Here is a 53,114-nt window from a genome sequence, read left to right as displayed (position 1 = left end):
AATATAAACAAAGTGACAGACCTCAAAACAGGAAATCATCCGCCGTCACCGCGCCCAGCTCGAGCCCCTGCAACAGGATCTCACCATTGCCGGTGATCACCACTACGCCGCCCGCCTGCTGGTGGATCTCGAGATCCGAGAAATCATCATGTGCGACCCCCATTGCGCGCAGGTCGATACGGTCTGCGCCCGGGGTGAAATCGGTAATCACATCGCGCCCGTGTTTGCGCCCAAAGACAAAGCTATCGGCACCAGCGCCGCCGCTGAGCCAGTCACCACCGATATCGCCGGACAGAGTGTCATTGCCATTGCCGCCAAACAGATGGTCGCGACCACGGCCGCCGCGAAATGTGTCGTCGCCATCATAGCCCCAGGCCCAATCGGCATCAGCGCCGCCCTTCAGGGTGTCATTGGCACCGCCACCAAACAGGCTGTCGGCCCCGGCCTGTCCAATCTGCAGATTGGCCCCGGCTTCGCCCCAGAGCCGGTCGGCCCCGGTGCCGCCACGCAGATCGTCATTGCCCGCCCCCCCATAGAGCAGATCCACCCCGGCATTGCCCTTGAGCTTGTCATCATCCAGACCGCCCCACAGGGTGTCATCGCCCTTGTGGCCCTGCACATCATCACGCCCCGCGCCGCCCTGAAGGCGATCATTGCCGCCGCCGCCCAGCACCATGTCATCGCCCAGCTCGCCCTCCAGGCTGTCCACGCCCCAGCCCCCGCGCAGGGTGTCATTGCCATCGCCGCCCAGCAGCTCGTCATTGCCGCCCCGGCCCAGGAGCACATCATTGCCGCCCAGCCCCTGCATCCGGTCCGCCCCGGTGCCGCCCCCCAGCTGATCCGCGCCACCACCGCCATATTCGATGTCCTGATCCGGGGTCTCTGCCAGGCTGATCCGATCTGCGGTCTCAAAACGCCCCTGTGGCCAAAGATCACTGAGACTCAGCGCCCCGCCTCCGGCGCGCTGCACCAGGATCTGCACCTCACCAAAGCTGAGACGGAGGCCATCTGCCAGGGTTTCGACCTGCAGCTGCGCCGGGCTGTAGAGCCCGGGGATCAGCGACAGGTCGAGCTCATCCGTGCCGGGGCGAAAATCCCTCAGGGTCACCTGCCCCGGTGCTGCGCCCACAACAAAACGATCCGCGCCAGCGCCCCCGGTCAGCTGGCTGCCCGCGCCGCTGGTCACCAGGATATCATCACCAGCCCCGCCATTCAGGGTCACCGCGCCGCGCTCCCCCTGCAACAGATCCGCCCCCGCACCGCCCTCATGGCTGCCCTGATCCACCTGGCGCACCAATCCCAGATTGCTCAGATCGAGCCGAAAGCGGGAAATGCCGCCCGTGCTGGCGGAACTCACATAGATCTCCAGCTGATCCCCCAGCAGGGCCCAGTCCAGTGCGGTGACATTCTCCAGCCCCAGTCCCGCCGCATGGGGCAGGCTGGTCACATGCAACAGCTGCCCCGAGGGCAGCAGCCGCAACAGGCTCAGCCCATCGTCACTGCCCGCTGCCAGCACCAGCACATGATCTGCCACCTGCACCACCTCCAACGCGCTGAGGCCGCCAAAGCGGGTGGCCAGGGTATCATTCACCTGATCGGCAAAGCTGAGCCCGCCATCCGCGCCCACCCGCAACAGGCTGAGCGAGCCCGTCCCAGCCGCGCTGAGCAGCAACCAGCTTGCGCCATAGGCCTGAAAGCTTTGCAGCGCGCTGGGGCCCGCCACCGGCAGCCCCTCAACCGTGCCAAAGCTATCTGCCGCCTGCAGGGCTCCGGTCTGGGTATTGATGCGATAGCTCCGCACCCCCTGCCCCAGATCATCCAGGGCAAACAGCAGCCCGCCATCGGCGCTGAACCTCAGGGGCTCTGTCGCCCCCGCCGGCCCCGAGACCTGATAGGCGACATCGCCACCGGTTCGGCCAACCGCGCCCAGGCTCTGCCCGGTCTCATCCAGCCGCCAGCCCGCAATCTGACCATCCGCCTGCAGGCCATAGACCAGGCTGTGACCTGCGTTTTGACCACTGTCGATCGCCCGCACCGTGAGCCCCGTCGCGGCTTCCGCCGCCAGGCTGTGTTGTTCTTGCCGGGCCAGCTGCCCCTCCGTGCCGATCTCATGGCACAAAAGCGCGCCGCTGCCGCTCAGCTGTGACAGCAGCTGCATTTCGCCGCCGATCTCGCCACAGGTGATCTGCCCCGTACCCAGGCTGGGGTTTTCATGCCAGTGCCGCTGCAACAGCTGTGGCGCCGCGCTGCCGCCCTCCAGACGATAGAGGCTCAGCCCGCCATTGCGCCCGGTGCTGGCATAGAGCCAGCTGCCACTCTCGGTCTGCACCACCTCCAGATCGCGCAGGTCCACGTCAAAGCGCGCGCTGCCAGTCTGAAACCGCTGCTGAAACTGAAACTCCATGCTCCTACCCCCGGTCTGCCTGGATCGCTGATCACCGGGGAGACTCTCCCAAGCCCAAGCGACCGGGGGGGGATCAGAATGGGGCAAAACAGCGGAGATTGTTTACAGATTGAAGACAATCGCTAAGGCCAGGCTTGGGATGGGAAATTTCGCCGGATATTTGCGCAATCCCAAACGATCGCCCGGCAAAACCGCCTTTGTTTCCCCCTGAGAGCCCTACAAGGGGCCCTTTTAGCCGAGGCGTTGCTGCCGCCACGCACGCGCCCTTAGGGCCGTCTTGATCGACAGGGCAGATGCTGGCGCGCAGCTTTCCAGCCAGATCAGCCTAGTCCAGCCGCCCCAGCCCAGCCTGCCCACCCCAGTCCGACCCGCCCTTTGCTCTACAGGAACCCAGCCCCATGTCCGAGACCTCCCCGATCCTTGCCCTGCCCTATCTGCTGGCCGCCCAGGCGCAGAAACATGTGACCCATAACGAGGCGCTGCAGCTCCTGGATGCGCTGGTGCAGCTGCGGGTCAGTGGCTTTGAGGCCGAAACGCCGCCGCTCTCCCCCAGCCCCGGCGCGGCCTATGCCCTGGGGGCGTTGCCCACTGGCGCCTGGGCCGGACAGGCGGGCCAACTGGCGATCTGGCAGGGCGAGGGCTGGCTGTTCATCGCGCCACAGACCGGCTGGCGCGCCTGGGGGCTGGCGGAACAGGAGCTGCGCGTCTGGCAGGGCAGCACCTGGCAACAGATCCCCGCCGAGACCCAGAACCTGGCCCAGGTCGGCATCAATACCAGCGCCGATGCCAGCAACCGGCTGGCCATCGCAGCCGAGGCCAGCCTGTTCAGCCATGCCGGCGCTGGCCATCAGCTGAAGCTGAACAAAGCCGCCCCGGCGCAAACCGCCGCCGCGCTGTTTCAGTCCAATTGGTCGGGGCGCGCCGAGATCGGTCTCTTGGGCAATGATGATCTTGCCTTCAAACTCTCCGGCGATGGCAGCAGCTGGAGCACCGGCCTGGCGCTGAGTGCCAGCGGCCATGCCGGCTTTGGCACCACGAGCCCCACCGCCCATGTGGAGATTGCCGGCACGGGCTCGGACTATCTGCTGGCCGCAGATGGCAGTGGCGCCGCCTTTCGGCTGGGGGCGGATGGCAATGGCGCCTGTGACGGGGCCTGGTCGGGGGGCGGGGCTGACTATGCGGAATGGTTTGAATGGCGAGATGGCAACCCCGAGGCCGAGGACCGGCGCGGGCTGGCGGTGGTGCTCGACGGGGCCTGCATCCGGCCCGCCAACCGCGGCGAAGACCCGGTTGGTGTAATCAGCGCCGCCCCGGCGTTGATTGGCGATGATGATCTTGGCGGCTGGAAAGGCCGCTGGCAGCGCGATGATTTTGGCGCCTTGCTGCTGGACGAGGCGGGCCAACGCCAGGAGCGCCCCGCCTATGACCCGTCCCGCCCCTATCAGCCTCGCAGTCGCCGCCCGGAATGGGCGCTTGTGGGGATGCTGGGCAAGCTGCGCCTGCGCCGGGGGCAGCCCTCTGGGGGCCGCTGGCGCAGGCTGCGCGGGATCTCGGATCAGATCGAGGAATGGCTGATCCGCTGAGTGCTCTTCCCCAGGCCGCTGTATCCAAGCCCCTTATCTCTGTCGTGTCTATGTCGTGTCTCTGCCGCGCGCTTGCGGACGGCAGGCGTAGGGAGCGCATAACCTCAAGGTGTGGATTTAACAAAAAATACATGCAAAGGTTGCTTTGCCAAGACATCCCGCAGGCCAGCCCAGACGTGTATGAAAACGCTGCATTTCCATATCGGGTCGCATAAGACCGCCACCACGGCGCTGCAAAACGCCCTGGCTGCCAATGCGGATCTGCTGGCAACCAGGGGGCTGCTCTATCCGCAAGCGGGGCGCTATTTCACCGGCCATCACCCGCTGGCGCTGGCGCTGCGCGACCCCCAGCGCCGCGGGCAATCGCTGGAGACCCTGGAGGATTGGCCCGCACTGCTGGATGAAATTGCCGCCAGCCCGGCCGAACAGGTGCTGCTGAGCTCTGAGAATTTTGAATGGCTGCAGGATCTCTCGCGGCTGCAGGGGTTGACGCGCCACTTCAAGGTGCGGGTGATCTTTTACATGCGCAGCCCCCCCGGCTATCTCGAGAGTTTCTACAACCAGCTGGTCAAGGATCTTAAAACCCGCGAGTCCCGCCCGCTGGAGAGCTATATCTGCGAACACGGGCTGTTCTTTCTCGACAATGAGAGGCTGCTGCGGCGCTGGAGCGACGCCTTTGGCCCCCAGGCGCTGCAGGTGCGGCTTTATCAGCGCCACTGCAGCCCCAAGACACTGCTGCGCCAGTTTCTCGAGACCCTGGGAGGCCGGAACCTGCCGGAATTGATCGGGCCGGAGTTGGCCGCGCCCGGATCGGACAGACCAGGGTCAGACAGGCCAGGGTCAGACAGGCCTGGGTTGGTGCTGCCGCAGGCCCCGGCGCTGCAAAAGATCTCGTTGCCCCCCGATGCGCTGGAATATCTGCGGCTGCGCAATCTGCACCGCGCCCCCGCCAAGGGACAGCACCGGATCACCATGACCCTGGTGCAGATCGCTCAGGACCACCCAGAGGCGCTGCACCGCACCCGCGCCGGGCTCTTGTCGCGGGCGGCACAGCAAAATCTGATCCGCCGCTTTGCCGCCGGCAATCTGCGGGTGGCAAAACGCTATCTTGGCGCCAGCCGCGCGCCCTTTGACCCGGATCAGGTGCAGGGGCACACAAATTTCGACCAACGCCTGCCCCAGGGGGATAACGCGATGATTTCCAAAGTCGAAGCCCTGCTCAGCCGCTTTGCCAGCACCCCGCTCCCCCCGATGCATCCAGCCGATCCGGCCCAGCCCAGCCGCGCCCATCCTGATGCCAGCCCCCCCGAACGCCCCGCCCCCTTTGCGCCCCAACAGGTGAGGTGACCCCATGCATGTCGTGATCCATATCGGCCCCTATAAAACCGGCTCCAGCTCAATCCAGGCGTCGCTGCGCGCCAATCCAGCGGCGCTCTGGCAGCAGGGCTGCTATTATTTTGACGAACCCCATATGCCAGAATTTGCTCTGCAGACCCTGTCGCTCACCCGGGCCGAGCAAATGACCCCAGATCTGCGCCACCGCTTTTCCAGCCTGGCCGATGCCCAGGCCTGGAGCGCGCGCTGCTGGCAGCGTTTCGAGGCCGAGGTGCAGGCCCGCCGCCCGCCGCTCACCCTGATTTCGAGCGAGCATTTTTCAGGCTTGAGCGATCCCACAGCGCTGATCACCCGGCTGCGGCGCAGCTTTTCACGCCTCACCGTTCTGGCCTATCTGCGCGATCCGGCGGATCTTTATTGTTCCACCCTGCAGCAGCGCATTCGCGGCAATGGCGAGCGGCTTTCGGAGCTGGCCACCCCGCTCAGCTTTTTCTACCCGGCGCGCAAACAGCTGGAGCCCTTTCTCACTCTGGTGGGGCCCGAGAACATGCTGGTGCGCCGTTTTGGCAGCGCCGGCGGCGGCCGCGATGTGGTGCAGGATTTCTTTGCCACCCTGTCCAGCCTCGGCCACCCGATTGCGCTGCCCAGCCAGCACGCCAATGAAACCCTGCCTGCCGCCGTCATTGCCTGGGTCCTGACCCTCAATGAAACCCTGGACGCGCAGGGGCCCGGTGCGGCGCGCCATCTGGTGCTGGAGCGGCTGGAGGTGACCCCAGAGGTTCTGGCGCTGCCAAAACTGCGCTTTTCCGATCCCGCCCTGCCGGCCCTGATCCATGCCAATGCCCGCCCCGCCTGCGCCTGGCTCAACGAGACCTTTTTACAGGGCCAGGAACCGCTGCCGCTGGCCCCCGCAGATCAGCCCCGCCCCGACAAATCCCCCACAGCCCTGACCCAGGCCCGGGCCGCCTTGCGCGACTGGCTGCTTGGCCAGCTCACGCCCGAGGCCCTGCAGGTGATCACCCGCGCCATCGTCAGCCTCGCGCCGCCACCTGCCCCCCCAGATCCAAAAGTTTTGGCAGAGCGATGATCCTGAACAGCTATCGCTATATCTTCATCGTGACCTATGCCCGTTCCGGCTCCACCCTGCTGATGAGCCTGCTGAACCACTGTGCCGATGTTTGCATTCGCGGCGAAAACCGGGCCACGCTCTATTATCTCTACCGCAGCACTGAAGCCCTGCGCGACACTTTCCGGCGCGGCCAGAGCGGAGGCCAGGACGCCCCCGACCGGCCCTGGTTTGGCGCCCATGAGGTCCGCCCGGCCCGGTTTCGCCGCCAGCTGCTGAACAGCTTTGTCGCTGAGGGGCTCAACCCGCCACCGGGCACCCGCATCACCGGCTGCAAGGAGATCCGCCATCATCACCCCTTTCGCAATGACGCGGATTTTGCCGCCTATATCACCTTCCTGCTGGCGCATTTCCCGCAGGCCCGGATAGTCTTCAACAGCCGCGATCTCAGCGCCGTCAGCCAATCCGCCTGGCTGAAAAACCGGCCCCAGGAACAGGTTGAAACCATGGTCAGAACCTGCGAACGCCGTTTCCGAGCCGCGCTCAAGGCCCATCCCGGGCAGTGTTACTGGGTTGATTACGACGCCTGCATCGCCGCGCCCCAGCGCTATGGCGCGCTGTTTGAATTTCTGGATCTGCCCTATGACCCGGCACTGGTCGCGCAGGTGCTGCACAAGAAGCTTGATCATCACCCGCGGAAATAATCCGCTCAGGATCTCGCTGCCCCCCGAACCGGCCCCCCCCCGAACCGGCTTGCCGCCCAGCCTAGGACTGCAGTGCGCGCTGCATCTCGATGAATTCCGGCTGCCAGCGCCAGTCCTCTAGGTGCAGCAGACCATGATCCGCCACCTGTTGCGGGCCCCTGCGCAGCGCCTGTGCCACCAGAAACTCCAGGCCTTCTATGCCAACCCGCTCCAACGAGACCGCCTCCAGCAGCCGGGGGCCAAAGCTGCGCGCCAGCATCGCCAGGAAGGCCACTGCCGCCTGCTGATAGGTCTCTTTCAGGTCGGCGCTCAGACCGGCATAGGACCAGCTCAGCGTATTGAGCAGCGACTCCACCACGGGCAGGATATCCGGCCAGGCCTCGCGATCGGCCCGCAAAAACACTTCGCGGTACATGTTGAAACTATAGAAATGGCGGCTATCCCCCTGTTTGATGTCCTGACCGCTGTGCTGGCGATAGTGGTAGCTGACACCAAAGACATGCGCCATCTCACCGCCATGCTGGGCGCAGAGCAGCTGAAAGATCTGGTCGTCAAAGGCGCGCACATGTTCGGGAAAGCTGATCTGGCGATGATCCAGAAAATCGCGCCGGTAGAGGCGGCGCCAGATGCTTGGCTGTCCTTGCATCAATTCCAGACTGGGGCGCAGACAATAGGCGATCTCGCCCAGCTGGTGGCTGGGGCCAGAGGCAAAGCGCGCCGCCTCATAGCTGGGCTGGTGCTGCGCGCCCGCCGCCCCCGCCTGTGCCCCAGTTTCAAACAGCAGGAAGTCGCCCTCGACGATATTGCAGCCGCTATAGCGCGCCAGTTCCAAAAGCTGTGAAAACAGCGCCGGATCCACCCGGTCATCCGCATCGACAAAGGCAATATGCGTGGCATCGGACCGGGCACGGCCATAGTTGCGCGCCGAGGCGCAGCCGCCATTGGGTTTGTGCAGCAGGCGCAGCCGCGGATGGCTGCCGTAGCGCTCGGCCACCAGATCCCCACTGCCATCGCTGGAGCCATCATCGACCACCAGCACCCGGATCTGTGGGTCGTCCTCAGCCAGCAGGCTGTCGAGACATTCGGCAATGTAGTCGCGCCCATTATAGAGCGCCACCACCACATCCAGCCCCGGTCGACGCCCTGGCAGATTGTCCTCAAAATCGCGCCGCAGCACATGCGGCCCATGGGGCAGGTAGATCTGGCGCGCGCAGTCCCGGTCTGCCCGGATCAGATCCGCGCTGGGGACATGGGAAAACAGCCGCCCCGTCACAAAGTGTGTGGGGGCTGTGCGCAGAGCCGCCGCCAGTTCGATCTCCACCCCCGGTGCCTCCAGCCGCAGCAGATCCGGGGCCAGGGCGGTCAAAAGCGCCGGATCAAACCCCGGGCTGTGTTGCGGCCTGCCGCCCAGGCTGCTTTGAGCCGGGGCCAGCCTTTCCTCCAGCCCCGGCAGGGCGCAGAACCGCGCCGGGGGGGCCTGATCCAGCGCCGCGCGCAGGGGGGCGGGAGGGTAGACCCCGGCTTTTTTCCAATTTAGAGACTGATACTGCGCATCTTCCGGCAGGGACACCGGGCTGGCCTCAGGATGAAAGCCGCCGTGACAGCAGCGGATATTACTCAGCCCGCTTTGGGCGATTGTGGCAGCCAGAGCCTGATAGCGGGCTGCATCTGCCTCAAGGCAAAGCACCTGCCAATCTGGAAAAGCGGCGGCAAAGGGCAGGGCAAACCAGCCCGCCCCGGCGCCAATGTCCAGGCAGGTGCCGCTTTTTGGCAGCACCCGCGAGGCCAGGAAAAGCTCGTAGATCTGGCGCAGATCCTGCACCTGCCAGCGCGCTTCAGCGGCGCGGACTGGGGCTTCGCCATGCAGGATTTCCACGTCCTGGCCAAAGCCCCGCAGGCGCTGCCTCTGCAGCGCATCAGCGCCGCGCTGATGCGCCAGGGGGCGTTCCGGCCCGGCACCAGACAGAGCTCCAGACAGGGTGTCCACCAGAGTTTCGGCCAGCGGTCCAGCGCGGGCAGAGGTCCAGAATGTCATCGCCAGATTCCCTTTCTTTCAAGCCAGCAAATGCGCCTGCGCATAGCGCTGCAGCTCCAGCCGCTCCCCCCGGGGGTCGGGGGTCTGCGGACAGATGGTGAAATAGCGCGGGTCCACCCCCCGCAGCGCCGCCCTGAGCGCCAGACGGTAGGCCGCCAATCGGTGCCGCGCGATGCGCTCTTCGCACCATTTCAGCAGCCGCAGCGCCCCAATGGCCACCGCACCGCGAAAGCGCGCATTGGCGAATGCGGGGTGCTGGGCCAGAAGCTGAAACATCACTGTGGTGCTGCCAATGACATCAAAGCGGATCTCACCGCTGCCGCCGGTAATCTGGGGACGGAACTGGCGGTGAAAATAGGTAAAGCTGCGGGCCGGCAGCAGGTGCAGCGAACGGGCCTGGGCAATGGCCAGGACATGAAACAGGATGTCCTCAAAAAAGTGATCATTGGGAAAGCGGAGCCGCGCCCGCGCCAGCAGCCCGGCCGACAGGAATTTATTTGCCGCTTGTGGCTCAAAGCTCACCGCCCAGGCCTTGCTGGCCTCCAGATCCAGCTCTCTCTGGTCCAACTCCACCAGATCAATCGCCTCCGGTTCACCTTCCGCCTTCGCGGCCTCCCGTGTGGCACCTGCACCGCTGCACTCATCCATAAAGGGGCTCAACCCGCCCTGGGGCTGCGACAGGGCTCCGCGCACCAGCAGCAGATCAACCGGATCCTGCTGCAAAGCCTGCGCCGCCTCGGCAAAGGCCCAGGGGGCGCGCGTATCATCCCCATCCAGAAAGCAGATGTAATCCCCCCGGCAATGGCGCAGCCCGCGATTGCGCGCCGAGGACAGCCCGTCATTGCTCTGCTGCAGCAGGGTGATGCGCGGATCCTCCTGCGTTGCCAGCACTGCCCGGGTCTCTGCATCGGCCCCATCATCAACAATCACCAGCTGCAGGTCTGCATGGGTCTGGTGAAGCACCGAGGCGATGGACTGCGCCAGCAAGGCCCCCTCGCTATAGGCTGTCATCACGCAGGAAAACTTCATCATCTGGTCCTTTCAGCCTGTCTCCCGGTCTGCTTCAGATCACCGCCGTCACGCCCAGGTCGCTGACCTGCAAGGCCCCATCACGGGGGGGCAGAAACAAATGCAGATCCACCCCCCGCAGCGTAGCCAGCACCTGCACAGGCGGGGATATTTCGGCTCTAACCCAAGTGTATTCAGGTGATATCAGCAGGGGATCAGGCGCAAATATATCTTCGAAGCCTTCAGGGTGATGCAATCGCAGCGCCAACCGTGCCTGCAATGCGGTCTGTGAATCTGCGCCGCCCTGTTCCACGGCCTTCTGTTCCTCTGGCGGGGCAGCCCGATCTTTGGGCTCCGGGTCGGTCTGCGCCCCCCTCTGTGGATCGACCGATTGTGCTGCCGGTTGCAGTGCCAGACGCAGACGGCAGTAAAACCGGCTGCTGCGGCGCCAGGCGCGATCGCGCGCACTGCGGCCCGCCCCTGCAAGCTGGAGCCCCAGCTCCAGCCAAGAGGCCTGGGCGCTGAGGCCATGGAACTGCAGATCCAGCGCCCGGCCACGGCGGGCCGAAATCAGCCCCTGCCCCGGCTCCACCGCCGCATGCAGCCCGACGCCCAGGCGAATGTAATCCGCCTGGCGGCAAGAGGGAAAGCTGCGGCAGTCGCGCAGATCATAGCTCACAAACATCGCCCCCTGACTCCCTGCAGTTGAAAAACACAACCCTACAGTGCATTCATTTTGCACAACTTTGCAAATGATTGATTTTTGCAGGGAGCCATTTTGTCAGACGAAACCGGCCAGCCCCCCACCACAAAGGCATGGATTTCCCCCTCCCCCAGGGGCCGATCCAGCCCTCAGCCCGCCCCCGCCTCTCCGGTGGATTTCTCGCGGGCGGCTTTTTCCCGGGCAAGCCGCCTTGCCTTTTTGCGTCCCATCTCTTGGCGGCGGCGGGCAATCATCGCCTGCAAGAGCGGCGCGACAAATTCAGCCATCAGCTGCTGGCTGTCCTGCGGCAGCGCCATCCGGGCCAGCGGCGCCGCCGCGTCCGGCAGCGGATCCAGAAACAGCTGATCGCGGCCAAAATAGCGCTGTGCCAGGGCGCGGTTGCCAGGGGCATATTGCGCCATAATCGCCGCGCGTTGCTCAGGCGCAATCAACAGTGTCCCCCCCGGCCCCCGGCCCTGCCCCCCCCCAGGCCGCTGCGCATCAATCTCGGCGCAGGCCGCCGTCAGCATGGCCCGGTATTTTTCGGGCGCCGCATCCAGCGGCAGGCAACGCATGAATTCAGAAACCTCAGGCGAAAAGCTGGGATTGACCCGGGTCGGCTGGACAAAATCTGCCCCGGGACGCAGACCGATACTGTCACAAAACATCTGAACCGCACCGCCTGCCGGCATCTGCCCCGGCTCATAGAGGTTCAGGATGATATTCTCGCGGCCAAAGACCTTTTCCAGATGATGCACATAACGATCATAGTGGATCCAGTGGAACTCCTCCCGCATCTCCAGGAACTCAGGCAGGGTGCAATGGCTGAGCCGCGGGTTCCATTGCCATTTGATATTCTGCAGATACCAGCTTTCCAGCCAGAGATCCTGGCGCCGCAGGGTGAAAACAACTTTTACGTTAAATTCACTTCTGAATTCACCCAATAGGCTAATATCCTGTCTCATACAGATATCTTCGTCACTCAGCACCACGCTGTGCAGCACCGGATCAGAGAATTGGCCAAGGGGCTGGTCAGAGCGCCCATCAGAACGCGGCCCCGGAGAACGCGGCCCCTGGGGCAGGGCAGGAGGTCGGCCAGGGGTTTGCTCGCGGGGCCGGTCAGAGGGCTGGCGCCCAGACTGCAGCCGCCTCATCAGATCCGCGGCGACCTGCTGCGGGCGGCGCGCGCCACTGAACAGCTGGTTGATCAAATGCACATGGCGGCGGGTCCTGAAAGGATAGAGAACCCCCTGCCGTTTCAAGGCCGGGATATTATCATGCAGAAAATGCTGCACAGCAGAGGTTCCGGTGCGATGGGCACCAATGTGAAAAATAAGACTGTGTTCGACCGTAAGACCGCGTTTCACCTCAGCCCGCCCTTTCTTTGCCTCCCTCGCCCATCTTGGAGCCGCAAGCAAATCCGAAGATCTGCCTCACACACCACGCGAAAGCTTCTATCCCTGCCCTAGGCCCCGCCGCAGCACGGCGCGGTTCCCCCTCCCAGTTCGGGCCAAATTCAGGCCCGAATTCAGGCCCGAATTTTGGCCACAGCAATCCTGGTTCTGACCACCTCTGCGCCCAGTCATCGCCCAGTGATCGCCCAGTGATCGCTCAGCCGCCCCCGCCGACAGGCTAGCCTCTTTCGCCAAGGCGATACAACTTAAATGAAAGTCAATAATCAAAGAGACAACTTAAAACAGCCCCCCCCTTCTCCCTGCAACAGCTCCAAAGCATCAGGACTCCGCCAGATGATGACACTGCAGACGATCGTTACCCCCCGGCCGAGCATCTGCAACACGCCCACGCTTTATTATCGCGTCAGCGGCGCGGTGGTGCGCGATCCCACCCGGGGCAGTTTTATCCTGGGCCAGGACGCCAGACTTGCCTTTGACACCTATTTCAATCTCTTCAACCTTGGTTCCTGGAGCCAGGCCTGCGCTCTCGCCGGGCTTGGCCTTGAGGTAACCGCCAGCGGCCATCTGGAAATCCGCCTCTACCATCAGACGACAGCCCCCCCCGGTGCAAACGACACCCGCCCGGCCGCGCCCCCGACGCTGCTGCACTGCAGCCGCCAGCAGCTGACCCCGGCGCAGCCCTACCAGATAGATCTGACCGCGCTGTTACGGGGGCAGCAGCGCGGGCTGATCTGGCTGGAGATCCGTGCCCTGCAGGCCGGCGCCCGGTTTCAGAGCGCCCGGGTGACCTGCCGCCCCCCGCCGCGCAGTCTGCCGCGGCTGGCCATTGTCATCACCACCTACCAACGCGAGGCCAAGGTGCGCGACACCGTGGCCCGGCTGGAACGCTTTCTGGCCGGCTTTCCCTTTGGCGATCACATTCAGGTGCTGGTCATCGACAATGGCCGCAGCGCCAAAATCCCCGCCTCCGCCAGGGTCCGCTGCTACGACAACCCCAATTTTGGCGGCGCCGGCGGCTTTGCCCGCGGCCTGCTGGAGGCCCAGGACCAGGGCTTTACCCATTGCCTGTTCATGGATGATGATGCCGCCTTTCACATGGAAAACATCCGCCGCAGCTATATGCTGCTGGCCCTGGCCCGCGACCCCAGAACTGCCCTGGCCGGCGCCATGATCAGCAATCGCCAGCCCTGGAAGATCTGGGAGAGTGGCGCCTATTTTGATGGGTCCTGCCATCCGCTGTTCCACGGCACCGACCTGCGCCAGCCCGCAGCGCTCCAGCAAATGGAGCTCGCCACTCCGCAGCCACAGCCAGAGACCTTTTATGGCGGTTGGTGGTTCTTTGCCTTCCCGCTGGCAGGGCTGCGCCACCATCCCTTTCCCTTTTTTGTGCGCGGCGATGACATCAGTTTTTCCATCGCCAATCCCTTCTCCACTGTCACCCTCAACGGGGTGGTCTCCTTTCAGGATGATTTTGTCGAAAAGGAGAGCCCCCAGACGCTCTATCTCGATCTGCGCAACCACCTGCTGCACCATCTGGTCTTTGACCCGCTGTCCCGCTCGGCGCTTGGCACCGCCCGCATCGCCCTGCGCTTCATGCTGCGCTCGATGCTGCGCTGCAAATATGAAAGCGCCGCAGCCCAGCTCCTGGCCTGGCGGGATGTGATGCAGGGGCCAGAGTTCTTTGATCGCAATCTCGACATGCAGGCGCGCCAGGCCGATATCCGCGCCCTGACTCAGGTCGAGCACTGGCAGCCGGTCCATCCGCAGGACCTGCAAGAGCGGCGCCTCTTCAGTCGCCTGCCCCGCGCTCTGCGGCACTACTTTGGCCTCGCCAGTCTCAATGGGCATCTCCTGCCCTTCTGGAGCCGGATCGGCGACCGGATGGTGCTGGGGATTGAGGAACGCGGTCTGGTCTTTCCCGCCTTTGGCGGTGCCCAGCTGAGCTATATCACCGATGATGCCACGCACGGCTATAGGGTGCACCACTGCAAGCGGCGCTTTTTCACCCTGGCCTGGCAGATGTTCACCAGCCTGCTGCGCTGGCAGCGCCAGCACCGGCGCCTAAAACAGGCCTATCGGCGCGGCTATGCAGAGATGACCACCCGGGCCTATTGGCAGCGCAGGCTGACCCGCCCTGATCCAAGCGCCAATCCGGAGCCCATTTCTGGCGCCCCCCCCTGGTCGCCGCCCGATCCGGCCACCGCAGCCCCTCTCAGACCGATATATGGCCCGGTTTCGCCAGCCGAAACCCGCGCGGTCGCCCCCTCCAGCCAGGCGCCCGGAGCAGCTGCAAGAAGGTTCAACTCATGAGCGCCCCTGCCGGGCCGGAGCCTCCTACGGAGAGGGGGCGCCTCAGCGGGGTTCTTGCGTCTTGGCCATCTCCAGAACCGTCCTATGCGAGATCTGCCGCTGCTGGCGCAGCCCGTCCCAGATGGCACGGGTCAGCAACCGCAGAAAAGCCCGCCGCTCGCCCCGGTGCAGCCGCACCTTTGACAGCCATTTTGGCACGATCACCAAGAGCACCGGCCAGAACAGCGCGCCCGCCGCCAGCCGGTACAGCATCAGCAGATTGCGGTGATAGTAATAGACTTTCCACAGCGGGATAAAGCGACCGCGCTGCGCACCCTCGGCACCATCCTTGGCCACAAAGGTGCTGAGATCATGTTCAAAGCGCACCGAAGGCTCAAAGCCAATACGCCCCCCCGCCCGTGTCAGCTCCAGCGTATAGAGGCCGTCATCCCCATAGATAAACAGATCCGGGTCCGGATAGCCGATCCGCCGCACCGCATCGGCTGAAATGAAAAAACCAACAAAGGAGGTGACATCAATCTGCATGCCCGGCCCCTGGTAATCAGCGGGCTGCACATGAAAGCCGGAGCGGCCGCCGCCCAGGAGCGTGCGCAGAAATTCGCGACGATGCCAAAAGGGATTGCGCGAGGGGCGGTTCATTTCGCAGATCCCCCCCGCCGGGAAATAGACCGCAGAGGCCACCGCGTCCCAGCTGTCCTGTGGCCTCTGGTGCATCTCCAGCCCATGAAAGGCCGCGAGGCCGCCCTTGGCCGGGCGGCCATCATCATCCATCAGCACCAGCCAATCCGGCGCATGCTGCGCCATGGCGCGGCGCATGCCCATCTCAAACCCGCCGGCGCCGCCGCTGTTGGTGGCAGAGCTGAGGATATCCAGGCGCGGATCCTCCTGTGCGGCCTGCCAGCTTTGCAGCCAGGCACCGGTGCCATCGGTTGAAGCATTGTCCACCACCACCAGGGCCGCCAGCTCCTGCTCCGGGCTCTCCAGCAGCCGTGCCAGCGTCTCCTGCAATTTGTCCAGCCGGTTATAGGTCACCACCACGGCCACCAGACGCTGCGCCTCTGTGGAAGCGGCGCCTCCCTCCATAGATCCTGTCATGCTCTGCTCGTTCCTACTTGGCGCATCTGGCCCCTAACGCAGGCTGCGCGCCCCACTCTCATTGGGGCTCAAAACTCACACTTGCGCCCGCATGTCAAACCCCAGATGCCACACGGCGGCAGGGAGCGGCGCTCTCCGAACCACATGTTCTGGCCCGACGCTCTGCGCCAAACACCGCTCAAACCGCCATCAAATGTTTCGCGCGCGAAACATTTGCCCTCCCTGGTCGCGCTCCAGATCAGGGCCAAAGCAGCAGAATAGACACAAAAAGGCACGCAAATGCGTGCCTTTTGACAGATCTCACCAGGGAGAGCCTGGGGGTTTAGCGCTGTTGCAGCCAGATCTTCAACTCTTCCAACAGCGCCGCATCCACCGCTTCGCCGCTCAATTCGATCCGTTTTGCCCCTGGCTGAAAGCCAAGACGCAGCCCGGGGGCAAGCTGGGTTGTGACCCGTTCCTGCGCCCCGATATCAGCTGTAGTTTGGCGAATTCTGGGCTGACCTTCCGCCGGAGCCTTCGGCTCTAAAGGTGGGTTTGGGCTCTCGTTCTGATCTGCCTGAGCTGCGGCAAGGGTCGCATTCAAAACCGCCAGTTCCTCGGCTGCTGCCCCCCGTTCCGACGCCTGCAGCGCCGCTTTGAGCCGCGCGGCAAAACCAGGGTCCTCCCCCATCTGGCGCACCAGGGCCAGGCCCAGCTTCTCACTGATGGCGGTGGGGAAATAAAGCGCCGCATCCAGGGCCTCGACCAGAGTGACAAAACTGCCGATCTTGGAGCGCTTGGCGCGCGGCGCATTGGCAAACAGCCCCTGCAGCGCCTTTTTCTGGCTGGGAAAGACCCCTTCCTTCAGCGCCCGGACCGCAATGCGGGCGCGCTCATAATGGGACAGATTGACCCGAATTTCATTCTCTTCCACCATAGCGACATAGGCCGCCTCGGCGCTATCAGGACGGATCACCAGGGCTTTAACTGTGGCGAATTCAGACTCTGATGCCTCAGCATAGAGACTGCGCAGTGCCGAGAGCCGCCGCCAACCGGAAATCAGCCCCCAGGATTTTCCATCGATGCGCCCCTCCAGCGGCACCACCTCGATCGGGGTCTGCTGGCCACGCGCCCGCAGGGATGAGATCAGGCCCTCCATCTCCTCGGCGTCCTGATCAATGCGATCGCGCACCAGATGGGTCTCATCAATCAGATCCAGGGCAATCTCTTCGATCATCAGCCCGCGCGCCCGCGCCTGTTGCAGCACTTCAGAGACCTCCTGCAGCGCCGCTTCGGTTGAGGCCGCCCCCGCCACCTGAGCAATGGGCGCAGGGGCGGCGGAGGGCAGGGGGCCGGCAAGGGCGGATTTGCCCTCGGGTGCCGCCTCAAGATAGCGACCCTGTGCCGGGGAAAGCCGTTTGCGTTTTGCCATCTGCTGATCTCCTTATCCTGCTCACCCTGCGCGCTTTACCTTGTTAGAGCCTTAGGCCGGCGTGCGCTGATCCTGCTTTTCGGCCTCTTGCTCCAGCTCTGCCCGGCGCCAGACCCCCAAAAGCAGCCGCTTAAACGCCGCATAGGTGGCGTCAAATGTTTCGCGCCCGCGCGCGTAGGTTTCGCGGTTGAAATCGCGGTAATCCGCCTCGTAGATGCCCGAGACCTGTTCACCGGCCTGGCCAATCAGAGCGGTGAAATCCTGTTTATGCGGAGAGAGCACCGGCCCCATATAGGCCTGCATCACCCCGGCCAGCTCGCCCTGCTGGGCGCTGTCATAGCGGGTGATAACGGCGCGCACCGCATCCCATTCAAAGCCCATCTCGGGGCGGCCCAGGGCGCGGGCCGCCAGGTTCTCGCCCTCTTCAATGGAGGCAAAGGTGGAATGCAGCATGTCAAAGAAACGCCCGGTACTGTCGAATTCCAGAAACGAGGCCCCCAGCGGCACCAGCAGGATATCCGAGGCCGCCAGCCCGTTGATGGTGAGATAGCCAAGCGCTGGCGGCGTGTCGATGAAGATGACATCATAGTCGTCCAGCACCCCGTCGGCCTCGAGCCGGTCAGTGAGCGCATCCCAGAGCTTCCAGGAGCGCGCCGCCATGCGCCAGACCGGGATCTGGAACTCGGCCCAGTAGAGATTGAGCTGCGCCCCGATGAGATCAATATTGGGCCAATGGGTGCCCTGAATGACATCCGTGGCTGTCATCTCCATAGCGGCGGAAAGGGTATCCTCCAGCGGCTGGGGCGCCTCACCCCGGTCCAGGCGACGCTGGTTCTCAGCCCGCAGATGATCGCCGTAGTGGCGCGCCAGCAGCGGGAAGGCGGTCTGCCACTCGTCTTCGACCTGGCCGCCAAAGATCGAGGTCATCGAGCCCTGGCTGTCCAGATCGATCACCAGCACCCGATAGCCATCCAGCGCCGCCGACATGGCCAGATGCGCCGCGGTCGAGGTCTTGCCAACCCCGCCTTTGAAATTGGCCACCGAGACCAGCTTGGCCGGCAGGCCCTTTGGGCGGTAGGGGGTATAGTCCTTGGCTTTGGAGCCCTGGGCGCCAAAATGCGCCCTCAGCACCAGCACCTCGTCCAGGGTGAACCATTTGGCGCCGCCTTCGGTCTCTGAGCGCCCCTGTGGCAAGTCTGGATTGGCCTTGAGCACCCGGCGGAAATGGGCCTGGGCCACGGGGATCAAATAGCGGGTGATTTCCCAGGTGGAAAACAGCCGCAGCTCCTTGCGGCCCTGTTCATTCATGCCGCGGCTGGACAGATCTGCACGCCCCTGCGCACAGCCCTGGGCAATCTCGGCAAAGCCGGAGGTATTGGTGGGATTCTCCAGCTCAGCCATGGCCGCATCGGGATCGATGTTGAAATAGGGGGGCAGCCCTGCGCCTGCCTTGTGGATATCTCGTGCCATGCTGCCGCTTTACCTTTGCCCGCTTGCCACCTGCCTTGATGTAGAAGGTGCTGGCCTTCTACCTGTCAGGACTGCAATGTAACGCCTTTATGGCCTGATATCAGAAAAGGCAGCACATGGGAAGAATATGCGCAGGCCTTTTTCTTTTTCTAAGCAAATCAGGCCTCTGCAGGGGGGTAAACCTGGGTGTTTTAGCAGGGGAAAATTTTTCTACCCTGTTATTTATGAGTTATATTATAGTTACAGCGCCAAGGGTAGGCGATGAAAGCCCTTTTTTTATTGGCGATTGGCGGGATTTTTGATCCACAGATGACTCTGAAACCCCGTTGAAACGACTCCAATCCCCCGAAACAGTGACTCCGGAACCCCGTTGAGAAAGCTTGTGGATAACTCTAGGGTGGGCGTAATTAAAACCACGAAAACGAGTCACCCCGGGAGTCTGACGGATCAGGCGTGATACCTGGGGGGCGGCAGGCGAAACGGGCAGGGCAGTCATGGCAGGGGCAGGCGGAGCATATCCAGCTGAAGCAGCGGGGGGATTTTTCCTCTGCGACATCTTTGACGCCATTCCCAAGAATGATCTGGCCTCGATGGAACATCCGCTGTTTTCTCTGGCGACACGCCCAGACCGGCGTATTTTGAACTATGAGCATAATGGTGCTGAGATCACCGTGGTGCCATCGGTCAAAGGCCTGGCGACGATCCATGACAAGGATATCCTGATCTTCTGCATCAGCCAGCTGATGGCGGCGCAGAACGCGGGGCGGCAGCTGTCGCGCACTCTGCATCTCAAGGCGCATGATCTGTTGATTGCCACCAATCGCGAGACCTCGGGCGATGCCTATCGGCGCTTGCGCGAGAGTTTTGAGCGCTTGGCGGGCACCCGTATCACCACCAATATCACCACCGGCGGCGAAGAGGTGACCTCGGGCTTTGGCCTGATCGAGAGCTGGGAGATCGTGCGGAAAGCGCGGGGGGGACGCATGGTCAATGTGGCGGTGACCCTGTCGGATTGGCTGTTTCGAGCGGTGTTGTCGAAATCGGTGCTGACGCTGAGCCGCGATTATTTCCGCCTGCGCAAACCGCTGGAGCGGCGCATCTATGAGCTGACACGCAAACATTGCGGCCGGCAAAACGCCTGGACCATCTCGGTGGAGACCCTGCTGAAGAAATCCGGCTCCGCCAGTCCGCGGCGGGTGTTTCGCAAAATGATCCGCGACATGATAGAGGCGCAACCGCTGCCGGATTACGCCATGGAAGAGCTGCCGGGGGATTTGATCCGGTTCAGCCAGAAACACGCGGTGACCGAGCCGGGGGCTCTGGATGCGCCGATTTTGAAAGCCACGACGCTGGAGCGCGCCCGCGATCTGATGCCAGGCGCGGATGTCTATGCGCTGGAGGCGGAATGGCGCGCCATGTGGGCCAGATCCGGGCGGCCACGCCTGCGCCAGGCCGATGCGGCCTTCCTCGGTTGGGTCAAAAAACGTGGTGCTGAGTAGGGGCTTTGCCCCCTCGCGCCAAGATGGGGCTTTGCCCCGTTCAATCCTCAAAGCCTCCGCCGGAGGCTTTGCCGCCCTTGGCGGACCGGATCTCACCCCCCCAGGATATTTAAGGCCAAATGAAAGGGGAGCTGGCTCATTCACTTTTCTTCGGACTCCGCCCGTTTTTGCCTAAAAGCCTCTCCCAGAGTCTTTCCAAGACGGCGCAAACGCCCCGCCGGAGGCCATCAAATGTTTCGCGCGCGAAACATTTGACTAGATTTGGATCCGTTTGGTAGCTGGCACCAGGGCGTTGATCTGGGCGATATGTTCGGGCAGGCAATGGCTGAGGAAGTCGTAATTCTGCAGCACATGGGCGCGCGCCGCTGGTCCCAGATGGGTGTAAGACCCCGGGTTGGCCACAACATCCACCACTTGATCCGCAAGCGCGCCTGGGTCAAAGAAATCCACCAGCATGCCGGTTTCGCCGTGGCTGACGGCCTCGCGCACGGGCGCGACATCTGCCGCTACCACGGTGGCCTGCATCGACATGGCCTCGAGCAGGGACCAGCTGAGCACAAAAGGCATGGTGAGGTAGATGTGGCAGCGGGAGATGCGGAGGATCCGGCAGAGATCCTCATAGGGGACCTTGCCGAGGAAATGCACCCGGTTCCAATCCACACTGTCGCCCAGCTCGGCCTCCATCTCGCCGCGCAGCCCCTGGGGGTGGCTGCTCTCGACGCCGTAGGAGGTCTCGTTGCCGCCAATCATCAAGACCCGTGCCTGGGGGCGCTCGGCCAGGATCTGGGGCAGGGCGCGCATCATGATATGAAAGCCTCGGGCGCGCTCCATATTGCGCGCCACATAGGTGATGACCTCATCCTCGCGAGTCAGGGGGTGGTCCAGTCGCCCCAGACCAACCGAGGCCTGCGGGTCGGGCAGCAACCGGTCGCAGCGAATGCCGTCATGGCAGGTATACATGCGGTCGTGGAAAGACTGCGGGAAGCGATCGCGTTGCCAGAGGGTGGGGGTATGGCCCTGATCGACCACTTCGATGCTGGCATAGGGCACGCTATTGCGGGCCTGGGCAAAAAAACCGGCCTGATCATTGGGGGGATTATCCGGATCAAACCCGACCAACCCACCGGAGGTGCGGTAGAAATATTCAAAAAATCCAATCACCGGCACATCCGGCCAGACCTCTTTCATGAACAAGAGTTCGCCCCAACCGGTATGGCCAATGATGATATCGGGTTTAAAGCCATGCTCGCGCTCCAGCCGACGCGCCGCCAGGGCGGCGCCCAGCCCGGCACCGGCGGCCGCTTCCCAGTCCTTGGACAGCCCGTAAGCCTCTTTGTCGGGCTGATGATGGGTCTGATAGGTGACGGTGGTGACACCCTGCAGCTGCAGCCCCCTGCGTTGGGTCAGAAAGACGATCTCATGCCCGCCTTGTTTGACCAGCCAGGCGAGCAGCTCGCGATATTGGCCGGGCATGTTTTGATGGACAAAAAGGAATTTCATGAGGGGGCTATACCTTGGCTATACTTTGACCTCATGCTTGCCGGGGAATGGGCCTGGGTGCAAGTCAGCAGCGAGAGGGCCTATCCTGGCTTGCCATGGTTGCGACATGGTTGTGTCATGGCGAGGCCGGGTTTTCTGGCAAAACAGAGCTGGGTGCGCTTTCCCGCATGGTCGATATATTTTGGGCTCGGCTTGGGGGAGGGAATATGAGCAAGGTGACGGGATAAGAGATGCAGGTTGAAGAGACGGGATTGCCGGGGGTGAAGGTCCTGATACCGCAGCGCTTCGGGGATGCGCGCGGCTTTTTTAGCGAATGCTGGAGCCGCCAGCGCCTAGCGGAGCAGGGGATTGATCTGGATTTTGTGCAGGACAATCACTCCCTGTCGATGCAGGTTGGCACTCTGCGCGGGTTGCATTTTCAATCGCCCCCCCATGCCCAGGCCAAACTGGTGCGCTGTGGCCGCGGCGCCCTGTTTGATGTGGCGGTGGATATTCGCCGTGGTTCGCCGACATATGGAAAATGGTTCGGCATCGAGCTGACGGCAGAAAACGGCAAGCAGCTTTTGGTGCCTGCGGGGTTTTTGCATGGCTTCATCACCCGCGCGCCTGAGACGGAGATCCTGTATAAATGCAGCGACTACTATGCGCCCGATTGCGATGGGGCGGTGGCCTGGGACAGTTGTGGCATCGATTGGGGCTATGAGGGCGCCCCTGTGCTGTCGGACAAGGATGCCGCAGCCCCGGCGCTGGCGAATTTTGACAGCCCCTTTGTCTGGGAGGGCGCGCCGTCATGAAGATTCTGGTCACCGGCGGCGCTGGCTTTATCGGATCCGCCGTGGTGCGCCGCGCCATTGCGGCGGGCCACGCGGTGGTCAATCTGGATGCGCTGACCTATGCCGCCTGTCTGGAGAATGTGGCCTCAGTGGCGGATCATGCCAACTATGCCTTTGAGCAGGTGGATATCCGTGACCGCGCGGCGCTGGACCGGGTCTTTGCCGCCCATGCCCCCGATGCGGTGATGCATCTGGCGGCTGAGAGCCATGTGGATCGCTCCATCGACGGGCCTGGCGATTTCATCGAGACCAATATCACCGGCACCTTTAATATGCTGGAAGCCGCGCGCAAATACTGGATCGAGGCGGGACGGCCCGCCGCCTTCCGCTTCCATCACATTTCCACGGATGAGGTCTATGGCAGCCTGCCAGCGGACCCTGAGGTGCAGTTCAGCGAAAGTACCGCCTATGATCCGCGCTCGCCCTATTCTGCCAGTAAGGCGGCAAGCGATCATCTGGTGCGCGCCTGGGCCGAGACCTATGGGTTGCCGGTGGTCCTCACCAATTGCTCCAACAACTACGGTCCCTTCCACTTTCCCGAAAAGCTGGTGCCAGTGGTGATCTTGAACGCGCTGGCGGGTAAGGCGCTGCCAATCTACGGCGATGGATCAAACGTGCGCGACTGGCTCTATGTCGAGGATCACGCCGAGGCGCTGATTTTGGTGCTGCAAAAGGGTCAGCTGGGGCGCAGCTACAATATTGGCGGCGAGAACGAGTGTTCCAATCTGGACCTGGTGCAAACCCTTTGCACCATTCTGGATGAAAAACGCCCCCGTGCAGATGGGCAGTCCTATCAGGACCAGATTAGCTTTGTGACGGATCGTCCGGGCCATGATGCCCGCTATGCAATTGACCCCAGCCGCATCCGCACGGAGCTGGGCTGGCGGCCCTCGGTGACGGTAGAAGAGGGGCTAGAGAAAACCGTGCAATGGTATCTCGACAACGAGAGCTGGTGGCGCGCGCTGCAGGATCGCAGCGGTGTGGGGCAACGTTTGGGGACAGGCAAGTGATGGCTTTCTTCTGGGACGCCATCACTTGCCCGTTTGGCGGCTAAGCCGCCTGCCTCCGGCGGGAATATTTAGGGAAAGATGAAGGGGAGGGTGCGGCATATGGCGGGGATCCTTGTTTTTGGTAAGACAGGACAGCTGGCGCGGGAATTGGCGCCGCTGGATGATGTCACCTGTCTGGGGCGGGATCAGGCGGATCTGTCGGATCCAGCGGCCTGCGCTGCGGCCATTCGGGCCGCGCGGCCTGCGGCGGTGATTAATGCGGCCGCCTATACGGCGGTCGATCGCGCGGAAGAAGAAGAGGCGCTGGCAACCCTGATCAACGGTGCAGCCCCGGCGGCGATGGCACAGGCCTGCGCTGATCTGGGCATCCCCTTTGTGCATGTCTCCACCGATTACGTCTTTGACGGCAGCGGCGAGACGGCCTGGCAGCCTCAAGATATGGTGGCCCCGGTGAATGCCTATGGCCGCTCAAAACTGGCGGGCGAAGAGGGCGTGGGTGCGGCAGGAGGCGCCTATGCTCTTTTGCGCACATCCTGGGTGGTCTCCTCCCATGGCCATAACTTCGTCAAAACCATGCTGCGCCTGGGCGCCGAGCGCGATCGCCTGACGATTGTGGCGGATCAGATTGGCGCACCGACACCTGCCCGCGCGATCGCAGACACCTGCCTGGCCATGGTACAACAGCTGCGCCAGGATCCCGGAAAATCGGGGGTCTATCACCTGCAGGGCGCGCCTCAGGTCAGCTGGGCCGGATTTGCCACGGAGATTTTTGCCCAGGCTGGGATGACCTGTGAGGTTGAGGGTATTGCAACCACCGCCTATCCAACGCCTGCGGCACGGCCGTTGAACTCACGGCTGGATTGCACAACGTTAGAGACTGTTTTTGGTATTTCTCAGCCGGATTGGCGGCTGGGATTGCGTGATATTTTGAAAGATTTGGGAGAGGCGTCATGAGCGCGCGAAAAGGCATTATTCTGGCAGGTGGATCCGGCACCCGGCTGTATCCGATCACAATGGGCGTCTCAAAACAGCTGCTGCCGATCTATGACAAGCCGATGATCTATTATCCGCTGAGCGTACTGATGCTGGCCGGGATCCGCGAGATCTGCCTGATCACCACGCCGCAGGATCAGGGCCAGTTCAAACGCACCCTCGGCGATGGCAGCCAATGGGGTGTCAGCCTCACCTATGTGGTGCAGCCTTCCCCGGACGGGCTGGCACAGGCCTTTATCCTGGCCGAAGATTTCCTGGATGGGGCCCCTTCGGCGCTGGTGCTGGGGGATAATATCTTCTTTGGCCATGGGCTGCCAAAACTGCTGGCGGCGGCCGATGCGCAGCCTGCGGGCGGCACCGTCTTTGGCTATCACGTGGCGGATCCCGAGCGCTATGGCGTGGTAGAATTTGACGGGGCAGGGCGCGCCCGCCAGATCATTGAAAAACCAAGCGTGCCGCCTTCGAACTATGCGGTGACGGGCCTTTACTTCCTGGACGGCACCGCATCTGAGCGTGCGCGCGCGGTGCAGCCCAGCTCCCGCGGTGAGCTGGAAATCACCGATCTGTTGCAGAGCTATCTGGACGAAGATGGCCTGCGCGTTGAGACCATGGGCCGGGGCTATGCCTGGCTCGACACCGGCACTCATGGCTCGCTTCTGGAGGCGGGGAACTTTGTGCGCACCCTACAGGAGCGCCAGGGATTGCAGACCGGTTGCCCTGAGGAAATCGCCTATGAGGCGGGCTGGATCAGCCGTGACCAACTCAAGGCGCGCGCCGCGCTCTTTGCCAAAAACGAATATGGCCGCTACCTGGAACAGTTGCTGCGCTAGGGCAACAATAGGGCTTCATTTGGCCATAAATATCCCGGGGGAACGGTCCTAAAGGGCCGTGGGGGCAGAGCCCCCTCTGATCCCTTTAGAGGGGGCGCAAGCCGCCTGCGCCAATCCCTTGATACAATGTCGGCCCTTACAGGACGCCGGCGCGGCTGAAGACCCCAAAGAAGTTGCCAATGAGATTGGAGATGGTCAGCGCGTCATTGATGGGCGATTCCGTTGCAATCACCAGGTCTCCGGGATTGATCTGGAACTGGCGGGCCGAAAACAGCCCATCCGCCGAGGTCAGATCCAGACTGAAGACCACCCGGGTCTGACGCGGTCCTCGCACCCCTGGGGCCACGGCCTCAGATCCATATTCGCGCAGCACCAACAGCCCCTGCGGATCGGCACGCCCATCCTGGAAGCCCCCTGACACCGAGATCGCATCCATCGCCGACATCTCATCCTTGGTAAAGGTATGCAGGTCTTCCTTACCGGTGGCGCCAAAGGAGAGGAAATAGCGCTCGTCCTCTTCAACAAAGACCCGGTCACCGCCGCGCAGCAGGGTGTCGAGCCGGGGATTGTTCAGCAGGTTGTCCACCGAGGTGCCATAGATACTGCGCCCCCGGACCAGACGGATCTGCGGGTTGTTGAGATGGGCGCCAATGCCGCCGCCCATGGAGATCAGCCCCAGCACCGAAAAATTGCGGTTGGGCATCGGATAGGTGCCGGGATTAGCAACGCCGCTGACCAGATCCACCGAATTGTTACGCCCTTCGGCCATATCCAGCTGTAACTGGGCTGCAGGCACAATGCTCTCCAGCTCGTCCTGCAGTTTTTCCCGCGCCAGATCTGGGGTCAGCCCCAGCACATTCACATTGCCCACATAGGGCATGAAGATGGTGCCATTGGCTGCCACGCGCACATCCTGAAGCTGCACCATCTTCTGCTCGATCGAAGTCAAAAGCGAGTTGTCGCTGCTGTCCCAGATGCGCAGGGTCAGCTTGTCGCCGGGCTGGATGATCTGGGTTTTGGCCCCATTGCTGGCGCCGATCCAGTTGAGCCGTTCCTGTTTGCCCGTGGCGGGCCAATGTGCCACCGTCGGCAGGAAGGCCCGGGTCACCGCATAAAGCGCAAAATCCGCATCCGCATCCGAAGATTGCTTGATGATCTCCTCGCTGGCTGGGGCGCCACCGGGCAGGCGCCCACATGCTGCTGGCAACAAAAGCAGGCTGGCAGCGGCGGACAGAAGAATCAGAAGGCGCATAGAGGCTCTTTTCAGGAATGGTCTTGATTTTTGCTGTCCGCAAGATACTGGGCTTGCTGTGCGCGTCAACTGAACTGCGCGCCGGACACAAACAGAGGCGGCATATGGGTTTTCCGGTCACAGTTGTTCTAGGAGCCTCGGGGCGGATTGGCAGGGTGCTGCGCCATTGCTGGCCCCGAACCGCGTCGATGGCCGGAGCCGAGATCCGCTGGCAAAGCCGGCAGCCGCTGCCCCCACAGCCGGGTGCGACAGCGGCAAATCTGCTGGATCCCCTGGCGGATTCCCAGGGCCTGGCCCAGCTCTGCGCCGGGGCCGAGGTGGTGCTTTGCCTGGCCGGAAGTATTCCGGGGCGCGGCAGCGATCTGGCCGATAACAGCCGCCTGGCCTGCGCCGCCGTGCAGGCCGCGGCGGCGCAGGCCAGAGACTGTGGTACGCCCGCCGCGCGGGTTCTGCTCAGCTCTTCGGCCGCGGTCTATGGCAATCAGCCGGGGATCTGCGGTGCGGTGCGCCCGCCGCATCCCGCCAATGCCTATGGGGCAGCCAAGCTGGAAATGGAACAAAAGGCGCTGGCGCTGGGGCAGCAACTGGGGGTGCCGGTCACCGCTCTGCGCATCGGCAATATCGCCGGGCTGGATGCGATCCTGGGGGGCTGGCAGCCGGGGTTTTGCCTTGATCAATTTGCCGATGGCCGCAGCCCGCGGCGCAGCTATATCGGCCCGGTGACATTGGCCCGGGTGCTGGCCGCCCTGGTGGCCAGACCCAAACTGCCCCCGGTGCTGAACCTGGCCCAGCCCGGCGCCTTGGAGATGGCGGCATTGCTGCGCGCCGCCGGGCATGCCTTTGCCTGGCGTCCGGCCCCGGCAGCCGCCATTGCCGAGGTGACGCTGGAGCTCACCCCCCTGCAGAAACTGCTGCAAGATGGCGTGCTGAGCCCTGCCTTGGACGCGGCTGATGCTTTGCAGATGGTGGCAGAATGGGCCGATTTAGAGCCTGCTTTTACCGCCAAAACCCCACTGCCCATTGATCCCTCCCCCCATAAGGAGAAGCCCCGCTGATGACCTGGCGCAAACGTCTTTTTGATCTGTTCTTTGTCACCCTGCTGATCGTGATCCTCGGCCCCATTCTGCTGATGATCCTGATCTGGCTGTTGGTGAAAGAGGGGCGTCCGGTGTTCTACCTGGCCGATCGCATGACCACCCCCAGCCGCAGCTTCCGGCTGTGGAAGCTGCGCACCATGACGGTGGTCAGCGAAGACAGTGGTGTATCGGGCGGCGACAAGGCGGCCCGCATCACCAAAACCGGCGCCTGGCTGCGCTCCAAGCGGCTGGATGAATTTCCACAGCTGTGGAATATCCTCAAAGGCGATCTCTCCTTTGTCGGCCCGCGCCCGCCGCTGCGCCAATATGTCGAGGCCAACCCCGAACTCTACGCCAAGGTGCTGAAATCACGCCCCGGTGTCACGGGCCTCGCCTCGATTGCCTATCACAAACACGAGGCCGCGCTTTTGGCGCGCTGCCAGACCCCGGAAGAGACCGATGCGGTCTATTCCCGTATCTGCGTGCCCGCCAAGGCGCGGCTGGATCTGATTTATCAGCGTCATCAAAACATGTGTTTTGACTTTGATTTGGTCTTTCAAACCATAGGCAATATTTTTCGGCGCAAATAAGAGGCCGGAGAGCACAGGCTCAGCCCTCTTTTATCAAACAGTATTTCAGGACTTCCTCATGCGTAAAAAGTAACCAAAGCGATTTTCCCGGTTGCGGGTCCGGGGATCCGGTTGCGGCCCGCGACCAAACCGGTGCCCGAGGAAATCATGACCCTGGTGCCGACCCATGGGTTCCGTTTCCAGGGCGAGCGTTATGATTGCGGCTCTAAGGCCGGCTTTCTACAGGCCACCGTTTCCTTTGCCCTCTCACGCCCCGAGCTGCGCGATGATCCGACGCAATACCTCAACAAGGTCACAAACATGGACAAGGCCGCAGAAGAAGCGGCCATAAGCGCCGCTCCTGACCTATGCTGGGAGCGGCGCCAATTACTCTGTCCTGAGCGACGTAAAAGACACGCCATTATTACAGAGGTGAGGGACAGAAACAGAGCGCGTCTGGGACTTTTCGTTGCTCCGCCTGCCCTTTCTATGTTAGATGGAAGCCCTACAAATACTGGCAGGATGGTGGTTTTTGATATTAACAAACTCTACTGCACCCAACTTCGTGCCCGCGCCGATACCTAAGTCTCAAAGGCCGCCTTGTTTCAAAAGGCGATTACCCGCCAAATCTCGCCTGTTTTAAAAGCGACGGGCAACCCCAGATTGCAAGGCTGCATTCTTTTTAATAAACTGGGGCAATTCGACCAAACCGCCTCTTGAAACCATGCTTTTTTGAACGTGATACCGACCAAAACGACATAGAGATATTTTATAACACTTCAGAGCGGCACAGAGGCTCTGGTTTCCAGTCCGGAATTTCAGTAAACCGCGCTCAGCGATAAATAGAGGCCAAAAGCATTGGGCAACCCAGGGATGATAGATCTGATCAATGTGCTGTCGCGCAAACAGAAATCCTATATTTTTCTGGCGATCGACCTGGCGCTGATCCCTCTGACGCTGCTCTTTACCCTGATCCTGCAGCCCGCCCCCGTCGAGGCCCTGCACAGCCTGGTGGCGCTCTTGCCGGTGTTGCCCTATGTGATGGCTGTCATGGCGCTGGCCTCGATCTGGCTGGGGCTGCCTATGGTTCAGCTCAACGCCTATGAACGTCACGCCGTGGGGCAGACCGCCGTGGTGGCGGCGCTGACGGCGGTCACCCTGGCGCTGCTGACCCAGCTGTTTGGCCCCCGCCTCAGTCCCGGCACCTATGTGGTCTTTGCCACCAGCCTGGTGCTTTTTATGATGGCCACCCGAACCTTGATGCATCAGGTCGTGCTGGTGATCTATCGCCGCGCCGCGCCGCGCTGCCGGGTGCTGATCTATGGAGCAGGCACCACCGGCACCCAGCTGGCCCAGGCCTTGAAATCCCATGACGGCATCGATCCCGTGGCCTTTGTCGATGACAATGGCTCCCTGCAGGGCATGACCCTGATGGGGCTGCAGGTCTTTTCTCCTGCGCGCATTCAGGAACTGGTGGAAACCCGCCAGATCAACCGGGTGCTGCTGGCCATGCCGTCGCAGAGCCAGCCCCGGCAGGCCCAGGTCATTCAACGGCTGCAGAGACTCGGCCTGGAGGTGCAGGCGCTGCCCTCCTTTGCGCAATTGATTGGCGAAGAGGCCCTGGTCGACAAGCTGACGCCGGTGGCGCCGCAGAATTTCCTTGGCCGCGCTGCCCGCACCCTGCCACTGAATGAGGCCGCAACCTCCTATGCCGAGCGGGTGGTGCTGATTTCTGGCGCCGGCGGTTCCATCGGCTCGGAACTCTGCCGCCAGGTGCTGGCCTGCCGCCCCAGTAAACTGGTGCTGTTCGAGCTCAGCGAACTGGCGCTTTATACCGTGCATCAGGAACTGGAACAGCAGGCTCTTGAGAGCGGTGTCGAGATTGTCCCGATCCTGGGCTCGGTTACCGATCCCCGCCAGGTGCGCGGCGTGTTGGAGAGCCATGGCGTTCAGGTGGTGCTGCATGCTGCCGCCTATAAACATGTGCCCCTGGTTGAGGCCAACCCATTGCCTGGACTTGCCAATAATGTCTTTGGCACCCAGAATCTGGCGCAGGCGGCCGCCCAGGCCGGGGTCGAACGCTTTATCCTGATTTCATCGGATAAGGCGGTGCGCCCAACCAATGTGATGGGGGCCTCCAAACGCATGGCAGAACTGCTGCTGCAGGATTTGGCGCAGCGCAGCACGGGCACCATCTTTACCATGGTGCGCTTTGGCAATGTGCTGGGCTCCTCGGGGTCGGTGGTGCCGTTGTTTCAGGATCAGATCAGCCGTGGCGGCCCGGTGACGGTGACCGATCCCCGGGTGAAACGCTATTTCATGACCATCTCCGAGGCGGTGCAGCTGGTGTTGCAGGCCGGTGCCGAGGCCCTGGGCGGTGAGGTTTTTGTGCTCGACATGGGAGACGCCGTGCCGATCCTGCAGCTGGCACGCCAGGTGATCGAAAGCGCCGGCTACACCCTGCGCGATGCCGACAATCCCGAAGGCGATATCGAAATCCAGATTATCGGGCTGCGCCCGGGCGAAAAACTGGAAGAAGAGCTCACCCTGACGGATGAGCTGATCACCACCCGCCATGCCAAGATCTTTTGCGCCCGCGAGAGTGCCCTGTCGGAGATCGAAGTGGCGACTTTCATACGCGGGCTGCGGGCGGCCCTGGCAGCGGGCGACGAGGCGGCCGCGCGCCGGTTGCTGGATCGCTGGGTCGAGGGCTATGGCCACGGGGACACAGACCGGAAATCTTCCTGACCCAAACCAATCCAGTCTGCGTGCCCGCGTTGATCCCCGAGGGGCATCTGTGTTCTAACCGCAGCAACGCGCGCAGCACCTACACGAGCTGTATGACCCACCCAGCATAAGGCAGTTTGATTCGGTGACCCGCAGCTCTTCCCTCACCTTCAGGATCGCCCTGATCAGCACTGCGGTTGTGGCGTTTGTCGCCAGCCTGATCCTGGCCACCGGGTCCGTCCTGGCCTGGGGCCCAGAACTCACCCGCGATCCGGTTGATCCGGCCCCCGGCTCAGCCCAGGCCGCGCCGCGGTTCAAACCGCTGCCGCCCCCAGCGCTGAATTTTTATGGCACCCCCGGCATCATCGACACACCCTCGGCTGAGATGCTGCCCGATGGCACCTATGCGGTGAGCTATTCCTGGTTTGGTGGCCAAAGCCGCTACAATATCACCTTTCAGGCGCTGCCCTGGCTTTCGGCCAGCTTTCGCTACAATGGGATCAGGAACCTGAATCTCTTTGGCTTTTCCACCTATTATGACCGTGGCTTTGACGTGCGCGCGCGGCTGTGGAAGGAACGTGGTTGGCTGCCCGAGGTCACCATGGGGCTGCAGGATTTTGCCGGCACCGGGGTCTATGCGGCAGAATATTTTGTTGCCACCAAGCGGTTCCAAACCCCGGTGCTGTCGCGCCGCAGCGGCCCTGGCGAGCTGAAAATCTCGGCCGGGCTGGGCTGGGGACGGCTGGGCACCCATGGCGCCATTGGCAATATCGGTGGGGTACGCCCCTCCTTTGTCGGCGGTGGCACCGGGGGGGAACTGTCCTATGATCAGTGGTTCCGGGGCGATTTTTCCCCCTTTGGCGGCATTGAATGGCAGCCCACCGACCGTCTCAGCCTGAAGGCAGAATATTCCACGGACGCCTATGTCACTGAGACACAGGTCTCAGATGTCTTTGAGCGCAAATCCTCGCTGAACTTTGGTGTCGAATACCAATACAGTGATCGCACCCGCCTTGGGGCCTATTATCTCTATGGCACTGAACTGGGCTTCAGTGCCCAGTTCCAACTGAACCCCAAACAGCCCATCACCCCGATGGTGGTGCCCGCTGCCCAGCCGATCATTCCGCGCAGCCATTGGGCCCGGACAGAGGCCAATTGGAACCAGAACTGGCCCGCCAGCACCCAGCAGACCACGGTGTTTCGCGATCAGGTGGCCGAGGCGCTGAAACAGGACGGGCTGATTCTCGAGGCCATTACCTTTGACGCCACCGAGGTGGAGCTGCGCTATCGCAACCCGCGCTATCAGTCAGATATGCAGGCAGTGGGGCGCGTGGCCCGGATCATGACAGCCTATCTGCCGGCCTCGGTCGAGACCTTCCGCATCACCCCGGTGCGCAGCGGCATCGGCTTGTCGACGGTGACGGTGCGCCGCTCGGATTTGGAGGCGCTGGAATTTTCCCCTGAGGCCAGCGAGAGTATCAATGCCGTAACCGGCATCACCGCCGCCCGCCCCTTGAGCGAGGACGCGGTGTTCTCGGAGGAACTCTACCCGGCGTTTTCAACCAGCTTTGCCCCCTATACCAAACCCTCTTATTTTGATCCGGCGCGTCCCTTCCGGATCGATTTTGGCCTGGATCTGACCGCCAGCTACGCCCCAGCCCCCGGCTGGCTGATCGGCGGCGCCCTGCGCCAGCGTCTGGCGGGCAATATCAGCAATACCCGCGCCTCCAATTCGGTGCTGCCCCATGTACGCACCGATATTTCGCTCTATGCCCAACATGGCACCACCCTGGAAAATCTCTATGTGACGCGTCACTGGAAACCCGGCCGCGACCTCTATGCCCGCGCCACCGGTGGGATCTTTGAGACCATGTTTGGCGGCGTATCGGGCGAGCTGCTGTGGAAACCGGTGAACAGCCCGCTGGCCCTGGGGGTCGAGGCCAACTATGTAATCCAGCGCGACTATGACCAGCGCTTTTCCTTTCTTGATTACAAAACCTTCACCGGCCATGCCTCGCTCTATTACGAATTGGGCAGCAATTATCAGCTGCAGCTGGATGCCGGACGCTATCTGGCCGGCGATTACGGCGGCACCTTCAGCCTGGACCGGGTGTTTAACAATGGCTGGGCGGTGGGCGCCTTCTTTACCCTGACCAATGTCTCCTCGGCAGATTTTGGCGAAGGCTCCTTTGACAAGGGATTCCGCTTCCGTATTCCGCTGGGCTGGATGCTGGGCAAACCCAACCGCCGGGGCTTTGGCCTGACCATTCGCCCCACCCAACGGGATGGCGGCCAGCGGGTGGCGGTGCCAGGGCGGCTTTATGGTTCCATCCGCGAGGCCCATCGCATCCGTCTGCAGGATCAACGCGTGAGGTTCTGGGAATGATTACTCTGCCTCTCTCCCGCGCGGTCGGTGTGACCGCCCTGACCGCATTGCTGGCCCTGGGCGGCTGCAGCAAGGGCCCCGAAGAAGCCAGCGGCGCCATCGAGCTGGGGCGCTCGATCCGGGCGCTGATTGCCGAACGCCGCGCCGGCCCGCCTGCACCGTTGCAGATCAACAGGGCCTTTCTTGATCAATTCCCGCAGCCGCATCTGGAAGTCATCGTCGAAAAATCTGATCTGACAGGCTATCTGGGACTGGTCTTGACCCGCCGTGATGATCTGCCCGGCGAGATCACCACCTGGAGCGCCGCAGACAATAGTGCGCTGACCTTCCGCAATGGCATGCTGATCGCCAGCCGTGGCCTGGCCGGAAATCTGATCTCTGCCAGCGTTCCGGCGCAAGAAGGCCTGGCGGGCCCCGCCACGGGCGGCGAGCGCCGCTACCACCTGCGCGCGGGCAACAACCAGGAACAGGGTGTTGCCCTGGCCTGCGACATCCGTGATCTGGGTCCGCAGACATTGGAAATCTACGAGCGCATCTATGCCACCCGCCATCTGCAGGAGCATTGCGAAGGAAGCGGCGAAAATGGCCGCACAGCTGTGATTGTGAATGATTATTGGGTTGATTCTCAAAATCAAAAAGTCTGGAAATCTCGGCAATGGGCGGGGCCAGAAATCGGCTATCTGCGCATTCGGGACCTCTCAAGCTAGGCGTTTTTGCCACAGGTTGAGTATTTTCACGCTGAGTTTCGCCTAAAAACCATTCATCAAGCAATTCCCCCCTATGGCTTACGTTGAAACTTCTCGCCAGCTCGCCTAGAGTTGTCTCAAACAAAATTCCAATGGAGATTTGGATTATGAAAAATATCTTTGCAGCTCTGCTTTTGACCGCAGCTTCCGTAACCGCAGTTTCCGCACAGACCGTCGACCCCAATGCCGTTAATGCAGCCGTGACCAACCAGGCCGCTGGCGCTGGTGCAGGTGCTGGTGGTGCAGGCGCTGGTGGTGCCGGCTTTGGCGCAGGTATCGCCGGGGGTGTTGCAGGTGCCGCCGCGATTGGCGTTGCCGTCGTCACCATTGCCATCACCAACGAAGACGGCACAACCGGTACCACCACAACTACCACAGCGACCGGTACTTCCAACTAATCTTGGCGCTGTCCGAAGCTGGCCGTGCAAGCGCAGTGTTCCGTGCGTCTAGACGCGATCTGGAAACTGGGATTTGACTGGTCAGAGACATTTAGAGGCGGGTCTTTAGCAGGCCCGCCTTTTGCCGTCTCTTGTCACGTCCTGATCATGAGCCACTGGTCCCAGAGGCTGACCATAGATAGCTGATCAGGCGGGAGAGCGTCGGCAGAGTTTCAGCGGATTGGCGCAGATCCGTCACGCCCCTCTGGCGCTGCGCTCTGGCTGCTTTATTCTACCCTCAAAGGCTTCGGATCCGCGGCTGCGACACTGGCCCGATGAGGCCCAAGATCTATGGGACATAAAAATGCGTAAACTCTTTGGCACGGACGGGGTCCGGGGCACCGCCAATATCCATCCAATGACCGCCGATATGGCGCTGCGCATCGGCGCCGCTGTGGGACGCTATTTCCGCCGCGAGGCCGGAGGCGTGCACCGGGTGGTGATCGGCAAGGACACCCGGCTCTCGGGCTATATGTTTGAAAACGCCCTCACAGCCGGGCTGACCTCAACAGGTATGAACGTGCTCTTGCTGGGTCCGGTGCCAACCCCTGCCGTGGGGCTGATGACCCGCTCAATGCGCGCCGATCTCGGGGTGATGATCTCAGCCAGCCACAACCCGGCCGAAGACAATGGCATCAAGTTTTTTGGCCCCGATGGCTTCAAACTCTCGGACCAGGCGGAGCTGGAGATCGAGGCCCTGATTGAGGCCGGCGTAGAGCCCGCTCAGGCCCAGCATATCGGCCATGCCAAACGCATCGATGACGCCCGGTTCCGCTACGGCGAGCGGGTGAAATCCTCGCTGCCGCGGGGCATTCGCCTTGATGGGCTCAAGGTGGTGCTGGACTGCGCCAATGGCGCTGCCCACCGTATCGCCCCCGAAGTGCTCTGGGAGCTGGGCGCCGAGGTGGTGCCCCTGGGGGTTGCCCCCAATGGCCGCAATATCAATCTTGGCTGTGGCTCGACCCAGCCGCAGACCGCCGCCGAAGCGGTGGTGGCCCATGGCGCCGATGTGGGCATCTGTCTGGATGGCGACGCGGATCGGGTGATCATGATCGACGAAACCGGCACCGTGGCCGATGGCGATCAGCTGATGGCCCTCTTGGCGGGTCGCTGGGCCCAGGCCGGCACCCTGACGGGCAGGGCCCTGGTGGCGACGGTGATGTCGAACCTCGGGCTGGAACGCCACCTGGCGGGTCAAGGGCTGCACCTGGAACGCACCGCTGTGGGGGATCGCTATGTGGTGGAACGCATGCGCGCGGGCGGCTTTAACCTGGGCGGGGAACAATCCGGCCATATCGTGATGAGCGATCACGCCACCACCGGTGACGGGCTGATGGCGGGTCTGCATATGCTGGCCGCCATGGTCGAGACCGGTAAACCCGCCTCAGAGTTGCTCTCTCAGTTCGACCCGGTGCCGCAGCTGCTGAAAAACATCCGCTTTACCATCGGCCAGACGCCGCTCGAAGCCACCCCGGTTCAGGCCGCAATCCGCGCCGCCGAAGCCACCCTGGAGGGCAAAGGCCGCCTGTTGATCCGCACATCCGGCACCGAGCCGCTGATCCGGGTTATGGCCGAATGCGAAGATGAGGCCCTGCTGAACGCAACCGTGGCTGAGGTTGCCACCGCAGTGCAATCCGCTACCCGCTAGCGACAGGTCACGCTGCACCAGAAGGGGGCTTTGCCCCCTCGCACCAAGGTGCTCACCCCCAGGATACTTAGAGCCAAATGAAAGCCAGGCGCCCCCTCTTCATTTGGCCAAAAATATCCCGGGGGAGCGGCCCCAAGGGCCGTGGGGGCAGAGCCCCCTTCCTGTCCGAATCAAAACGCCGCTGAGGAAGGTCCCCAGCGGCGTTTGTCTTTAGCACAGGTTTCTTGCCATCAGGCCTTGGGGCGCCGGGGTTTGGCTCCGCCGCCCTTGGTGGTTTTGGCTTCCGCCGCGCGGGCGCGGTTCTTTTTGCTGCTGGCCTTGCCTTTGGGCGGCGGCGGACCCTTGGGACCGCTGCGTTTGCCGCCGGGTTTCCCCCCCTCCTTGCGCCAGCTTTTGCCGGGATCACCAGCCCCCGCACGGTAACCCGGCTTGCTCTCTGCTTTAGCAGCAGGCTTGCCACTTGGTTTCCCTGCCGGTTTGCTGCGCGGGCCGACTTCGCTCACCACCGCATTTGGTTCACGGGGTTCTGGCTTGTGGCGGGGCCGCTCTTTGCGCTCGGGGCGTTCAGGACGCTCAAAACGGTCACCTCCAGAGCCACCGCCGCGCGGCTTGTCGCCGCCATAGGGTTTCTTGTCCTTGTAGCCGCCCTCCCGAGGACCGCTCTCCCGTTTGCCTTTATAGCCTTCATCCGAGCTGCGATGTGGGCGCTTGCCCTCATAGCCACCGGATTTGCGCGGCGCCGAAGGACGACCGGCCGGGATATTTGGCGGGGTGGCCAGACGGGTGACCTTGGTGCCGTCATCCAGCACCATTTCAGACCCCATGCTCTTCAAAAAGCCCTCAACCTGAGCCTCGCGAATCTCGGCAAAGGTCTCCTCCTGCTGGATGCGAATGGCACCAATGTCGCCTTTGGTGATGTCACCGGCGCGGCAGAGCATGGGCAGCAGGCGGCGCGGATCGGCGCCCTGGTCGCGCCCGGAGGCAATCGAGAACCAGACACTGGGGCCAAAGGGCTCACGCGGTTCCGGCTTGGCATTGGCGGGCGACAGCTCTTCCGGCGCCGAACGACCGGCGTTCCACAGGCGCAGATAGGCGGCCGCCAGCTGGGCTGGAGAAAACTCCTCGGTGAGCTTGGCCACCATGGATTCTTCACTGGCAGCCGGGGCTTCGCCCCAGGCGGGATCGGCCAGCATGCGTTCGCCATCACGTTCCTTGATCATCTCCGCCGAGGGCGCGGTGTCCCAATTGGCCTGCAGCTTGGCCATCTTTAACAGACGTTCTGCCTTTTTGCGTGACTTTGGCGGCACCACCAGGGCGCTGACGCCCTTGCGGCCTGCGCGCCCGGTCCGTCCCGAGCGGTGCAACAGGGTCTCGTGGCTATTGGGCAGTTCCGCATGGATCACCAGATCCAGGTTGGGCAGATCAATGCCGCGCGCCGCCACGTCCGTCGCCACGCAGACCCGGGCACGGCCATCGCGCATCGCCTGCAGCGCGTGGGAGCGCTCGGCCTGAGACAGCTCACCAGAGAGCGCCACCACGGAGAAGCCGCGGTTGGACAGGCGACTCAGCAGCCGGTTCACCATGGCGCGGGTGTTGCAGAACACGATGGCATTGGGCGATTCAAAATAGCGCAGCACATTGATGATGGCGTTTTCATCATCCCGCGGCGCCACCGACATGGCCTGGTATTCGATATCGCTGTGCTGGGATTTTTCCGCCACGGTGGAAATCCGCTGGGCATCGCGCTGATAGCTTTTGGCCAGCCCGGCAATGGCAGGCGGTACGGTGGCCGAGAACAACAGCGTCTGGCGGTCTTCGGGGCTTTCGCCCAGAATGAACTCCAGATCTTCGCGAAAGCCCAGATCCAGCATCTCGTCGGCCTCGTCCAGCACCACAGCGCGCAGGGCGGACAGATCAATCGAGCCGCGCATGATATGGTCGCGCAGACGGCCCGGCGTGGCCACCACGATATGGGCACCCCGATCCAGGGCGCGGCGCTCGTCGCGCATATCCATGCCCCCCACACAGGAGGCCATCACCGCACCGGCTTCGCCATAGAGCCAGGCGAGTTCACGTTTCACCTGCATCGCCAATTCACGGGTGGGGGCAATCACCAGCGCCAGCGGCGTCGCGGCGGGAGCAAACTTTTCCGCATCGCCCAGCACCGTATCGGCAATGGCCAGGCCAAAGCCCACGGTCTTGCCCGAACCGGTCTGCGCCGAAACCAAAAGATCGACTCCAGCCAGGGCCGGGTCCGAGACCGCCTCTTGTACGGGGGTCAAAGAGGAATATCCACGGCGCTCAAGCGCCAGCGCTAATGTCTGTTTCAAGAGATGTTCTGCTTTTTTGTCGGGGCCCGCGGAGGCGGCCACGGGAGGGAGGGGAGGCGGTCACAAAGCCACAGAGGGCGCAGGCGCCGCAGGCAGCAATTGGCCGCGTATAGGCCATGACACCGCGCTTGTATAGAGCCGCAGGCGCTCTGTAGTGCCCAGGGCCGACCCCGCAGGGGGCAGGGCGCACAACCAAGAGGCGGCACACCTTGGCCACATCTCTCCGTGGTCATGAAAATTTTCAATATTTCCGGGCACATCCTCTCCTTTTGTGCCTGTTTCAATCCCCCTGACCATACCTTCGCTTAACAAAGTTCTGACAGGTTATTTCAGAATGAGACATGAGCCCCCTATGCCCCTGCTGCGCTGCGCCCATATTCTATTCCTGGCCCTGATCCTGCCCCTGGCGGGGATCGGTCCGTTGCTTGTATCCTCTGCCCGGGCCGATGTGATCGAGCTGCGAGCCGATCCCTGGTGCCCCTTCAACTGCACCCCGGGCAGCGCTGCGCCCGGCTTTATGGTGGAACTGGCCCGCGAGGCTCTGGCCCCCTTTGGTCATGAGGTGCGCTATGCCCAGCTCAACTGGTCGCGCAGCCTGGTCCAGGTGCGCAGCGGCGAGATCACCGGCCTTATCGGCACCGATGCCAGTGAGGTCCCAGAACTGATCTTCAGCCCACCGCTTGGCCAGTATCAGGAGGCCCTGGGATTTCGCCGCGGCGAGCTGCGCGAGATCACCCGGATCTCGGAGCTGACCGGTCTGCGCCTGGGCGCCACGCGCGACTATGACTATACCACCGAGGTGCTGGAGCATATCGCGGCACGCAGCCCGGAGCCGGGCGAGATCCAGCTGCTGAGCGGCAATGACGCCCTGGCGCGCAATCTGCTGGCCGGGCGCATTGATGTGATGGTGGAGGAACATTCGGCCCTGCTGTATCAGCTCCAGCAGCTGGGGCTGCAGGATCAGGTTGTGCTGCTGCCCCACGCCCAAAGCAGCTCGCTTCATATCGGGTTTTCGCCGCGACATCCCCGGTCGGCGCTCTATGTCAGGCAGATGGAACAGGGGCTGGCCGAGCTGCGGCGCAGCGGCCGCTACCGGGCCATCCTGGCCCGCTACGGGCTGAAGGGGTAACCGATGATCCGCTTTACCATCCGCTCCTTTCGCAATCGCCTGCTCCTGGGCATGCTGCTCACCCTGCTGGTGATCCAGAGCTTTAGCGTTGCCCATGATATGCTGGATCACCGCGCGGCCTTTCTGAGCGCTCTCGAGCGGGAATGTGCCATGGTCCTGACCCTGGCCAGCCAGGCCCTGGCCCAGCCGATGTGGGACTTTGACAGCACCCAGATCGAAAACATCCTCGCCAGCGTGATCAGCGAGGGCCATACCTCTCAGGTGCAGCTGTTTGACCAGAGCGACAACCAGCTGCTGATCCGCCAGGCCGAGGGCTATACCCCCGCTGCGGATGACCTGCAGGCCAGCCAGATGATCACCTATCAGATCGGCACGCAATTCGAGGAGCTGGGACGGTTGGAAATCACCCTCTCGACGGCGGGGATTGCCGCGCCGCTCTGGGATGCCATGCTTCATCACCTGCTGACCTCGCTCGGGGTGTTGATCCTGATCGGCCTGCTCACCTTTCTGGTGCTGTCGCGCCTGTCGCGCCCGCTCTCGCAGATCTCGGCGGCGATGAATGACATCCGCCACGAGCGCTTCACCGGTGAAATCCCCGGGCTTGAACGGCATGACGAGATTGGCGGGCTGGCCCAGGCGCTGGATCAACTGCGCCGCCACAAGATTGAGGTGGCAGAGCTGCGCGCCGAAAGCGATGAGAGCGCCCGGCGCGCGCACAAACGGATCCAGCGGGCGCTGCAATCCACCCGGGATGGGGTGCTCCTGGCCGATGAAACCGGCGAGGTGGTGCTGTGCAATCCCAATGGGGAACTGTTCTTTGGCGATGCCAAGATCGGGCGGCCGCTGAACCTGCGCTCCTGGCTGCCCCCAGATCTCGCCGATCTTGCCGAAAACCATATCCAGCTCAACCAGAGCTTTGCCTTTGAGGCCACCACCCCCCACAGCCTCTCGGGGCATGTGCTCAATCTTCTGGTGCGGGGCGGGCCCATCCGCGATGAACACGGGTTTTATCTGGGGTCCATGCTGCTGGCCTCGGACCATTCGGACCAGGCACGCCAGGCGGAACGGGTGCGGTTTCTGGCGGAACATGACAGTCTCACCGGGCTGCCCAACCGCCGCCTGATGGAGCAGACCCTGAAAACCTGGCTGCAGCAGGAGAACGAAGAGGTCTCGATCCTGCTGGCCGATCTGGATCATTTCAAACAGATCAATGATACCCTGGGGCATCCGGCGGGAGATGCGCTGTTGCAGGTGGTGGCGCATAAATTTGAATCCTGTGCCAGCACCTATGTCATGGCGGCCCGGCTGGGCGGCGATGAATTTGCCATTCTGGTCAAGGGGGCCGACAGCCTGACCCGGCTGACCAATATCGCCAACCGTCTGGTCGCCGAGATGGCCCAGCCTCAAGAGGTCAATGGCCAGGTGCTGCACACCGGAATGTCGGCAGGTATCGCCACCCTCTCGGGGCCTCAGGCCAAGCCCTCGGAAGGGATCCGACGCGCCGATCTGGCGCTCTATGAGGCCAAACGCGGCGGGCGCGGCATGGTCGAGGTCTTCCACGCCGATCTGGAAACCGAAATCAAACGCAAGAGCCTGCTGGAGCGCGAGCTGCGCCAGGCGCTGCGCCAGGGTGATATCCGCCCCGTCTATCAGGTGCAGACCGACCTGCAGAGCGGCGCCGTCATCGGCTTTGAAACCCTGGCGCGCTGGCACCATCGCCAGCTGGGCACGCTTTCACCGGCTGAATTCATTCCCATCGCCGAGGACAGCGGCCTCATTCGCGAGCTCACCTATCAAATCATGACCCAGGCCTTTCAGGCCACCGCCCGCTGGCACGCGGCCGGGTTTCAGGGCCGGGTGGCGGTCAATCTCTCCCCCAAACTCTTTGGCACCCAGGTCGATGAATTTGTCAATGACTGCCTCTATGAGACCAATTGCCCGGCCTCTGCGGTGGAGGCCGAGATCACCGAAACCGTGGTGCTGGCCAGTGGCCAATCCGCCCTGCGCGAAATTCAGGCTCTGCAGGAACTGGGGGTGACTGTGGCGCTGGATGATTTTGGCATGGGCTATTCCTCGCTCAGCTACCTGCAGAAATTCCCGGTCGACAAGATCAAGGTGGATGCGGCCTTTGTGTCCAAGCTGCCGGAATCTGAAGAGACCCGTGCCATTGTCGGCGCCATTACCGAGCTGGGCCATGCCCTGGGCATGCGGGTGACCGGCGAGGGCGCCGAAACCGATCTGCACCGCCAGCTGCTGCAAGCCTGCGGTGTGGATTATCTGCAGGGCTATTTTGACGGCCCACCCCTGACCGAACGCGCCGCCACTGCCCGGCTGTTCCCGGGTCAGCCGCTGAACAGACAGGGCTAGGCCCGGCTCCGGGCGCGCTGGACTGATCCAAACAGGGCGTCCAGCAGCGCTCTGGACCGGTCGATCAGGCGGCGTCTTCGCCTGCCCCCATAAACAGCTTTTGAATATCGACAAACATGCTGGCCCCCAAGAGCGCCTGCACCGCCGCCCAGGGGCCGGGCGTGGCCGCGATATCGTCATAAAGCGCGCGCGAGACCTGGAAATCATTCAGATGCTCTTCGCTGTCGGCGCGGATCCAGGCCAGATCCAGCATATCCCCGCCGCCCCCCAAGAGGCGCAGATCCACGCCTTCGGCCAGGGGGGCATCGGGCAGGCTGCGCAGCAGGTCCAGCTTGGCCACCTCCCAGATCACATCATCAAACCCAATCTCCTGCAGCACCAGTTTTTCGCGCAGGGCCGGCCAGCCAAAGACCAGACGCGGCTGCAGGCTGCGGCCCACCGCCCGCGCCGCCTCCGGCGCCTGCGCCCCGTAGCTCAGATTAAAGACCGCCTGTTTTTCCACCCCGCTCTCCAGATGGTCGCGCAGGGCGCGGGCGGGCAGGGCGGCAATCCACTGGCCCCGCCCCACATCCAGATAGTTGAAATCCGGCTCCAGGCGAAATTCATGGGCGCAGGCGCTGCAGGTGACGGTCTGAAACTGCTCCTGCAGGATCTCGTCGCGCAGATCGGGGCGGCGGTCGGCATTGACGCTGCCCACCGCCTCATAGGTAAAGACCTCTGCGCAGGCCGGGCAGGTCAGATTCATTGGAACAAAAAGTGACATCGTTACTTCCCCCTTAGGTCAGCTTTTCCAGCCAGCTGACGGCCGGATGCTGCTCTTTCAGTTTTTTGCTGTGATAGGCGGCATAAAGCTCTGAGAACCATTCCCCCGGTGCGCGGAACTGATAGCCGGTGATCGCCTGTTTGCGGGCGGCAAAGGCATAGCTGTTCCAGGTGCCGGTGTCATAGCTTTCATGATAGACCCGGCCACCGATATTGAGCTTGGCGGCAAGGGCGGCGCTGGCCCAGGGATTGTTGCCCGCCCGGGCCATATCCACATGGGCGCAGGCCTGACTGCGGCGCTGCTCCCAGACCTCGGGATCAGTGTCTTCCGGGCACTCCGGCAGCGCCAATGTGGCGGCAGGATTGCTGATATATTGCATCACATAGCCCAGGTCATAGTCATACTGCCCGGCGATGGCCTCGGCCACGGGTTTGATATTCTTGCCATGTTCCTGCCAATCACCATAGGCGGCATTGCCCGCCACCCCGCTCATAAAGCTGCGCTGGTCATCCACCGCGTGCCCCGCCTCGTGCAGGGTGTTCCAGGAGAAGAAATCCACCTGCTCCTGATCCGCCGGTTTGCAATTGTCATCGACCGCGCCCACCTCATGCGGGCGGCCAAAACCATAGGCCCCGCTGAGATTGGCATTGCCCTCGCGCATCAGCACTTCCTTGTCGCCGCCGGCATAGACCGAGCCGCGCTGATCCTCGACCACCTCATAGCCGACAATTGCCATCGAGCGGTTGTCGCGGGTGTCCTTGGGCGGCAGCACCGCCATCACCTCGTAGAGGCGGCGGATATTGGGGCCTTTCTTGGCATCCGCCGCCACCAGATTGCCAGCCGCATGAATGTCGCGACGATTGCCGGAAGCATCCTTGCTGCTGGCATTTCGGTAGAGGTTGAGCTGGCAGCCATATTTGGCCTCAAAGGCCACCTTGAGCACCCGGCGCTGCGCCGAAGCATCCAGCCCCTTGATCATTTCGTCCAACTGGGCATCGCCATCGGGGCGGTCCAGGATTGCCTTGATATTGGCCGGTGACGGCGGCTGATTGCCCGCCATCTTCTCCTTGGCGGTGGCATCCACCGCCCGTTCCTTGGCCGCTTTCACATGGGCCTCGCCGCTGTCGTGATCGCGGCTGTTGGCTGCCGCGCGGGCCTGCTGGATCTCGCCCGCAAGCTGCTCCAGATCCTCGCGGATGGCATAGCGATGGGCACTGCCCATCAGCGCCTTGTGCTGTGCCTCAAGCTCGGTGCAGTCCTGCACCAGCTGGTCATGGCGCGCCGCCATCTGCAACAGCGCGTGCAGCCGGTCCATCACCGCCTCCAGCGCCAGATTGCCCGCCGCGATATCGCCGCCCGCCCGCGCCGCCTCCAGCGCTGCGGTGACCTCGGCCCCCAGCACCAGGGCATCCTCCTGAATGATACCGTATTTCACAAAGGGCGCGCATTTTGTGGTGATCCGCGTGCTGATGCGATTGGCCAGTTCCGTCAATTGCTGGTGATGGCTCACCTCCAGCTGCAGCGCCTCGCAGGCCGTGAGCGCCGCCGGGATTGCCAATTTTGCCTTATTAGGATCTGATTTTACCTGGGTTTCCAGTGCCTCGACCTGGGTTTTCACCGTCGCCAGCTCTTTGGCATATTTGGCCATCTCCTCGCCGCTGAGCGCGTCAAAGACCCCGCGCAGTTTTTCTACCGCAGCCACGACGGCAGCGCTGTCCTCGGGCCCGGCCTGGCCCAGATCTGTGGCAATCGCCGCCAGCGCGGCGCTGTTGCGCGCCGCTGCCAGGGCCTCGGTGCAGTCTTGCGGCAGCACATTGACCAGCGCCTGAGCCTGACCCAGATTGCCCTTGGCGGCCAGCTCCAGCGCATTGGCATATTTGCCCTCAAGCCGGGCAATCATCGGCGCAATCAGCCGGGCATTCTCGGGCGTCTTAACGGCGGCGATCCGCGCCTCGGCGGTGGCGCGCGCCGCTTCAAAGGCAAGATGCGCCCGGGCCAGATCCAGCACCGGCGGGCAGGCGGCAAGCAGCTGATCCATCTCTGCCCCGGCAGGGGCAAAAGCGCGGGTCGGCGCGGCGGTTGTGGCCTGGGCCGCATCATAGCGCTGACGCAGAGCTGCCGCCTGGGTCTGGGGCGGGGCATCCGCACCCGGCAGTTTTGCCACCTCCGCCTCCAGCGCCTGCACGGCCACCTCGGCAGCAGCGCGCTTGGGGGCATAGGTCGTCGCCGCCTGCAGCACCGCCGCGCCACGGCTGATCACATGATAGGTCGTGCCAGCCAGTTTCTGCGCCGCCTGATAGGCGCGGTTCTGCAACAGCTCTGACAGCGCCGCCTTGGCCGTCGCTACCTCCTGGCGTTCTGCCGCCACCAGATCCCCGGTAGCGATCAGGTTTTCCCGGTTCAGCACCCAGTCCCGCCGCCGTTTGATGGTTTTTTCATAGGCCGCCCGCCCGGCCTCATAGGCGGCAGCGCGTTTGGCATTGGCCTTGAGCGTGGCCACTGCCGCCGCCAGTTTGCCCGCCGCCCAATCGCTGTCAAAGCCACTGATGAAGCCCGCGATCTTGTCGATCTCGACCTGAATGCTTTCCTTGGCGGTAATTGCCGGGCTCAACGCCAGCGCCGCATCGCGCGATTGCACCAGCTTGCCGCTGGCGGTTGTCAACGCCGCCTTGGCCGCTTTGGCCTCGACAAAGAGCGCCAGTTTCTTGCGCGCTGCCACCACCTGGGTCTGGGCCGCGTTGAGCTTGGCGAGGCCAAGGCCAAAATCCAGCCCCGGCGCCTGCACCGCAGTATCCGCCTCCGTCAGCAGCGCAGTAAGAGCCAAAAGCTCCGCCGTTAGGCAATTGTCATGGGCAGCGCTGCCATCTTTCAACTCGGTTCCGATCACTGGCCCAAGGGCGCTGCGCTGGCTGGTGAAACTGGCCTGACAGGCAATGCGTTCCAGCACCCCCTCAAGCTGGGTGATGGCCGCGCCCAGATGGGCGCGCACCGCCGCCAGATCGGGACTGCCCCCCAGCGAGGCATCGCGACCCTTCTGCGCCTCGACCGCCGCCGCGGCCCGCAGGGCGGCAAAGCTGCCGCCGTCCTTGCCCTCGACATAGGTCGCCAGCTCCTCGTAGTTCTTGAAGGCGGCCACCACATCCTTGTCGACCGCGGCCAGCACATCGTCCTTTTTCAAAGCCGCCAGTTCGGCGCGCATCTCGATCAGATTTTTGGCCACATCCGCCGCGGCATCGCCCGCCGTGATGCTGGCAAGCGCGCCTTTGTAGTCGCGCGCCGCCCCCTGGGTGGCGGCCTGGCGCAGATAGGCATCCGCCGCCGCCAGCTCATCTGTGGCGGCCGTGGCCTGGGGGATCTTGCGCAGCGCCTCCAGCCGTGCCTCCAGCGCGTCGCGCTTGGGCTTATAGGCCTGATAGTCATCGGCGCGCTGCTTATAAGCGGGCCAATCGCCCTGGCTGGCGGCCAGAATACGGGTGGCGCCGTCAAATTTGCTCTGGCCTGCCGCCGTTGCAGCAGCGGCGGAATCCATCTCCATCCGGGCGATCACATCGGCAATGCCCGCCGTGCCGGCATGGGCCTTGAAATCCCCCAGCTTGGCATCAAAGACTCCGCGCAGGGCGACATATTCTTTGGCCTTGTCGCCGCGTTTGCGCAGATCGCTGGCCTCGCGCTCGGCCAGCTCCAGCGCCTGGGCTGCCTTGACCAGATCTGGCTGCACGCCCGGCTGGTTCGCCGCCAGCGCCGCCTGGCAACGCGCCATGCCGGCGCTCAGCAATGCTTTCACATTGGCCGGGTAGCTGCTGAAATAGGTGACATAGGCCTGCACCGCCTTCAATAGACCCTGTTTTGCAACCCAATAGCTGGCCGCCGGATCGCCATCCAGCTTCTTGGCCCGATCCTGCATCAGCTCCATCTTGTCGTGCAGCGCGGGCACCTGGTTCATCAACCGCACCGCCGCCTCAAAGTCTTCCTTGCCGGCCTCGTTCACCCCGTCGTCATAGGCCGCCAGCACCGCGTCAATGGCCGCCTGCACCGGGGCCCGGGGCGAGACCTTGCCGCGCACCGGCAGCACCCGGGTGGCCCGCACCTGCTGGATCGCCCGGTAATGGGCAAAATCATCCGCCAGGGCCTCCAGCGCATCGCCACGCGTCAAAAAGGAGACAATGCCGCTGGCGGCTTTTTTGAACTCAAACCGGGCCGCATCGGCCTCGGCCGCTGTGATCTCATCCTCCAGCGCCTGGAGCCTGGATTTGACCGGATCAACGCCTTTCAGCGCATGGGCCTTGATCGGCTGCAGCCGGGCCGCAAAGAGCGGATGCTGCTGTTCCCAGGTCTGCTTATCCAGGGTCAGCTGCTTCACGGCGGGTTCCAGCTTGGCCAGCAGGGCATCGGCCTGTTTGGCAGCCTTGTCGATATCCGCCACCTCTGCCGCCTCTGCGGGCGAGAGCAGCCCATCGGCCTGGGCAACCGCCCGGTCCCAGGGCTCGGGATGTGGCGTGCCAAAGGCGGCAATCAGCCCCTCGAGCTGCAGCAGGCTGCCGCGCGCCTTGTCGATCTTCTGCAGCGCCTGTTTTTTGGCCGGATCATCGGTGCTGTCCGCCAGCGGGGCTGCCAGATCCGGAGCCCCAGTCTTCTTGGCAGGCTCTGCGACCGGATCAGCTGCGGCCCCGGCGGTAGGATCTGGAGCCTGCTCCGGCTCAGCCGGGGGTGGGGGGGCTGCCGCTGGGGCTGCCGCTGGTTCTGCTTCTGGCCCGGCTTCGGGTCTTTCCTCAGGGGCAGGAGCAGGATCTGGGGCAGGGGCGTCCCTGCCCGATCCGCTATGTCCCGGTCCACTGTTTCCCGATGCCATATCCGGACCCGGAGGCGGAGGGGCGGGCGTTTCTGCCGACCTTGCTGCCGGGGCCGCCTCCAGCACCGGGCGCAGCCGCGCGGCAATCATATTGGCCTTGTCAAAATCGCCCGCGCGCCCTGCCTGCAGCGCCATATCCCAGGCGGCGCGCAGCTTGGGCGCACGCGGATCCTGCTGACGCTCCAGCCCGGCCACCAGGGGATCATAGCCGGTCACCACACTGTCCCAGGCCGCCTGAAGCTGGCCCTTATCCTCTCCGGCAGCCAAATTGGCCTCCTGCGCCCCCTGGGCCGCCTGCACCGCCTGCGCCAGTGGTGCAGCCAGTTGACCAAGCACCTTGAGCGCTCCGGCAAAATCGCCTGCCGCGGCCCGGTCCTGCGCCTCTGCCCAGAGCGCCTGAAGCCCCGCGATATCCCCATGGCCTGCCGCCAGCACCCGGCTCAGGTGCGGCTCCAGCTTGGCAGCCCCCTGCTGCCAGCGCGCCTCTGCCGGATCTGTTACCGGATCTGTTACCGGATCTGTTGCTGGGGCCGCGGCCTGTTGCGCGGCGATCTTGGCAATCTGTTTCAGTGCCGCTTCCAGCTGGTCCAGCAGCTTGGCCAGCTTGGTCCCGGCCTGTTTGCTTCCGTCCTCCAGCAACATCTGCGCCCGCCGGTGGCCCTCGGCGATCTTGCCCTGCGCCGGGCCTTGCAAACCGCCAAGCGCCTCTTGCACCGCATCCATCCGCGCCTGCAGAGCCGCTGTCTCAGCCGCGCTCAGCTGCGCCGCCTCTTGCGGTCTCTCCGCCGCTGCCGCTGCGGGTTCCGGGGCCGGGGCAACATCTGCATCCGCCTCAGTCGCATCCTCGGGATCCAGGGCAAACTCTGTCTCGCCGGGGGCCAGAACCGCCAGCTTCATGGCCATGCCCGTGCTGCGAAAGAAGATTCGGAAGTTTTTCACCAGCCCGGCCGGCGGGTCGCTGCGGCAGGCGAGTTTGACCAGCTGGCCATCCACGGTCAGGGTGCCATGGCAGGATTTTTGCGGCTGCACGCCATCGGTTTTCTTGACCTGCAGCAAGAGCTTATCTCCGCCCCGCTCCTTATGCATGATCAGGGCACAGTCTTCTGGTTTCTTACCCAGAGCCAGGGCAAAATTCAGCTCTTTATTGCGGGCCAGTTTAAACTTCTGCTTCAGCTCCTTTACGGATTCCACGTCTAACGGCACGGTCAACCCCCCAACTAATTAACTGATAATAGAACATAAAAAAGAGAGTGCGCGGCCTGACAGACCCAGGTCGCCCTCTAGACCCCCTGATCAGGATGCACTCAGATTGCCCCTTGGTCCAGTTTTTTACCCCGCCCGCCAGGTTTCATGCGGCAGGATCTAACCGGTCGGCACAGACCCGGTGACCTGCTGGAGCGCGGACGCAAAAACCCAGCCCGCGGCCTGCTGCCGCCCCCGCCTGTCAGCCAGATCGGAAACAGAAAACGCGGGACCCAAAGGCCCCGCGCTGAAAAAATTTAGGTGCTGAAAAGAGCTTGTCGACTCGCCACCACTCACGGTTTTTCCATAGCTGTCGGACTGACAGGGAGTGTAAGCGAAGCCAGATAAGTGTCAATATGACACTCTGCGTCACCCCCAAAACAGGAAGGCGGTTTACTTTTCAGCGCCACTCGGCAGAATGAGCTCCTATTATCGGCGCCTCAAAGCGCCACAAAGGATCACAAAAACCAATGACAAAACCCCATGTCTGAGATCTCCAAGCTGACCGAGCTGAGAAAGCTGCTTTTGAACATGGAACAGTCCATGGGGCTGCAGGATCTGTCGACAGTCGAGCGGGATGTCTATTACGCGGCAAGCGATCATGCCGTCCATGTTGGCGCCGTCAAGACCACGCTCCTGCAGGACCATGCGCTTCTGGCCAATGTCTCCCGTCCCACGTTTTTCCGCGCCCTGAAGTCGCTGCAGGGCAAAGGTTACCTGGAGCAATGCAAAAACTCTGTACGTGGTTATTATATTGTTAAGACACCAACGAGATAACCCAAGGTAGCAATACACGAGGGTAGCAATGGCGACAGAGACCACAGGAGCCGTTCTGAGACTGACAAAAGAGACAGGTATCGTCTCCCTGGCCTATCTGATTGCCTTTTTTGTCACCTTCGAAATCCTGATGCCGGTGCAGGCGCTGTTTTTCCCTGATTTCACCAGCCGTGCCAGCCTGCTGTTCCTGCCGCATGGGGTTCGGGTGCTGGCCGCCTGGCTGCTGGGCTGGCGCTCAATTCTGGGGCTCCTGCCCGGGGTTATCTTTGTGTTTTTCTATATGGCGGGCTGGGGTGCCCTGGCCCCCAGTCGCCTGGCGGCCATTGCCGTGGCTGTGACCATTCCCGCGCTTGTCTTTCAGCTGCTGCGTCTCTTGGGGCGGGATCTCAGCCCGGCGACGGGGCGCAGCCCCTGCTGGCTCTGCATCCTAGGCGTCGGACTGGTGATCTCCCTGCTCAGCTCGCTGCTGACCAACTATATCTTTGGCAGCGCCCCGGAGGATTACATCGCCTATCTGATCGGCGATGTCTTTGGCCTGTTCTTCCTGATGCTGATCCTGATGCTGATCTTTCGCAGCCTGCGCCGCTATCACATCTGAGCCAGCCCCCTCAGACTGGGGGGCCGCAGCCTGCGCCCAATCAGCCGGTTAGCCCGCCTGACGCAGATCCTGCCCGTCGTCCCAGCTGTCCTGCTCCCAACTGTCGTCCTGATCCTGTGCCGCCCCGGTCTCCTGGCCTGTCTCCTGGCCTGCCGCGTCACCGGTCCGAAAGCCCCCCAGCGCCGCATCCATCGCCTGCGCCTCCTGCGAGAGCCCCACACTGGAGGAGGTGACCTCTTCAAAGAGGGCTGCATTCTTGGTGGTGGCATCATCCAGATTGCCCATCGAGGCATTGATCTCTTTCAGACTGCCCGATTGCTCTGATGAGGCCTGGGAAATCTCCTGCATCAGGGTCGCAGCACTGGTCACCGAGCTGGAGATCTCTCCGATCACCTCACCGGTGCGCGCCACCAGATCGACGCCTATATCCACGTTCTCACCGCTTTCGGCCACCAGGTTGGAAATCTCCGTCGCCGCCTCCTTGGAGCGATGCGCCAGGGTGCGCACCTCCGAGGCCACCACGGCAAAACCCTTGCCCACATCGCCGGCCCGCGCCGCCTCGACGCCGGCATTCAGCGCCAGAAGGTTGGTCTGTTTGGCAATATTCTCAATCATGCCAATGATCTTGGCAATCTTCTCCGAGCTGCTCTTGATGCTCTCCATGGCCTGGCTGGTCTGTTGCACCACATCCAGGCTTTCATCGGCATTCTGGCGCGCCACTTGCACCGAGGCCGAGGCCTCCCCCGAGGCCGTGGCGGTCTGGGAAATCGAGACCGAAAGCTGGTTCACGGCCGCCGCCGTGCTGGCCAGGGTCTGGGCAGTGCGTTCGGAGCGGGTCGACAGATCGCGCGAGGCGGCGGAGATCTCCGAGGTGCCGCCAGCGATGGATTTGCCGCTGAGGCTGAGTCGGCTGACGGAGTGTTCCAGCCCTTCCAGGGCGGCGTTGAAATCGTCGCGCAGCTTGGCATAGCCGGGGCTCATCTCGGCCTGGATCCGGGTGGTCAGATTGCCCTGGGACAGCTGTGCCAGCCCCTCGCCAATGGCGTCAACAGCCGCCGTCTGATCTGCCTGGCGCTTCTCGCGCTCGGCCTCGGCGGCGGTTTCATTCTCGGCCTTTTCCACCAGCCCGTCGCGGAACACCGACAGCGCCCGGGCGATCTGGTAGATCTCGCTGCTGGCGCGGTCAAAGCCGCTCACCGGGCTCAGATCGCCTTCGGCCAGATGTTCGGTGGTTTCGCAGATCTTGGCCAGAGGCCGGGTGATCAGCACCCGGGTCAGGATCAAGGCCAGCACCAGCACCCCGGCAAAGCCCAGCATCAACATCTGCATGCGCTGCTGCGCCAGCCCCATCTGGCTGGTGATCCCGCCAGCCATCTCGGCAATCTCGCTCTGGCTGGTGGTGCTCAGATCGGCCGCGTGATGGGCAATGCTCAGCACCACCTCGGCGGTGTGTTCCGCCGCGACCGCCGCCGCCTGATCCGCTTTCAACGAGCCCACCTTAAAGGCCGCCATCCCCTGGGTCGGATCCGCCAGAGCAATCATGCCCTGCAATTCTGCCGCCAGGCTGCCCTCATTGAACTGCAGAAAACCCGTCAGTGCCTCGGCGGCCTGTTGGATCGGCGCAATGGTGGCCTCTGCTGCGGCGATATCCGCCGCCGCCACCACATCCAGGGCCGCCAGCTGGAAGCTGCTGACCGCCCCGGTCACCAGCAACAGCTCCTGCAGGACGCCAACCTGATTGTCCAACAGGCCCTGGATCGCCTGCTTGTTGTTGTCGCTGGCCTGGCTGGCCGCAATCGACAGGGTAAAGACCATCTTGTCCAGCGCCCGCGACAGCGGCGCCGAACTGGTCTGGCGTGCCTTCATCACCACCTTGCGGCTTTCTTTTTGCTCTTTGCGGCTGGCATTCAGAGTGCTGCGGAAAACCTCAACCCCGGCCCGCACGCGTTTGGCGCCAAAGGCATCCAGACCAATCTCTTCCAAGCGGTCCAGAATGGGTTCCAGATGGGTCAGCGCCTCGGTGGCCATGCGCTCCAGCTCCTTGCGGGTTTTTACATCGCGCACATGGCCCAGAGCCAGCGCCGCACCGGACAGAAGATTGATATCGCCGCGGGCTTCCAGCAGGGTTTGCAAACCGCCAAACTGTTTCTCCACCAGATCAACCAGCACCTCATCCACCTGGGTGATGGTGGCATCGCCCCCGGCCATCAGATTGGCATAGGCCTCATCGGCCACCAGCAGCAATTTGCCCTGCAAAGCCTCGCTATGGCCCTGCAACTCGGCCGTCTGGGTTTCGATCCAGGCCTGGTTGCGAAAGGCGCTGCGCCGCGCCGCCACCAGGCTTTTCAGGGTCTCCGCCGCATCCGCGGCCTCAACCTTAAACCCCTCCTGCTCCTGCCCCGGCAATCTGGCAATACTGGCGCTCAGGGCCTCGGCGGCCTGCGCCACGGTCTCTTCGGCGACGGCCAGTTCACGCTCATTGGTCGACAGCAAAATCCGGGTCATGGCGTTCTTGCTCTTGCTGGCGGATTCCCCCAGCTTCTGGCTCATCTCCAGATGAGGCAGCTTCTCGCCTGACAGTTCCTGCATCTGGCTGCCCACCGCAGTGAACACCATAGAGACCAGAACACCGCCCACCGCAGTGGCCGCCCCCAGCGCCAGCAGGATCAGGGTGATCTTGGCCCCGATGCTGGAAAAGGGCAGACGTCTGCCCGTCGCTTTGGCCGATTTCTGTACCGAGTGTTCTGCTGTCATAGCTTGCCGCGCCTTCACCTGTTTGCACCGGCTTCAGGAGCGCTGAAGCCAATATATCCTGGTCAATATCTCTCGATCACGGGCCGCAGATGCCGAAATCGGGCCTGACCGTTCCCCCTAGGCAGGCCACAAGAGAGTAAACGAATCCTATGCGGCAGCAAAAAAAGCATGAAAACTTTTAGCGATTCCCCTGGCCAGAAGCCGCTGAAAGCCGAGCGCGCGCCCTTGAAATTACAAATATCCAATAAGGTATATTATGT

At 63.0% G+C, this 53,114-nt stretch carries 36 protein-coding genes; 22 read left to right on the top strand and 14 right to left on the bottom strand.

Going from position 1 to position 53,114, the window contains the following annotated elements; translation table 11 throughout:
- Positions 1 to 22: 22 nt before the first annotated feature.
- Complete coding sequence (locus tag AN476_RS19205; protein WP_054463394.1) at positions 23 to 2,404, bottom strand: M10 family metallopeptidase C-terminal domain-containing protein; 2,382 nt, start codon at positions 2,402 to 2,404, stop codon at positions 23 to 25.
- Positions 2,405 to 2,802: 398 nt separating this feature from the next.
- Here AN476_RS19205 and AN476_RS19200 point away from each other — a divergent pair, with 398 nt between their 5' ends.
- The 4 genes from AN476_RS19200 to AN476_RS19185 all read left to right on the top strand — a co-directional run bounded on the left by AN476_RS19200 (position 2,803) and on the right by AN476_RS19185 (position 7,092).
- On the top strand, positions 2,803 to 3,987 hold the full coding sequence (locus tag AN476_RS19200; RefSeq protein ID WP_054463393.1) for a DUF2793 domain-containing protein: 1,185 nt from the start codon (positions 2,803 to 2,805) through the stop codon (positions 3,985 to 3,987).
- Between the two features lie 180 nt (positions 3,988 to 4,167).
- Positions 4,168 to 5,334, top strand: coding sequence for a hypothetical protein (locus AN476_RS19195; protein ID WP_054463392.1), 1,167 nt, complete (start codon positions 4,168 to 4,170; stop codon positions 5,332 to 5,334).
- Between the two features lie 4 nt (positions 5,335 to 5,338).
- A complete protein-coding gene (locus AN476_RS19190) occupies positions 5,339 to 6,409 on the top strand; it encodes a hypothetical protein (RefSeq protein ID WP_054463391.1) in 1,071 nt (356 codons plus the stop codon).
- Positions 6,406 to 7,092: a sulfotransferase gene (locus tag AN476_RS19185; protein ID WP_054463390.1), complete on the top strand. Its 687-nt coding sequence runs from the start codon at positions 6,406 to 6,408 to the stop codon at positions 7,090 to 7,092. The genes AN476_RS19190 and AN476_RS19185 overlap by 4 nt, the downstream gene beginning before the upstream one ends.
- A 61-nt stretch (positions 7,093 to 7,153) precedes the next feature.
- Here AN476_RS19185 and AN476_RS19180 read toward each other — a convergent pair whose 3' ends face one another.
- The 4 genes from AN476_RS19180 to AN476_RS19165 form a co-directional block, all read right to left on the bottom strand.
- Positions 7,154 to 9,127: a glycosyltransferase gene (locus AN476_RS19180; RefSeq protein ID WP_054463389.1), complete on the bottom strand. Its 1,974-nt coding sequence runs from the start codon at positions 9,125 to 9,127 to the stop codon at positions 7,154 to 7,156.
- An 18-nt stretch (positions 9,128 to 9,145) separates the two neighbouring features.
- Entirely contained in the window at positions 9,146 to 10,156 is a 1,011-nt protein-coding gene (locus tag AN476_RS19175; protein WP_172684862.1) for a glycosyltransferase family 2 protein, read from the bottom strand.
- A 34-nt stretch (positions 10,157 to 10,190) separates the two neighbouring features.
- The gene (locus AN476_RS19170) at positions 10,191 to 10,820 is read right to left on the bottom strand and encodes a hypothetical protein (RefSeq protein WP_054463387.1); all 630 of its coding nucleotides are present in this window, start codon (positions 10,818 to 10,820) and stop codon (positions 10,191 to 10,193) included.
- 167 nt (positions 10,821 to 10,987) lie between these two features.
- The gene (locus tag AN476_RS19165; protein WP_054463386.1) at positions 10,988 to 12,205 is read right to left on the bottom strand and encodes a hypothetical protein; all 1,218 of its coding nucleotides are present in this window, start codon (positions 12,203 to 12,205) and stop codon (positions 10,988 to 10,990) included.
- 381 nt (positions 12,206 to 12,586) lie between these two features.
- On the opposite strand from AN476_RS19165, the gene AN476_RS19160 reads away from it, so the two are divergent.
- Entirely contained in the window at positions 12,587 to 14,563 is a 1,977-nt protein-coding gene (locus AN476_RS19160; RefSeq protein WP_054463385.1) for a glycosyltransferase, read from the top strand.
- Positions 14,564 to 14,605: 42 nt separating this feature from the next.
- Here the strand turns inward: AN476_RS19160 and AN476_RS19155 are convergent, their stop codons facing one another.
- From AN476_RS19155 to AN476_RS19145, 3 genes are all read right to left on the bottom strand, one after another.
- Positions 14,606 to 15,658 carry a glycosyltransferase gene (locus AN476_RS19155; protein ID WP_054463384.1) on the bottom strand — a complete coding sequence of 351 codons (1,053 nt, stop codon included), beginning with the start codon at positions 15,656 to 15,658 and terminating at the stop codon, positions 14,606 to 14,608.
- 322 nt (positions 15,659 to 15,980) lie between these two features.
- The gene (locus AN476_RS19150) at positions 15,981 to 17,069 is read right to left on the bottom strand and encodes a ParB N-terminal domain-containing protein (protein ID WP_054463383.1); all 1,089 of its coding nucleotides are present in this window, start codon (positions 17,067 to 17,069) and stop codon (positions 15,981 to 15,983) included.
- A 51-nt stretch (positions 17,070 to 17,120) separates the two neighbouring features.
- Positions 17,121 to 18,539, bottom strand: coding sequence for an AAA family ATPase (locus AN476_RS19145; RefSeq protein ID WP_054463382.1), 1,419 nt, complete (start codon positions 18,537 to 18,539; stop codon positions 17,121 to 17,123).
- Between the two features lie 494 nt (positions 18,540 to 19,033).
- On the opposite strand from AN476_RS19145, the gene AN476_RS19140 reads away from it, so the two are divergent.
- Positions 19,034 to 20,038 carry a replication initiator protein A gene (locus tag AN476_RS19140; protein ID WP_054463381.1) on the top strand — a complete coding sequence of 335 codons (1,005 nt, stop codon included), beginning with the start codon at positions 19,034 to 19,036 and terminating at the stop codon, positions 20,036 to 20,038.
- Between the two features lie 255 nt (positions 20,039 to 20,293).
- Here AN476_RS19140 and AN476_RS19135 read toward each other — a convergent pair whose 3' ends face one another.
- Positions 20,294 to 21,538: a glycosyltransferase family 4 protein gene (locus AN476_RS19135; RefSeq protein WP_054463380.1), complete on the bottom strand. Its 1,245-nt coding sequence runs from the start codon at positions 21,536 to 21,538 to the stop codon at positions 20,294 to 20,296.
- A 230-nt stretch (positions 21,539 to 21,768) separates the two neighbouring features.
- On the opposite strand from AN476_RS19135, the gene rfbC reads away from it, so the two are divergent.
- The 4 genes from rfbC to rfbA all read left to right on the top strand — a co-directional run bounded on the left by rfbC (position 21,769) and on the right by rfbA (position 25,204).
- On the top strand, positions 21,769 to 22,332 hold the full coding sequence (rfbC, locus tag AN476_RS19130; RefSeq protein WP_054463379.1) for a dTDP-4-dehydrorhamnose 3,5-epimerase: 564 nt from the start codon (positions 21,769 to 21,771) through the stop codon (positions 22,330 to 22,332).
- Positions 22,329 to 23,381 carry a dTDP-glucose 4,6-dehydratase gene (gene rfbB / locus AN476_RS19125; protein ID WP_054463378.1) on the top strand — a complete coding sequence of 351 codons (1,053 nt, stop codon included), beginning with the start codon at positions 22,329 to 22,331 and terminating at the stop codon, positions 23,379 to 23,381. The genes rfbC and rfbB overlap by 4 nt, the downstream gene beginning before the upstream one ends.
- Before the next feature lie 99 nt (positions 23,382 to 23,480).
- Complete coding sequence (gene rfbD, locus AN476_RS19120; protein ID WP_054463377.1) at positions 23,481 to 24,335, top strand: dTDP-4-dehydrorhamnose reductase; 855 nt, start codon at positions 23,481 to 23,483, stop codon at positions 24,333 to 24,335.
- Positions 24,332 to 25,204 carry a glucose-1-phosphate thymidylyltransferase RfbA gene (rfbA, locus tag AN476_RS19115; RefSeq protein WP_054463376.1) on the top strand — a complete coding sequence of 291 codons (873 nt, stop codon included), beginning with the start codon at positions 24,332 to 24,334 and terminating at the stop codon, positions 25,202 to 25,204. Before rfbD ends, rfbA begins: the two co-directional genes overlap by 4 nt.
- A 136-nt stretch (positions 25,205 to 25,340) precedes the next feature.
- Here the strand turns inward: rfbA and AN476_RS19110 are convergent, their stop codons facing one another.
- A complete protein-coding gene (locus AN476_RS19110; protein ID WP_054463375.1) occupies positions 25,341 to 26,456 on the bottom strand; it encodes a polysaccharide biosynthesis/export family protein in 1,116 nt (371 codons plus the stop codon).
- A 104-nt stretch (positions 26,457 to 26,560) separates the two neighbouring features.
- On the opposite strand from AN476_RS19110, the gene AN476_RS19105 reads away from it, so the two are divergent.
- The 8 genes from AN476_RS19105 to glmM all read left to right on the top strand — a co-directional run bounded on the left by AN476_RS19105 (position 26,561) and on the right by glmM (position 36,045).
- Positions 26,561 to 27,511 carry an NAD(P)-dependent oxidoreductase gene (locus AN476_RS19105; protein ID WP_083464410.1) on the top strand — a complete coding sequence of 317 codons (951 nt, stop codon included), beginning with the start codon at positions 26,561 to 26,563 and terminating at the stop codon, positions 27,509 to 27,511.
- Entirely contained in the window at positions 27,511 to 28,122 is a 612-nt protein-coding gene (locus AN476_RS19100; RefSeq protein WP_054463374.1) for a sugar transferase, read from the top strand. Before AN476_RS19105 ends, AN476_RS19100 begins: the two co-directional genes overlap by 1 nt.
- A 147-nt stretch (positions 28,123 to 28,269) precedes the next feature.
- A complete protein-coding gene (locus tag AN476_RS23620) occupies positions 28,270 to 28,686 on the top strand; it encodes a hypothetical protein (RefSeq protein WP_054463373.1) in 417 nt (138 codons plus the stop codon).
- A gap of 288 nt (positions 28,687 to 28,974) precedes the next feature.
- Complete coding sequence (locus tag AN476_RS19090) at positions 28,975 to 30,849, top strand: nucleoside-diphosphate sugar epimerase/dehydratase (RefSeq protein ID WP_054463372.1); 1,875 nt, start codon at positions 28,975 to 28,977, stop codon at positions 30,847 to 30,849.
- Positions 30,850 to 30,973: 124 nt separating this feature from the next.
- Positions 30,974 to 33,214: a YjbH domain-containing protein gene (locus AN476_RS19085; RefSeq protein WP_253279938.1), complete on the top strand. Its 2,241-nt coding sequence runs from the start codon at positions 30,974 to 30,976 to the stop codon at positions 33,212 to 33,214.
- Positions 33,211 to 33,921, top strand: coding sequence for a YjbF family lipoprotein (locus AN476_RS19080; RefSeq protein ID WP_054463371.1), 711 nt, complete (start codon positions 33,211 to 33,213; stop codon positions 33,919 to 33,921). The genes AN476_RS19085 and AN476_RS19080 overlap by 4 nt, the downstream gene beginning before the upstream one ends.
- Positions 33,922 to 34,067: 146 nt before the next feature.
- On the top strand, positions 34,068 to 34,358 hold the full coding sequence (locus AN476_RS19075) for a hypothetical protein (protein ID WP_054463370.1): 291 nt from the start codon (positions 34,068 to 34,070) through the stop codon (positions 34,356 to 34,358).
- Between the two features lie 343 nt (positions 34,359 to 34,701).
- Positions 34,702 to 36,045, top strand: coding sequence for a phosphoglucosamine mutase (gene glmM, locus AN476_RS19070; protein WP_054463397.1), 1,344 nt, complete (start codon positions 34,702 to 34,704; stop codon positions 36,043 to 36,045).
- A gap of 230 nt (positions 36,046 to 36,275) precedes the next feature.
- Here the strand turns inward: glmM and AN476_RS19065 are convergent, their stop codons facing one another.
- Positions 36,276 to 38,375 carry a DEAD/DEAH box helicase gene (locus AN476_RS19065; protein WP_054463369.1) on the bottom strand — a complete coding sequence of 700 codons (2,100 nt, stop codon included), beginning with the start codon at positions 38,373 to 38,375 and terminating at the stop codon, positions 36,276 to 36,278.
- A 352-nt stretch (positions 38,376 to 38,727) separates the two neighbouring features.
- Here AN476_RS19065 and AN476_RS19060 point away from each other — a divergent pair, with 352 nt between their 5' ends.
- A complete protein-coding gene (locus AN476_RS19060) occupies positions 38,728 to 39,504 on the top strand; it encodes an ABC transporter substrate-binding protein (RefSeq protein ID WP_054463368.1) in 777 nt (258 codons plus the stop codon).
- A gap of 3 nt (positions 39,505 to 39,507) precedes the next feature.
- Positions 39,508 to 41,871, top strand: a complete 2,364-nt coding sequence (locus AN476_RS19055) for a bifunctional diguanylate cyclase/phosphodiesterase (RefSeq protein ID WP_054463367.1) — start codon at positions 39,508 to 39,510, stop codon at positions 41,869 to 41,871.
- Positions 41,872 to 41,935: 64 nt separating this feature from the next.
- Here the strand turns inward: AN476_RS19055 and AN476_RS19050 are convergent, their stop codons facing one another.
- Positions 41,936 to 42,634: a CpXC domain-containing protein gene (locus AN476_RS19050; protein ID WP_253279937.1), complete on the bottom strand. Its 699-nt coding sequence runs from the start codon at positions 42,632 to 42,634 to the stop codon at positions 41,936 to 41,938.
- Positions 42,635 to 42,647: 13 nt separating this feature from the next.
- Positions 42,648 to 48,686: a hypothetical protein gene (locus AN476_RS23260; protein ID WP_216598399.1), complete on the bottom strand. Its 6,039-nt coding sequence runs from the start codon at positions 48,684 to 48,686 to the stop codon at positions 42,648 to 42,650.
- 522 nt (positions 48,687 to 49,208) lie between these two features.
- Here AN476_RS23260 and AN476_RS19040 point away from each other — a divergent pair.
- Both AN476_RS19040 and AN476_RS19035 read left to right on the top strand, forming a co-directional pair.
- Positions 49,209 to 49,502, top strand: a complete 294-nt coding sequence (locus AN476_RS19040; protein ID WP_054463365.1) for a hypothetical protein — start codon at positions 49,209 to 49,211, stop codon at positions 49,500 to 49,502.
- A 28-nt stretch (positions 49,503 to 49,530) separates the two neighbouring features.
- Positions 49,531 to 50,100, top strand: a complete 570-nt coding sequence (locus tag AN476_RS19035; protein WP_253279936.1) for a hypothetical protein — start codon at positions 49,531 to 49,533, stop codon at positions 50,098 to 50,100.
- Between the two features lie 48 nt (positions 50,101 to 50,148).
- Here AN476_RS19035 and AN476_RS19030 read toward each other — a convergent pair whose 3' ends face one another.
- Complete coding sequence (locus AN476_RS19030) at positions 50,149 to 52,854, bottom strand: methyl-accepting chemotaxis protein (RefSeq protein ID WP_054463364.1); 2,706 nt, start codon at positions 52,852 to 52,854, stop codon at positions 50,149 to 50,151.
- Between the last annotated feature and the right edge of the window lie 260 nt (positions 52,855 to 53,114).

Origin of the sequence: Phaeobacter sp. 11ANDIMAR09 (assembly GCF_001294455.1) — a bacterium.
In the GTDB taxonomy this organism is placed as follows: domain Bacteria; phylum Pseudomonadota; class Alphaproteobacteria; order Rhodobacterales; family Rhodobacteraceae; genus Pseudophaeobacter.
This window is presented reverse-complemented; position numbering and strand designations above follow the sequence as displayed.

Excerpts from the sequence above, each read along its gene's own strand:
- AN476_RS19205 (WP_054463394.1), bottom strand. The coding sequence starts at position 2,404 with ATGGAGTTTCAGTTTCAGCAGCGGTTTCAGACTGGCAGCGCGCGCTTT.
- AN476_RS19200 (WP_054463393.1), top strand. The coding sequence starts at position 2,803 with ATGTCCGAGACCTCCCCGATCCTTGCCCTGCCCTATCTGCTGGCCGCC.
- AN476_RS19195 (WP_054463392.1), top strand. The coding sequence starts at position 4,168 with ATGAAAACGCTGCATTTCCATATCGGGTCGCATAAGACCGCCACCACG.
- AN476_RS19190 (WP_054463391.1), top strand. The coding sequence starts at position 5,339 with ATGCATGTCGTGATCCATATCGGCCCCTATAAAACCGGCTCCAGCTCA.
- AN476_RS19185 (WP_054463390.1), top strand. The coding sequence starts at position 6,406 with ATGATCCTGAACAGCTATCGCTATATCTTCATCGTGACCTATGCCCGT.
- AN476_RS19180 (WP_054463389.1), bottom strand. The coding sequence starts at position 9,127 with ATGACATTCTGGACCTCTGCCCGCGCTGGACCGCTGGCCGAAACTCTG.
- AN476_RS19175 (WP_172684862.1), bottom strand. The coding sequence starts at position 10,156 with ATGAAGTTTTCCTGCGTGATGACAGCCTATAGCGAGGGGGCCTTGCTG.
- AN476_RS19170 (WP_054463387.1), bottom strand. The coding sequence starts at position 10,820 with ATGTTTGTGAGCTATGATCTGCGCGACTGCCGCAGCTTTCCCTCTTGC.
- AN476_RS19160 (WP_054463385.1), top strand. The coding sequence starts at position 12,587 with ATGATGACACTGCAGACGATCGTTACCCCCCGGCCGAGCATCTGCAAC.
- AN476_RS19155 (WP_054463384.1), bottom strand. The coding sequence starts at position 15,658 with ATGACAGGATCTATGGAGGGAGGCGCCGCTTCCACAGAGGCGCAGCGT.
- AN476_RS19150 (WP_054463383.1), bottom strand. The coding sequence starts at position 17,069 with ATGGCAAAACGCAAACGGCTTTCCCCGGCACAGGGTCGCTATCTTGAG.
- AN476_RS19145 (WP_054463382.1), bottom strand. The coding sequence starts at position 18,539 with ATGGCACGAGATATCCACAAGGCAGGCGCAGGGCTGCCCCCCTATTTC.
- AN476_RS19140 (WP_054463381.1), top strand. The coding sequence starts at position 19,034 with ATGGCAGGGGCAGGCGGAGCATATCCAGCTGAAGCAGCGGGGGGATTT.
- AN476_RS19135 (WP_054463380.1), bottom strand. The coding sequence starts at position 21,538 with ATGAAATTCCTTTTTGTCCATCAAAACATGCCCGGCCAATATCGCGAG.
- rfbC (WP_054463379.1), top strand. The coding sequence starts at position 21,769 with ATGCAGGTTGAAGAGACGGGATTGCCGGGGGTGAAGGTCCTGATACCG.
- rfbB (WP_054463378.1), top strand. The coding sequence starts at position 22,329 with ATGAAGATTCTGGTCACCGGCGGCGCTGGCTTTATCGGATCCGCCGTG.
- rfbD (WP_054463377.1), top strand. The coding sequence starts at position 23,481 with ATGGCGGGGATCCTTGTTTTTGGTAAGACAGGACAGCTGGCGCGGGAA.
- rfbA (WP_054463376.1), top strand. The coding sequence starts at position 24,332 with ATGAGCGCGCGAAAAGGCATTATTCTGGCAGGTGGATCCGGCACCCGG.
- AN476_RS19110 (WP_054463375.1), bottom strand. The coding sequence starts at position 26,456 with ATGCGCCTTCTGATTCTTCTGTCCGCCGCTGCCAGCCTGCTTTTGTTG.
- AN476_RS19105 (WP_083464410.1), top strand. The coding sequence starts at position 26,561 with ATGGGTTTTCCGGTCACAGTTGTTCTAGGAGCCTCGGGGCGGATTGGC.
- AN476_RS19100 (WP_054463374.1), top strand. The coding sequence starts at position 27,511 with ATGACCTGGCGCAAACGTCTTTTTGATCTGTTCTTTGTCACCCTGCTG.
- AN476_RS23620 (WP_054463373.1), top strand. The coding sequence starts at position 28,270 with ATGACCCTGGTGCCGACCCATGGGTTCCGTTTCCAGGGCGAGCGTTAT.
- AN476_RS19090 (WP_054463372.1), top strand. The coding sequence starts at position 28,975 with ATGATAGATCTGATCAATGTGCTGTCGCGCAAACAGAAATCCTATATT.
- AN476_RS19080 (WP_054463371.1), top strand. The coding sequence starts at position 33,211 with ATGATTACTCTGCCTCTCTCCCGCGCGGTCGGTGTGACCGCCCTGACC.
- AN476_RS19075 (WP_054463370.1), top strand. The coding sequence starts at position 34,068 with ATGAAAAATATCTTTGCAGCTCTGCTTTTGACCGCAGCTTCCGTAACC.
- glmM (WP_054463397.1), top strand. The coding sequence starts at position 34,702 with ATGCGTAAACTCTTTGGCACGGACGGGGTCCGGGGCACCGCCAATATC.
- AN476_RS19060 (WP_054463368.1), top strand. The coding sequence starts at position 38,728 with ATGCCCCTGCTGCGCTGCGCCCATATTCTATTCCTGGCCCTGATCCTG.
- AN476_RS19055 (WP_054463367.1), top strand. The coding sequence starts at position 39,508 with ATGATCCGCTTTACCATCCGCTCCTTTCGCAATCGCCTGCTCCTGGGC.
- AN476_RS19050 (WP_253279937.1), bottom strand. The coding sequence starts at position 42,634 with ATGTCACTTTTTGTTCCAATGAATCTGACCTGCCCGGCCTGCGCAGAG.
- AN476_RS19040 (WP_054463365.1), top strand. The coding sequence starts at position 49,209 with ATGTCTGAGATCTCCAAGCTGACCGAGCTGAGAAAGCTGCTTTTGAAC.
- AN476_RS19035 (WP_253279936.1), top strand. The coding sequence starts at position 49,531 with ATGGCGACAGAGACCACAGGAGCCGTTCTGAGACTGACAAAAGAGACA.
- AN476_RS19030 (WP_054463364.1), bottom strand. The coding sequence starts at position 52,854 with ATGACAGCAGAACACTCGGTACAGAAATCGGCCAAAGCGACGGGCAGA.